Source organism: Paludibacterium yongneupense DSM 18731 (assembly GCF_000422925.1).
GTDB lineage: Bacteria > Pseudomonadota > Gammaproteobacteria > Burkholderiales > Chromobacteriaceae > Paludibacterium > Paludibacterium yongneupense.
Window position 1 is genome coordinate 395,089 of record NZ_AUGZ01000005.1, and the last position, 50,165, is coordinate 445,253.

Annotated in this window: 40 protein-coding genes, 1 pseudogene and 1 riboswitch (1 of these 42 running past the window's edge); of the genes and pseudogenes, 20 read left to right on the plus strand and 21 right to left on the minus strand. The window is 62.7% G+C overall.

Annotation, left to right across the window (positions count from 1 at the left end; genetic code table 11):
- The 4 genes from G520_RS0104230 to G520_RS21515 all read left to right on the plus strand — a co-directional run.
- A protein-coding gene (locus G520_RS0104230; protein ID WP_028534557.1) for a GH1 family beta-glucosidase crosses the window boundary here: on the plus strand, nt 1-474 show its end. It extends 930 nt beyond the left edge of the window; the window shows 474 of its 1,404 coding nt (coding positions 931-1,404); its start codon lies beyond the left edge, outside the window; its stop codon occupies nt 472-474.
- Nucleotides 475-541: 67 nt separating this feature from the next.
- Complete coding sequence (locus G520_RS0104235; protein ID WP_028534558.1) at nt 542-802, plus strand: HPr family phosphocarrier protein; 261 nt, start codon at nt 542-544, stop codon at nt 800-802.
- 15 nt (nt 803-817) lie between these two features.
- Nucleotides 818-2,575, plus strand: coding sequence for a phosphoenolpyruvate-protein phosphotransferase PtsI (gene ptsI, locus G520_RS0104240; RefSeq protein ID WP_028534559.1), 1,758 nt, complete (start codon nt 818-820; stop codon nt 2,573-2,575).
- A gap of 121 nt (nt 2,576-2,696) precedes the next feature.
- On the plus strand, nt 2,697-3,749 hold the full coding sequence (locus tag G520_RS21515; RefSeq protein WP_051229003.1) for a LacI family DNA-binding transcriptional regulator: 1,053 nt from the start codon (nt 2,697-2,699) through the stop codon (nt 3,747-3,749).
- On the opposite strand, the gene G520_RS21520 is transcribed toward G520_RS21515, so the two are convergent.
- The gene (locus G520_RS21520) at nt 3,659-4,681 is read right to left on the minus strand and encodes a LysR substrate-binding domain-containing protein (RefSeq protein WP_051229005.1); all 1,023 of its coding nucleotides are present in this window, start codon (nt 4,679-4,681) and stop codon (nt 3,659-3,661) included. The genes G520_RS21515 and G520_RS21520 overlap by 91 nt on opposite strands.
- A 101-nt stretch (nt 4,682-4,782) precedes the next feature.
- Complete coding sequence (locus G520_RS0104255; RefSeq protein WP_028534560.1) at nt 4,783-6,117, minus strand: 6-phospho-beta-glucosidase; 1,335 nt, start codon at nt 6,115-6,117, stop codon at nt 4,783-4,785.
- A gap of 248 nt (nt 6,118-6,365) precedes the next feature.
- Between G520_RS0104255 and G520_RS0104260 the strand changes: the two genes are divergently transcribed.
- Both G520_RS0104260 and G520_RS21525 read left to right on the plus strand, forming a co-directional pair.
- Entirely contained in the window at nt 6,366-7,067 is a 702-nt protein-coding gene (locus tag G520_RS0104260; protein ID WP_028534561.1) for a hypothetical protein, read from the plus strand.
- A 42-nt stretch (nt 7,068-7,109) separates the two neighbouring features.
- Nucleotides 7,110-8,521, plus strand: a pseudogene (locus G520_RS21525) (glycoside hydrolase family 1 protein).
- A gap of 48 nt (nt 8,522-8,569) precedes the next feature.
- On the opposite strand, the gene G520_RS0104270 reads toward G520_RS21525, so the two are convergent.
- The 9 genes from G520_RS0104270 to G520_RS0104310 form a co-directional block, all read right to left on the minus strand.
- Nucleotides 8,570-8,992, minus strand: a complete 423-nt coding sequence (locus G520_RS0104270) for a putative adhesin (RefSeq protein WP_028534562.1) — start codon at nt 8,990-8,992, stop codon at nt 8,570-8,572.
- Nucleotides 8,993-9,212: 220 nt separating this feature from the next.
- Complete coding sequence (locus G520_RS0104275) at nt 9,213-10,079, minus strand: SMP-30/gluconolactonase/LRE family protein (RefSeq protein WP_028534563.1); 867 nt, start codon at nt 10,077-10,079, stop codon at nt 9,213-9,215.
- Between the two features lie 197 nt (nt 10,080-10,276).
- On the minus strand, nt 10,277-10,936 hold the full coding sequence (locus tag G520_RS0104280) for a response regulator (RefSeq protein ID WP_028534564.1): 660 nt from the start codon (nt 10,934-10,936) through the stop codon (nt 10,277-10,279).
- Nucleotides 10,933-12,867 carry a type IV pili methyl-accepting chemotaxis transducer N-terminal domain-containing protein gene (locus G520_RS21530; RefSeq protein WP_211222755.1) on the minus strand — a complete coding sequence of 645 codons (1,935 nt, stop codon included), beginning with the start codon at nt 12,865-12,867 and terminating at the stop codon, nt 10,933-10,935. The genes G520_RS0104280 and G520_RS21530 overlap by 4 nt, the downstream gene beginning before the upstream one ends.
- Before the next feature lie 54 nt (nt 12,868-12,921).
- Nucleotides 12,922-13,605 carry a respiratory nitrate reductase subunit gamma gene (narI, locus tag G520_RS0104290; protein WP_028534565.1) on the minus strand — a complete coding sequence of 228 codons (684 nt, stop codon included), beginning with the start codon at nt 13,603-13,605 and terminating at the stop codon, nt 12,922-12,924.
- Entirely contained in the window at nt 13,602-14,237 is a 636-nt protein-coding gene (gene narJ / locus G520_RS0104295) for a nitrate reductase molybdenum cofactor assembly chaperone (protein WP_028534566.1), read from the minus strand. The genes narI and narJ overlap by 4 nt, the downstream gene beginning before the upstream one ends.
- Nucleotides 14,237-15,781, minus strand: a complete 1,545-nt coding sequence (gene narH, locus G520_RS0104300; RefSeq protein ID WP_028534567.1) for a nitrate reductase subunit beta — start codon at nt 15,779-15,781, stop codon at nt 14,237-14,239. Before narH ends, narJ begins: the two co-directional genes overlap by 1 nt.
- Before the next feature lie 10 nt (nt 15,782-15,791).
- Entirely contained in the window at nt 15,792-19,502 is a 3,711-nt protein-coding gene (locus G520_RS0104305; RefSeq protein ID WP_028534568.1) for a nitrate reductase subunit alpha, read from the minus strand.
- Nucleotides 19,503-19,560: 58 nt separating this feature from the next.
- Entirely contained in the window at nt 19,561-20,946 is a 1,386-nt protein-coding gene (locus G520_RS0104310; protein ID WP_028534569.1) for a NarK family nitrate/nitrite MFS transporter, read from the minus strand.
- A gap of 398 nt (nt 20,947-21,344) precedes the next feature.
- Here G520_RS0104310 and G520_RS0104315 point away from each other — a divergent pair, with 398 nt between their 5' ends.
- From G520_RS0104315 to G520_RS0104340, 6 genes are all read left to right on the plus strand, one after another.
- The gene (locus G520_RS0104315; protein WP_028534570.1) at nt 21,345-23,270 is read left to right on the plus strand and encodes an autotransporter family protein; all 1,926 of its coding nucleotides are present in this window, start codon (nt 21,345-21,347) and stop codon (nt 23,268-23,270) included.
- A 425-nt stretch (nt 23,271-23,695) separates the two neighbouring features.
- The gene (locus G520_RS0104320; RefSeq protein WP_028534571.1) at nt 23,696-24,511 is read left to right on the plus strand and encodes a TOBE domain-containing protein; all 816 of its coding nucleotides are present in this window, start codon (nt 23,696-23,698) and stop codon (nt 24,509-24,511) included.
- 29 nt (nt 24,512-24,540) lie between these two features.
- Nucleotides 24,541-25,299: a molybdate ABC transporter substrate-binding protein gene (modA, locus tag G520_RS0104325; protein WP_211222756.1), complete on the plus strand. Its 759-nt coding sequence runs from the start codon at nt 24,541-24,543 to the stop codon at nt 25,297-25,299.
- A gap of 9 nt (nt 25,300-25,308) precedes the next feature.
- Nucleotides 25,309-25,986: a molybdate ABC transporter permease subunit gene (modB, locus tag G520_RS0104330; protein WP_028534573.1), complete on the plus strand. Its 678-nt coding sequence runs from the start codon at nt 25,309-25,311 to the stop codon at nt 25,984-25,986.
- The gene (modC, locus tag G520_RS0104335) at nt 25,973-27,055 is read left to right on the plus strand and encodes a molybdenum ABC transporter ATP-binding protein (RefSeq protein WP_051229007.1); all 1,083 of its coding nucleotides are present in this window, start codon (nt 25,973-25,975) and stop codon (nt 27,053-27,055) included. The genes modB and modC overlap by 14 nt, the downstream gene beginning before the upstream one ends.
- A 206-nt stretch (nt 27,056-27,261) precedes the next feature.
- Nucleotides 27,262-28,029, plus strand: coding sequence for a substrate-binding periplasmic protein (locus G520_RS0104340; RefSeq protein WP_211222757.1), 768 nt, complete (start codon nt 27,262-27,264; stop codon nt 28,027-28,029).
- Nucleotides 28,030-28,232: 203 nt separating this feature from the next.
- On the opposite strand, the gene G520_RS0104345 is transcribed toward G520_RS0104340, so the two are convergent.
- From G520_RS0104345 to hxpB, 4 genes are all read right to left on the minus strand, one after another.
- The gene (locus tag G520_RS0104345) at nt 28,233-28,892 is read right to left on the minus strand and encodes an alpha/beta hydrolase (RefSeq protein ID WP_028534576.1); all 660 of its coding nucleotides are present in this window, start codon (nt 28,890-28,892) and stop codon (nt 28,233-28,235) included.
- Nucleotides 28,889-29,701: a DODA-type extradiol aromatic ring-opening family dioxygenase gene (locus G520_RS0104350; protein WP_028534577.1), complete on the minus strand. Its 813-nt coding sequence runs from the start codon at nt 29,699-29,701 to the stop codon at nt 28,889-28,891. Before G520_RS0104350 ends, G520_RS0104345 begins: the two co-directional genes overlap by 4 nt.
- A gap of 174 nt (nt 29,702-29,875) precedes the next feature.
- Nucleotides 29,876-31,186 carry a glycoside hydrolase family 28 protein gene (locus G520_RS21535; protein WP_051229009.1) on the minus strand — a complete coding sequence of 437 codons (1,311 nt, stop codon included), beginning with the start codon at nt 31,184-31,186 and terminating at the stop codon, nt 29,876-29,878.
- Complete coding sequence (gene hxpB / locus G520_RS0104360; protein WP_051229011.1) at nt 31,183-31,848, minus strand: hexitol phosphatase HxpB; 666 nt, start codon at nt 31,846-31,848, stop codon at nt 31,183-31,185. The genes G520_RS21535 and hxpB overlap by 4 nt, the downstream gene beginning before the upstream one ends.
- Before the next feature lie 120 nt (nt 31,849-31,968).
- Nucleotides 31,969-32,138, plus strand: a riboswitch (yybP-ykoY riboswitch).
- Nucleotides 32,139-32,149: 11 nt separating this feature from the next.
- Here hxpB and G520_RS0104365 point away from each other — a divergent pair.
- Nucleotides 32,150-32,707 carry a TMEM165/GDT1 family protein gene (locus tag G520_RS0104365; protein WP_028534579.1) on the plus strand — a complete coding sequence of 186 codons (558 nt, stop codon included), beginning with the start codon at nt 32,150-32,152 and terminating at the stop codon, nt 32,705-32,707.
- 64 nt (nt 32,708-32,771) lie between these two features.
- On the opposite strand, the gene G520_RS0104370 is transcribed toward G520_RS0104365, so the two are convergent.
- Nucleotides 32,772-33,959 (minus strand): DUF2827 domain-containing protein, encoded by a 1,188-nt coding sequence (locus G520_RS0104370; RefSeq protein ID WP_028534580.1) that lies wholly within the window; start codon nt 33,957-33,959, stop codon nt 32,772-32,774.
- Nucleotides 33,960-34,167: 208 nt separating this feature from the next.
- On the opposite strand from G520_RS0104370, the gene G520_RS0104375 reads away from it, so the two are divergent.
- Nucleotides 34,168-35,328, plus strand: a complete 1,161-nt coding sequence (locus G520_RS0104375) for a radical SAM/SPASM domain-containing protein (protein WP_051229014.1) — start codon at nt 34,168-34,170, stop codon at nt 35,326-35,328.
- A 44-nt stretch (nt 35,329-35,372) separates the two neighbouring features.
- Here the strand turns inward: G520_RS0104375 and G520_RS0104380 are convergent, their stop codons facing one another.
- The 4 genes from G520_RS0104380 to G520_RS21545 form a co-directional block, all read right to left on the minus strand.
- Nucleotides 35,373-36,224, minus strand: a complete 852-nt coding sequence (locus G520_RS0104380) for a PA4780 family RIO1-like protein kinase (protein ID WP_028534582.1) — start codon at nt 36,222-36,224, stop codon at nt 35,373-35,375.
- A 349-nt stretch (nt 36,225-36,573) separates the two neighbouring features.
- On the minus strand, nt 36,574-37,395 hold the full coding sequence (locus G520_RS21540) for a glycosyltransferase family 2 protein (protein WP_051229016.1): 822 nt from the start codon (nt 37,393-37,395) through the stop codon (nt 36,574-36,576).
- 144 nt (nt 37,396-37,539) lie between these two features.
- Complete coding sequence (locus tag G520_RS0104390) at nt 37,540-37,983, minus strand: hypothetical protein (protein WP_156876871.1); 444 nt, start codon at nt 37,981-37,983, stop codon at nt 37,540-37,542.
- Between the two features lie 255 nt (nt 37,984-38,238).
- On the minus strand, nt 38,239-40,410 hold the full coding sequence (locus tag G520_RS21545; RefSeq protein WP_051229018.1) for a YgiQ family radical SAM protein: 2,172 nt from the start codon (nt 40,408-40,410) through the stop codon (nt 38,239-38,241).
- A gap of 258 nt (nt 40,411-40,668) precedes the next feature.
- Between G520_RS21545 and G520_RS0104400 the strand changes: the two genes are divergently transcribed.
- From G520_RS0104400 to G520_RS21550, 5 genes are all read left to right on the plus strand, one after another.
- Complete coding sequence (locus G520_RS0104400; protein ID WP_028534584.1) at nt 40,669-42,372, plus strand: sensor histidine kinase; 1,704 nt, start codon at nt 40,669-40,671, stop codon at nt 42,370-42,372.
- Nucleotides 42,369-43,091 carry a two-component system response regulator BtsR gene (gene btsR / locus G520_RS0104405; RefSeq protein WP_028534585.1) on the plus strand — a complete coding sequence of 241 codons (723 nt, stop codon included), beginning with the start codon at nt 42,369-42,371 and terminating at the stop codon, nt 43,089-43,091. The genes G520_RS0104400 and btsR overlap by 4 nt, the downstream gene beginning before the upstream one ends.
- A gap of 123 nt (nt 43,092-43,214) precedes the next feature.
- A complete protein-coding gene (locus G520_RS0104410) occupies nt 43,215-45,026 on the plus strand; it encodes a carbon starvation CstA family protein (protein WP_028534586.1) in 1,812 nt (603 codons plus the stop codon).
- A gap of 487 nt (nt 45,027-45,513) precedes the next feature.
- Nucleotides 45,514-47,073, plus strand: coding sequence for a S10 family serine carboxypeptidase-like protein (locus tag G520_RS0104415; protein ID WP_036665192.1), 1,560 nt, complete (start codon nt 45,514-45,516; stop codon nt 47,071-47,073).
- 44 nt (nt 47,074-47,117) lie between these two features.
- Entirely contained in the window at nt 47,118-47,531 is a 414-nt protein-coding gene (locus tag G520_RS21550) for an EF-hand domain-containing protein (protein WP_156876872.1), read from the plus strand.
- Between the two features lie 195 nt (nt 47,532-47,726).
- On the opposite strand, the gene G520_RS21555 is transcribed toward G520_RS21550, so the two are convergent.
- Entirely contained in the window at nt 47,727-48,509 is a 783-nt protein-coding gene (locus G520_RS21555; RefSeq protein ID WP_051229022.1) for a formate/nitrite transporter family protein, read from the minus strand.
- Between the two features lie 339 nt (nt 48,510-48,848).
- Between G520_RS21555 and G520_RS0104430 the strand changes: the two genes are divergently transcribed.
- The coding region (locus tag G520_RS0104430) for a pyruvate formate lyase family protein (RefSeq protein WP_036665193.1) at nt 48,849-50,165 on the plus strand (1,317 nt) is incomplete at its 3' end.

The window sequence follows — 50,165 nt, forward strand, 5'->3', positions numbered from 1 at the left end:
GCCATGAATACCTCGGGCCAGAAAGGCGCCGGTGGCGGCATGGGGTTCAAGGGACTGTTCAAGTTCGTGCGCAACCCCAAAGGGGTCTATACCGATTGGGACTGGGAAATCTACCCGCAAGGGCTGACCGACGCGATCATGCGTATCAACACGCGCTACGGCCGGGTTCCTATCTACATCACCGAGAACGGGCTCGGCGCCAAGGACCCCATCGTCGATGGCAAGATACTCGACCAGCCGCGTATCGATTATCTGCGCGACCACATCGCCGCCATCGGCGAGGCCATCAAGCTGGGCGCCGATGTGCGCGGCTACTACCCGTGGTCCTTCATCGACATCCTGTCCTGGCTCAACGGGTATCAGAAGCAGTACGGTTTTGTCTACGTGGACCGCGACAACGGGCTCGCGCGCAAAAAGAAACTCAGCTTCGACTGGTACCGCAGCGTCATCGACACCAACGGCGAACGCTTGTAAGGCAGATGCCGTCGATGCCGGGGGGCGTCGGCGGCAGAATGACCCGACATGACAAAAGGAGAGTGAAATGTTTGAATCCAGCGTAATGATTGCGGCGGAGAACGGATTCCACACCCGTCCGGCTTCGATCTTCGTCAAAGCAGCCAAAGCGTATCAAAGTGAAATTTCCGTCATCAGCGGCGAAAAATCAGCGAACGGCAAAAGTCTGTTCAAACTGCAGACCCTGGGTCTGAGCAAGGGCACGACCATCACCATTCGTGCCGACGGCCCCGACGCCGAACAGGCCGTGAGCGCCCTGAGCGAACTCGTCGAAACCATAGAGGATTGAAGAGCGACCGCGACCATGACATATATCGAACCGCTCAGCGGGATTCCCTGCTCTCCCGGCGTCAGCATCGCCCGCGCGCTTGTGATAGGCGATGACGATATCGTCATCAATCCGACGCCGATCGAAGATGGCGCGGTCGAAGAAGAGATCGCGCGTTTTCACGCCGCCCGCGACGCGGCGCTCAGTCAAGTGCGGGCGATCTCGGACCACCTGGCCCTGTCCGGCAAGGTGGAACAGCAGGCGATTTTCGAAGGCCATCTTGTGCTGCTCGAAGACGAAGAACTGGAGCACGATGTACTCGCGCTGATCCGCCAGTCGCACTACCGCTCCGAGCAGGCTATCCACGAGGCGATCGAGAGCTATGCCAAAATGGTGTCCGATCTGGACGACCCTTATCTGCGCGAGCGCGCGACCGACTGCCGCGACATCGGCGCGCGCCTGATCCGCAATGTACTCGGCGTGCAGACCTTCGACCTCGGCTCGATCGCAGAAGACACGATACTGGTCGCGCGCGACTTCACGCCATCGCAGACCGCGCAGATCAGCCTCGAGCATGTCAAGGGATTGATCTCCGAACTCGGCGGCCGGACCTCGCACTCCGCGATCATGGCGCGCTCGCTGGAGCTGCCGGCCATCGTCGGCGTCAAAAACGCGACCCTGCATATCCGTAGTGGCGACCTGATCGCGCTCGACGTCGAGCACAATCAGATCTGGGTGCGGCCGGATGCGGCCAGGCTGGCCGACATCCGCGCGGTTCAGCGGCAGTACGCGCTGCAGCGCGAGAAATGGCAGGCTTTGCGCGATTTGCCTGCGCTCACGCGCGACGGACATCGTGTCGAGTTGTGCGCGAATATCGGCACGGTCCGCGACGCCGATAGCGCGCAAGCCAACGGGGCTGAGGGCATAGGCTTGTATCGCACCGAGTTCCTGTTCATGGACCGCCCGACCCTGCCGGGCGAAGAAGAGCAATATCTGGAATACAGTGCGATTGCGCGCGCGATGTCCGGCAAGGCCGTCATCGTGCGCACGATGGATATCGGTGGCGACAAGGAACTGCCGTGCCTGGACTTCCCCAAAGAACTCAACCCGTTTCTCGGATGGCGCGCGATCCGCATCTTCTTCGACCGCCCCGACATCATGCTGCCGCAGCTGCGCGCCATCCTGCGCGCCTCGGCCCACGGCCCGCTGCGCATCATGTTTCCGATGGTCGCTGCCGTTGAAGAGTTTCGCGCGCTGAAAGCCCAGGTCTGCGCCCTCAAGGACGAGCTGCGCGCAGACGGGGTCCCTTTCGACGAGGCGATCCCGCTCGGTGTGATGATAGAAACGCCGGCGGCGGCGGTGCTCGCGCGCTTTCTCGCACGGGAAGTCGATTTTTTCAGCATCGGCACCAACGATCTGACCCAGTACACCCTGGCGGTCGACCGCGGCAATGAACAAATCGCCCGGATGTACCAGCCACTGTCGCCGGCCGTGCTCGGCCTGATCCAGCAGGTGATAGACGCCAGCCACGCCGCAGGCAAGTGGACCGGCATGTGCGGCGAACTGGCCGGCGACGAGCGCGCGACCGCGCTGCTGGTCGGCATGGGCCTGGACGAATTTTCGATGAGCGCCATCGCGCTGCCGCGCATCAAGGCCATCGTGCGCAGTCTGGACTATGAGGCGGCGCGGCAGTTGGCGGTACAGGTACGCGAATGCGCGACGCTGGAAGAGGTCGAAGACAGGCTGCAGGCCTTCGCACGCCAAAACAGCGGCGCCTCGGAGGCTTACGAGTGAAGAAGGCATCCCTTATGTTAAGCTTGGTCTTTTGTGCACGACCGCATTAGCGGACCGGGCGGCCACGGTCGGCCGTCCGCCTCGATTGCCACCGAACGACGCATGTGAAGAGGATGAATCCATGGCCACGATAACCGATGTCTGCCGTGTCGCCGGCGTATCCAAGGCCACGGTGTCGCGGGTGCTCAACAACACCGGCCAGGTCAAGGAAAGCACCCGTGAAATCGTCATCCAGGCCATACAGGCGCTGGATTACCGGCCCAACACCCTGGCCCAGGCGCTCGCCAACCAGCGCTCCGACACCATAGGCCTGATCATCTCCGATTTCGCCGGCGGCTATTTCGGACGGCTGCTGCGCCAGGCGACGCGCAGCGCGGACGAAGCCGGCATGCAATTGATCGTGACCGACGGCCATGAAGATGCGGAGCGCGAGCGCAAGGCCATCGACATGCTCGTGCATCGCCGCTGCGATGCCATCGTGCTCTACAGCCGCTGCATGGGGGATGCCCAGCTCACGCAATTGACGCGCGAGCTGCCGGTTCCGCTGATCGTATTGAACCGCTACCTGCCCGAGGCTGCCGAGCGTTCGGTCGTCTTCGAGCAGTCCGGTGCGGCGCGGATGGCGACCGAACATCTGATTGCACTCGGCCATCAGCGCATCGCCTGCATCACCCCCAAGCTGGCTTCGCGCACCGGCCAGCTGCGCTTGCAGGGCTATAAGGACGCGCTCAACGCTCACGGCATCGCACTCGACGAAGATTTGATCAGCGCAGGCGCGTTTTCCCCGTCAACCGGCTACGAGGCATGCAGCAAGCTGCTGCAGACGGGCAAATCCTTCACCGCCCTGCTCTGCTGCAGCGACATGATGGCCGAAGGGGCCTATCGCGCGCTGGCCGAACGCGGGCTGAAAATTCCCGAAGACGTCTCGGTATTCGGTTTCGACAACGATCCGGCCACGGCCTACATGATTCCGGCACTCTCCACTGTGAAGCTGCCTATCAGTGAAATGACCCGGCAGGCGATCCAGCAGGCGGTCAAACTCTCGAACGGGCTGCCGGTCTCGCCGATCCCGCCCTTCATCGGTCAGCTGATCCTGCGCGAATCGGTGGCCAGCGCCTCCGGGCAGGTCTCGCAGGAAAAACTCGCGCCTCCGACCGAGATCGAAGACGACTGAAACGCCGCATCCAGCTGTGGGGCCCCGCGCATATCGCTTGCGACCTGGCGCAGCCAGTTGGCGAGCGCCTGGTAGCGCGGACGCTGGGCGTGATCGCGCGAACAGCACAGACTGTAGCTGCGCTCGGCCGGGATCGCTTCGGTGAAAGGCAGAGTCAACTCCCCTCTGAGCACGGCCGGTTCAACCAGATGCCAGCGCCCCATGGCGAGCCCCATGCCGTGCTTGGCCGCCTCGATCGCGACCGCGTGCTGATTGAAGACATACTTGCGATTGCGGTGCGGCAATTCGATACCGACCACCGTGCTCCATTGAGTCCACTCCTGTGCCAGATCGCGGTTCTCTATCGATTCGGTGCAGTGCAGCAAGGAACAGCCGCGCAAATCGCGCCGTCCGGTCAAGCCGTGATCGAGCGCGTAGGCCGGACTGCACACCGGCAACAGCCATTCGTCGAACAACGGCCAGACCTGCAAGTGCGGCATGTCGGAACGGCCATAGTGAACGGCCATATCGATAGGATCGGCTTCGAAATCAGGCAAGCCGCTCTGCGTCTGAAACACCAGATCCAATGATCGATACTGGGATTTGAAGCCCTGCAGCAGCGGCATCAGCCACAATTGCCCGAAAGCCGGCGGCAGACCGATGACCAGGGTGCCCCGCAACTCCTGAAAACGGATATCGGCGATGACTTCGTTGATATGCTGCAACGAAACGGACAAGGCGGCCAGCAACTGTTCGCCCTCGGCCGTCAGCGACAGTCGGCGCGAGAGGCGCAAGAACAATTTGAACCGCAGCATCGCTTCGAGCCGCTGCACGCGCTGGCTGATCGCCCCCTGGGTCAGATGCAGCTCCTCCGCCGCACGGGTAAAGCTCGAATGCCGTGCGGCGACTTCGAATGTATGCAGCAGAGCCAGCAGGCTTTGTTCAACGAGCACAGCATCCCCCTTTCCGTTCCGTTTCCGGTGTCCCCAAACCACGCGCGCGACGAAGCCCGGCGCGGCGGCCGGGCTTCGACACGCGTCGGCAGCGCCCGTTCTTACATCAGATGGCGCGCGCAGTACTCTTTGAACTGCGGCAGATAACGGATGTTCTCGCGAATCGTTTCATCCAGCGCCGTCTCCAGCACCTGCCCGGTCTTGACCAGCGGATTCAGGTTCAGGGCGCGCAGGGCCGACTGATAACTTCCGGTCACCGCCGCATCGATGGTGAACCGTTCGTAGGCCTTCATCAACACCAGCATGGCCTCGGTGTCTTCATCGAAGCGCGCCACATTGAGCGGCAGCGGGCCGGCGCGGGTTATCAGCGACGTGGTCTCGATCGCGCAATCGTCGGGCAGGCAGGCGATGGTGCCGTTATTGCGCACATTGACATGCATGAGCACGTGCTTGTCGTTGTAAATCGCGCTCATCAAATCACATGCCGCGTCGGAGTAATACTGACCGCCGCGCCCTTCGAGTTCGACCGGCTTGCTGTACAGGGACGGATTTGCATAGATCTCGAACAGCCGGGTTTCCAGCGCCTTGACCACTTCGCCGCGGGTGCCCTCCTTTTCGGCTTCCTCGACGAAATGGGTATAGGTGTCGTCGGCCTGAAAATAGTAGCGATGATAGGGGCAAGGAATCTGGCGCCGCTGTTCAAGCAATTTACGCGGCCACTGCGCGTGCGGAATGTTTTTCGGGTTGAACGCTTCGTTGTCTTCGAGAAACAGTTCCAGAACCTCGGGCAGCACATCCTTGCCATGCAGCATGACCTGGCGCGCAAAAATAAAGTGGTTCAGACCCGACACCTGCAGCACAACGTCCTTTTCCTCTGCCTGCAAGGCCTTGGCGATCCCCTTCTGCATCAGCACCGGCACATTGCACAAGCCAACCGCCTTGACTTTGGAATGACGCAAGATGGCCTCGGTCACGATGCCCGACGGGTTGGTGAAATTCAACAACCAGGCATCCGGGCACAGCTGTTCCATTTCATGACAGATGTCCAGCACCACAGGAATCGTGCGCTGTGCCTTGGTAAAGCCGCCGAGGCCGTTGGTTTCCTGGCCCAGCATGCCGTACTTCAAGGCGATGCGCTCATCGCGGATCCGCGCTTCGAGCAAGCCGACACGAAATTGCGAACAGACAAAATCGGCGCCGGCGAGCGCCGCCTTGCGATCGCGAGTCAGCACCACCCGGGTATCCAGGCCCGCATGCTCGATCATGCGCCGTGTCAGCGCGGCGATGATTTCCGCCTTATGCCAGCCGTCATCGATATCGACCAGACACAATTCGCCTATCGACAGTTCTCCGCGCCGGGCGATAAGACCATCGACCAATTCCGGGGTATAGCTGGAGCCGGCGCCTATCACGACCACCTTGATTTTGCCTTGCATCTTCCCACTCCTCTGTCATTGAACGTACAATACCGATGTAACCGGTTTCAAAAGACAACAAGCTAATTGTAACCGGTTTCAAAACAAGGAGAAGCGAAAAATCCTCCACCATGGATTAGCCATACTAATGCCAGTACCGAATATGAAGACAGTGAGCACCCCGATCTCCCATTCCGGATAAGGACACAGCGGCAAGCGGGCCGTTGCGCGCAGGAGGCCACAGCGATTCGAAAAGGAAGACTGCCCCAATGTATGTATCCCGACTTTTGAAAGGCGCCGCGGCCGGCGCACGTGCGAACCTGGTGCCCGGCCTGATCCTGCAGTCCGCCGCGGCCATCATTCTGGCTCTCTATTACCTCGCGCCCGGATTGCGTCCGGGCTTCGAGTTTTTCTCGACACTGAAAACGCAGTGGGGCTATCTGTACTCGGCGCTCACCACGGCGCTATGCGGCGGGCTGGTGCCCTATCTGTTCTTGCGGCTGACCGGGCGAGGCCAGGCCAGCGCCGGGCGCGAATTGAGTTTCTACCTGCTGTTCTGGGCCTTCCTCGGCATCCAGGTCGATGCGCTCTACCGCGGCCAGGGTGTGATGTTCGGCAATGACGTGACTCTCGCGGTACTGGCCAAGAAAGTGGCTTTCGATCAATTCGTTTTCACCGCCTTCTGGTCGGTACCGCTGGCGACGATCTGTTATATGTGGAAAAACGCCGACTACCAACTCGCGGCGCTGCGCCTGCAACTGCGCCGCGAGTTCTTCGTACTGCACCTGCCGACCATGGTGGTCTCGGCCTGGCTGATCTGGATCCCGGGGGTTGCCATCATCTACAGCCTGCCTCCGGCCCTGCAGATTCCGATGTTCAGCCTGGTGCAGTGTTTCTGGTCGCTGCTGGTCGAAGTGCTCAATAGCGCCAAGACGGCCAGCGGCGCGACCCCGGCGCGGATGACCGCGTAAGCGCATGACTGCGCCCTTCCTTATCACGATCGAGGAGTCGATATGACAATTAAATTTCCAGACACATTTCTGTGGGGTGGCGCCGTGGCGGCCAATCAGGTCGAAGGCGCCTATCGCGAGGACGGCAAAGGGTTGTCCACGTCCGATCTGCAACCGGATGGGCTCGTGCATGACAGCGTCGAGCGCATCGATGGCGATTGGGGCATCAAGGATCAGGCAATCGATTTCTATCATCGCTATCCCGATGATATCGCCCTGTTCGCCGAAATGGGCTTCACCTGCCTGCGCATCTCGATCGCCTGGACACGGATCTTTCCCAATGGGGACGAAGACACCCGAACGAAGCGGGTCTGGCCTTCTACGACGCCCTGTTCGACGAAATGCACAAGCACGGCATCGAAGCGCTGGTCACGCTCTCGCACTACGAAATGCCTTACGGCCTGGTGAAACACTACGGCGGCTGGGGCAATCGCCGAACCATCGATTTTTTCGAACGCTACGCCCGCTCGGTTCTGACCCGCTATCGCGGCAAAGTCAAACGCTGGTTGACATTCAATGAAATCAATACCTCGCTGCATTTTCCGTTCACCGGCGTCGGCCTGCCGGAAGCGAGCGGCGAAGCCGCGATCTATCAGGCCATCCACCATCAGCTCGTCGCCAGCGCACGGGCGGTGGAAGCCTGCCACGAGATCATTCCCGATGCCACCATCGGCAATATGTTGCTCGGCGGCATCCGTTACCCGCTGACCTGCCATCCCGACGACGTGATCGAGACGATGAAGTCCAATCGCGACTGGCTGTTCTTCGGCGACGTTCAGGCACGCGGTTATTACCCGTCCTATATGCGCCGCTTCTTCCGGGAGCGCGGCATCGCGCTGACGATCACGCCGGACGATGAAAAGACACTGCGCGCCAACACCGTCGATTTCATTTCCTTCAGCTACTACATGAGCGGTTGCGTGAGCACGGATGCGGAGAAAAACCGGCTGGCGCGCGCCAATATTCTGAACATGGTGCCCAACCCGTATCTGCCCAGTTCCGAGTGGGGCTGGCAGATCGATCCGCAAGGCCTGCGCTACCTGCTCAACGTCTTGTACGACCGCTATCAGAAACCGCTGTTCATCGTCGAGAACGGCCTCGGCGCCAAGGATGAGCCCGAGGCCGATGGGTCGATCAACGACGACTACCGCATCGCCTACCTCAACGATCATCTGGTACAGGTCGCGGAAGCCATCGACGACGGCGTCGAGGTGCTCGGCTACACCAGTTGGGGACCGATCGATCTGGTCAGCGCCTCGACCGCGCAGATGTCCAAGCGCTACGGTTTCATCTACGTGGACCGCGACGATCAGGGCCGGGGAACGCTGGAGCGGCGACGCAAGAAAAGCTTTTACTGGTATGCGGACGTGATCAAGAGCCACGGCGCGACGCTGCGGCGCCAGCCTGCGCGCTGATGGGCAAGCGCCGGCCGCGCGGACGCGAGCGTCCGTGCGGCCGGACACTCAACGGCAGGCGTTAAAATAAACGGTCACGTCATCTTTCCCGACCTCGATATTGAGCTGCTCAATCGCCAGAGTCAGCAAATTGGAAAGCGTGATCGACTTCTGCTCGGTGGTGCCAGCGATATCCACCACCGCCTGCGTGGAACCCGCGAGCAGCACGCCGGAAACATAACGCGCATCTTCAAGATCCCACAGGACGTAGTCGTCGATGTTATCGCCAGTAGAGTAAGTCTCGACGACCCGACTATCCACTTTCGTAAATTGGCTGGCGGCCAGTTCGGCATAGATCTTCTCCGACGTCGGGTAATCGAGTTCCTCCCCTTGTCGGACAAAGAACATGAAGCGCCATTTCCCGGCAACCGGAAACGGCACCTTGTCCCTGACTTGCGCATGCCCCGAAACCTGCAGAACAAACTTGGCCATATCGCCTCCGCAAAGCAATGAATGGAAATGCCGTACCGCGGATGGCGGTACGACAAGAACCGGCCCGGGAAGGGTAAAGCCGGAAATCCCGGATGATGAACGGCCCTCAGAGTTGGAACGCGGCAGACCGACGTGTGTGAAGCCATGCCGCACAGGCAGACGAAAGCGGGCCGGGGGCATGGCCCCCGACCCGCTTTTAGTCCGGCGAACCCGCCCTCGTTCAACCGGCGAACTTGACTTCCGGCAGGCCGGCCACGTCCACCTGGAACAGGATGACCGCGCCTTCGTTGGGGTTGGCCGCCAGTTGTTCCGGCGTCATTTTCTGGCAGGCGCTGGTCACGAACATCGTCTTGTAGTCGGCGCCGCCGAAACACGGCATGGTCGGAATCGATACCGGCAGCTCGACGGTTTGCAGCAATTCTCCCTGCGGACTGATGCGCAGGATCTTGCCGCCCGCGTACAGCGCGGACCAGTAGCAGCCTTCGCTATCGACCGTACCGCCGTCGGGACGGCCCCAGCCTTGCGGGACGACGAAGAACTCGCGCTGATTGCTCGCATCGCCGGTCGCCGGGTCGTAATCGCACTGGTAGATGGTCAGGCCCGGGGTATCGGACCAGTACAGGGTCTTGCCATCCGGGCTGAAGGCCATGCCATTGCAGGTCCAGCTCTTGCCGATCAACTGGCGCACGGCCAGCTTGGCATCCAGCTGATAGAAGGTGCCGTAGGAGTCGTCTTTGCGGCCATTCATGGTCCCGGCCACCAGTCGGCCCTGACGGTCGCAACGGCCATCGTTGAAGCGCTGATGCGGTTTGTCCGCCTCCGGGTCGACGATCGGACGGACGACCGGATTGAGCAGATCGTCGATAAACGCCAGGCCCGACTGCAGTCCCACCACCATGCCGCCCTTTTCGCGCAAGGCGAAGCAACCGATTTCTTCTTCCAGCTGGATCACATGACGCGAACCGGTAGGCAGATGATGTCCGAGGATCTGGTGTTGCAGGATATCGACCCACCACAGGGTATTCGTCTGTTCGTCCCAACGCGGGCACTCGCCCAGCTGATAGCGGCCTTCGGATAGTGTTTTCATCGATCGTCTCGTGTCAGTAGTAATAAGGCTGCGGTCCATCCGCGGCCCCGGGCGGCGCAAAGGGCAACAAAATGTAACCGGTTTCATGTCTGGCAAGATCATAGCACCGCCGGACGGCCCCGCCAAGCGGCGGCAACGCGGCCAGCGATCCCGTTTGCGATCGGTCAACAGACGCCGCCCGCGACGGGGACTCGGGCCTAGCCTCCCATGCCATGCTCGACCGCGTACACGGCGGCCTGCACCCGGCTGGAAAGGCCGAGCTTCTTGAGAATATTCTGCACATGAATCTTGACTGTGCTTTCGGCCAGATCGAGATCACGCGCGATCAGTTTATTGCTGTCGCCGCGGGCCAGGCAAGCCAGCACCTCCCTTTCGCGAGCGGTCAAGCGCTCGTGGTCGGCAGCCCCCGCCGGCGCATTCGCCTGACCGGCCAGGCGAAACTGCTGCACCAGCTTGTCGGTCATGGCTTCCGAGACCACGGCCTCGCCGGCGCAGACGCGACGAATCGCGCCGGTCAGACTATCGGCATCGATGTTTTTCAGCAAGTAGCCGCGTGCCCCCGCGTGCAGCGCGGCAGCCAGATCGGCAGCGTCCTCCGACACGGTCAGCATCAGTACCGCCTGAGCCGGATGATCCTGCAGCATCAGGCGCAGCGTCTCCACTCCGCTGAGTCCCGGCATGTTCAGATCGAGCAACACGATGTCGGGCGCCAGTTCGCTCACCCGCTTGATGCCTTCGCTGCCGTCCGGGGCCTCCCCCACGACATTGAAACCGGGCTGGCGGGTCAGCAGCAAACGCAAACCGCTGCGAAACAAGCTATGGTCGTCGACCAGCAGAATCGTGATGGCATCGCTCATTCTTTTTCTTCTCCTTCCCGCCGCGGCAGGAACAGACGCACCTCGGTGCCGCCGCCCGGGCCGGGCAGCCAGTCGAGTTCCGCCCCCAGACGCTGGGCGCGTTCTTTCATGATACGCAGGCCGACATGCTGCTCGGGCAACACGGCGGCCGCATCGAAGCCGCAACCGTCGTCGCACACGGTCAGGCGCACGTCCGTCCCCTGGGCATAGACGACGTCGACCTTGCGCGCGTGCGCGTGTTTACGGACATTGGACAAGGCCTCCTGCAGAATGAACAGCACCTGCAGTTGCGCATCCGCCGGTAGCGGCGCCCCCTGCCCGCCGGCTTCGAAATGCGTGTCGACGCCGGACTGCTGACCGAATTTATCGACCGCGATGCGCATCGCATTGGGCAGGTCGCCCTCTTGTAAACGACTGCGAAAATTCAGCAACAGCTCGCGTACGTCGTCGTAGCTCTCCTGCACCCCGGCCTTGAGCATGGGGACGATGTCCAGCCCCTCCGCCAGCTGCCCTCGGGTGAGCGAATCCTCCAGCATCTGCACCTGCAGATTCAGGAAGCTCAAGCCCTGCGCAATGCTGTCATGCAAGCCCTGGGCCAGTAGCCCGCGTTCTTCCGAGACCGCCAGTTCGCGCTCGCGCGCCGCCAGCCTGACGTTCTCCAGCGCGGTTCCGAGGTGGTTGCCCAGGGTATCCAGCCATTGGCGTTCGCGCGCGCTGAAGGTGCGCGTCGTGCGGAAATGCAGATTGAAGGTGCCGGTCTGGCGGTTGCGCGCGCGCAGCGGGAATACGCCGAGCTGCAAAAACCCTTCATCAAAGCAACCGGGACGGCGCAAGGGAAGCTGGCGCCGCAGATCGTAGAGCGTCGCCATGGTCCCGCCGACATTCTCGCTGCACAGACAATCCCCTGGCATCAGGCACTGCTCGGCGGCGATCAGGGCCGGCGACAGGCCGCTGTGCACCGTCAGAAACGACGCGCTATTGAGAGGATCGAGCGTACGCACGCTGCCGCCATCGGCGCCGAAGCCCTCCATCACCCTGTCCAGGAAACCGCGGCACATCGTCTCGGCATTCTGGGTATCGTTCAAAAAGGCGGCAATATCGTATAACAGGGCCAACTCGCGGTTATGGACATTCAACGCCGCCGTCTTGTCGGCGACCCGGCTCTCGAGCGTGGCGTAGGACTCGGCGAGCCGGGCAGCCATGCGGTTGAACCCGGATGCCACCTCGCCGAACTCGTCACCGGATTCGACAGGAAGGCTGACGCTGAAGTCCTGCTCGGCCATGCGGGCGATCCCCTCGCGCAAGCGGCCGAGCGGGCGAAACACCAGCAGGAACATCAGATATATCTGCGTGACGGTCCCGACGACCGCCAGCGCCACCAGTAGCATCTGCGAGGCGCGCAACCACAAGGTGTGACGTTCGTTAGTCTGCTCGATGGAGAGCACCAGGCCATCGACCTCGTGCACAAACGCATCGAGATCGGTGCGCAAAGCGAGCCAGTCTCCCAGCCGTTCGCCGCCGAGTACCGCCTCGGCGCGCGCAGCGACGTTTTGCTGATAATGCCGCTCGACGCGGGCGAAGCGCGCCCGCACGTCGGCGTCGGCCGGCAGGTACAGCGGTCGTCCCGGGTCGCCGTTGCGCAGCAGGGCCAGAGTCGCGTCGAAACCCCGGCGTTGGCGCAGGATTTCGACGCGCAAGGCCTCATCGGGCGCCACCGCATAACGTTGCAGGGAGAGTCCCAACTGATAGCTTCGCATGCGCAGGCTGCCGGCGGCATTGATGGCGGCACCCCCGCCCTCGAGCTGCCACGACAGGTACAACGTGCTGCCGATGGCGAGCAGGCCGAGCAGCAGCGCACCGAGCAGCATGGCACTGACCCGGATCGCCAACTGCCGCCGCAGCGGCAGCGCGCTGGCGACGGCCGCCATCATCGGCCGCCGGCCGGCGCCGGCCTTGCTCTATGCATCATGCCCAGCCTTTCTCGATCAGCGCGGACGTACCAGTTGCCAGGCCCGCGTCAAATAGCCCACCGTGGCGAAACCGCTCCAGACATGAACCAGACGGGTAAACGGAAACAGAACGAACAGGGTCATGCCCATCGTCATGTGCAACTTGAACAGCCATGGCGCAGCCACGATAGAGTAGGCCGCATCCGCACGCAAGGTGACGATACCCTGTGCCCACTGCATAAACAAGACCATCATCGCACCGTCACGATGCCCGGCCGACACCGCGATCGTCGACAGTCCGAGCGCCAGCGTCGCCCATAGCCAGAACAGGGTGATGCGATCGCCGAGGCCGGTCGCCGCGCGCAGGCGCGGGTGACTGAGGCGGCGCCAGATCAGGATGTTCAGGCCGGCAAAGGCCATGCCGCCGAGCAGACCGCCGGCGACCATCGCCAGCATCTGCTTGGCTTCATGGGTGATACCCAGTGCATTGAACACGGCGATCGGTGTCAACAGACCGGCCAGATGGCCGCCAAAGACGCCGAGCACCCCGACGTGAAACAGGATGGACCCCAGGCGCAGGGCGCCGGGATAGAGCAGCTGCGTGCTTTCCGAGCGCCAGGTATATTGCTCGCGCTCGAAGCGCAGCAGGCTGCCAAGCAGAAAAACGGTCAGCGCGATATAGGGATAGACCCCGAACAGAAAGGCGTGGACAGGACTCATGGCTTGGCTCCCGAAGTCGTGCGCGGATAAAAGGTGACCTTGGCCGGGGCTTGAGCCGGCAAGGGCTCGGTTCCGTCGATGGCGGGACCGAAACGCTCCATCATCTCGTCCATGTCGCGCACAGGCGGAACCGCCAGCGGCAGCGGCGCTTCCGGCGACATGGCGACCAGGACATCGAACACACAGGCATAGGCATTGCCTGCCTCGCTCAGCGAGCGGCCGATCACGGCAATCACATGAATGGCCTCGCCCAGCAGCGCGCCCGCCTCTGCCGGGGCTATCCGGCTCAGCAGTTCGAGAAACATCGGCAAGTAGTCGGGCAGTTCGTCGGCGGCCACGATGAAGCCGTGTTTTTCGTACTCTTCCGCCAGACTGATCATGGCCGGCCCGCGCTCGCGCGACTCGCCGTAGACATGTTCGAACAGATGCAAGCTGAACGCACGCTGCCGGTCGAAGGCGGCGACGTAGTCCTGTTGCAGATCGATCAGATCGCCCTCTGCCAAGGTGTCGAACAGCGGGGCGAGCTGTGCCCGCGTCGCGCCGTCGAGCGCGGCATCCAGCTCGGGCAGGGCCTCGATCAGCTCGCGCGACGGATAGCACAGCAAGGCGGACAACACCGCATGAACCGTCATCACTTCTTCCCCTTTCTCGATTTCGGCATATCGGCAAAGATCACCGAGCCCTGCTGCTTGCGACCGAACACGGTCCCTTCCGACACCCCGCCCGAACAGCCGTTGCCGAAGCTAAAGCCACAGCTGCCCTTTTCGTTGAAACTGTCCTCCGCCTGCTCCTTGTGACTGGACGGCACCACGAAACGATCTTCGTAATTGGCGATCGCCATCAGTTGATACATCGCCTCAACCTGCTCCGGCGTCAGCCCCAGCCCGGCGAGCAGCGCGTTTTCGTCGCCGCCTCCCACGTTCTGTGCCCGCTTGTGCGCGCGCATCGCCAGCATGCGTTCCAGCGCCAGCTTGACCGGCGCTTCGTCGCCGGCGGTCAATAGATTGGCCAGGTAGCGCAAGGGAATGCGCAAGGAACCGACATCGGGCAGGATGCCGTTGCGCCCAAGCACCCCGCTTTCGGCCGCCGCCTGGATGGGCGACAGCGGCGGCACATACCAGACCATGGGCAGCGTGCGGTATTCGGGGTGCAGCGGAAAGGCGATCTTCCATTCGACCGCCATCTTGTATACCGGCGAGCGGGCGGCGGCGGTCAGCCAGTTATCGTCTATCCCCTGCCGCCGCGCCTCGGCCACGACCGCGGGATCGTTGGGGTCGAGAAACACATCCAGCTGGGCCTGATACAGCGAACCTTCATCTTGAACCGAAGCCGCTGCGGCGATGCGGTCGGCATCGTACAACATCACGCCGAGATAACGGATGCGACCGACACAGGACTCGGAGCACACCGTTGGCTGACCGGCTTCGATGCGCGGGTAGCAGAAAGTGCACTTCTCGGCCTTGCCCGAAACCCAGTTGAAATAGATCTTCTTGTACGGGCATCCAGAAACACACATGCGCCAACCGCGGCATTTATCCTGGTCCACCAGCACAATACCGTCTTCCTCGCGCTTGTAGACCGAACCGGACGGGCAGGACGCGACACAGGCCGGGTTCAGGCAGTGTTCGCACAGACGCGGCAAATACATCATGAAGGTGTTCTCGAAGGTCGAGTACATCTCCGCCTGCACCTGATTGAACAACGCATCGCGCGAACGCTTGGCGAACTCGCCGCCGAGGTCGTCCTCCCAGTTCGGCCCGGATACGATCTTGTCCATTTTCTTGCCGGTCAGCACCGACACCGGACGCGCGGTCGGCGGCGTCTTCATCGCCGGCGCGTTTTGCAAATGCTCGTAATCGAAGGTGAACGGCTCGTAGTAGTCGTCGATCGCAGGCAGGTTCGGGTTGGCGAACAGATTGGCCAAAATGCGCAATTTGCCGCCCTGGCGCGGTTCGAGCGTGCCCGAATCGGTCAGTTTCCAGCCGCCGCGCCATTTTTCCTGGTTTTCCCATTCACTGGGAAAGCCGACGCCGGGCTTGGTCTCGACGTTGTTGAACCACGCGTACTCAACGCCGTCGCGGCTCGTCCACACGTTCTTGCAAGTCACCGAGCAGGTATGGCAGCCGATGCACTTGTCGAGGTTGAGAACCATCGCCACCTGGGCACGAATTTTCATAGTGATCTCCTCAGTGGCCAGCCACATCGTCGGCGGGACTGTCCATCCAGTCCACGTCGCGCATCTTGCGGATAATGACGAACTCGTCGCGATTGCTGCCCACGGTTCCGTAGTAGTTGAAGCCGTAGGATTGCTGCGCGTAGCCGCCGATCATATGCGTGGGCTTGAGCACGGTGCGCGTCACCGAGTTGTGGATGCCGCCGCGCTTGCCCGACATTTCAGCGCCGGGAACGTTGACGATTTTTTCCTGCGCGTGGTACATCAGCGTCATGCCGACCGGCACCCGCTGCGACACCACGGCGCGGGCCGTCAGCGTGCCGTTGACGTTGAACGCTTCGATCCAGTCGTTGTCCACGATGCCGGCGGCACGGGCATCCTCTTCCGACAGCCACACATGCGGGCCGCCGCGGCTCAGCGTCAACATGCGCAGATTGTCGCTGTAGGTCGAGTGAATGCCCCACTTCTGATGCGGCGTGATGAAGTTGAGCACGATCTCCGTGTTTCCGTTCGGCTGGCGGTCGCGCATCGGCGCGACCGTCTTGAGATCGACCGCCGGCTTATACACACACAGTCCCTCGCCAAAATCGAGCATCCAGCGATGATCCTGGTAGAACTGCTGCCGCCCGGTCAGCGTGCGCCACGGAATCAGCTCGTGCACATTGGTGTAGCCGGCGTTATAGCTGACCTCTTCGCTTTCCAGTCCCGACCAGGTCGGCGAGGAGATGATCTTGCGCGGCTGCGCCTGCACGTCGCGGAAACGGATGGTGTCGTGGGCGCGCGGCAGAGCCAGATGGGTATGCTCGCGCCCGGTGATCTTGCCGAGCGCGGCCCAGGCTTTGACCGCAACATGGCCGTTGGTCTCCGGCGCCAGCGTCAGGATCATTTCGGCGGCATCGATGGCGCTGTCCAGCCGCGGCCGGCCATGGCCGACTCCCGGCCCCTCCACCTTGCGATTGAGCCCGGCCAGCACCTGCACCTCGTCGCCGGTCTTCCAGGCAATGCCCTTGCCGCCATTGCCCAGCGACTCCAGCAAGGGGCCGACCGAGGTGAATTTGTCGTAAATCGCGCCGTAGTCGCGTTCGACCAGCGTGATGTTCGGCATGGTACGCCCCGGCACCGGCTCGCACTCGCCGCGCTTCCAGTCGCGCGGCTCGAACGGTTGCCCCAGCTCTCCCGGCGTATCGTGCAGCAGCGGCGTGAGCACCACGTCCTGGCGCACGCCAAGATAATCGGCGGCCAGTTCGGAGAATTTGGCCGCGATGGTCTTGTAGATTTCCCAGTCGCTTTTCGCCTGCCACAGGGGCTGGACAGCTTCCGACAAGGGATGGATGAAAGGATGCATGTCCGAGGTATTGAGGTCGTCCTTCTCGTACCAGGTCGCGGTCGGCAGCACCACGTCGCCATACAGGCAGGTGGTCGACATGCGAAAATCCAGCACCGTCAGCAGATCGAGCTTGCCCTCCGGCGTATAGGGCCGGTATTTGACCTCGCTCGGACGGATGCCGTCCGCTTCGTCGGAGAAGACCGCATTCTGCGTGCCGAGCAAATACTTGAGAAAGTATTCGTGGCCCTTGCCCGAGGAACCGAGGATATTCGAGCGCCAGACGAACATATTGCGCGGGAAATTGTCCGCATTGTCCGGATCATCGCATGACATCGCCAGCGAACCGTCACGCAGCACATCGACGGTATAGCGCACGGCATCGACACCGGCGGCAGCGGCGTCACGCGTGACATCGAGCGGGTTGCGCTGCAACTGCGGCGCCGACGGCAGCCAGCCCATGCGCTCGGCGCGGGCGTTGTAGTCGATCATGCTCATGCGCCCCTGCCCCGCCGCCTCGGCGGTCGGTGACAGGATTTCATCCACGGCCAGCTTTTCGTGTCGCCACTGCCCGGTATGCGCGTAGAAGAAGCTGGTCGAATTCATCTGCCGCGACGGCCGCACCCAGTCGGTCGCGAAGGCCAGCGGCACCCAGCCCTGCTGCGGACGCAGTTTTTCCTGGCCGACATAGTGCGCCCAACCGCCGCCGCTTTGGCCGACGCAACCGCACATCATCAACAGATTGATGATGCCGCGGTAAGCCATATCCATGTGGTACCAGTGATTGAGACCGGCGCCGACGATGACCATCGAGCGGCCGTGGGTCTGGTCGGCATTGTCCGCGAACTCGCGCGCGACGGTGATCACGTCGTGCGGCTTGACTCCGGTGTGCTTCTCCTGCCAGGCCGGGGTATAGGGCACGTCCTGCATGAAATCGGAGGCCACATTCCCGCCGCCGTGACCATTGTCGACCCCATAGTTGGCCAGCATCAGATCGTAGACCGTCGCGACCAGCGCCTCCGTGCCATCCGCCAGACGCAGGCGCTTCACGGGCACATTGCGCAACAGCACCTCGCCATGTTCGGCGCCGAAATACGGGAAGCCCACCCCGATCACATCATCGCTGCGCCCTTTGAGCGACAACGCCGGATCGATGGCGGCACCGTCAGCGCCTTTCAACTCCAGATTCCACTTGCCGACCCGATCGCCGCTCTCGCCCCAGCGCAGGCCGATGCTGCCGTTCGGCACCACGATGGCATCGCTCTCCGCGTCGATCAGCAGGGTTTTCCATTCCGGATTGTTGGTCTCGCTGTTGGCGAGCAATTGCGAAGCGCGCAGGTAGTGGCCACCCACGAAGTAGCCGTCGCGTTCTTCCAGCCGTACCAGCATGGGGAAGTCGGTGTACTGTTGACCGTAGCGACGGAAATAGTCCGATTTGCCGCTCTGATGGAATTCCTTGAGCACGACATGCCCCATCGCCAACGCGAGCGCGGCATCGGTGCCCTGGCGCGGCGCGAGCCAGATATCGCCGAATTTCACCATCTCGCCGTAGTCGGACGACACCGCCACCGTCTTGGTGCCGCGATAGCGCACCTCGGTATAGAAATGGGCATCCGGCGTACGCGTCATCGGTACATTGGAGCCCCATACCATCAGATAACTGGCGTTATACCAGTCTGCGGACTCCGGGACATCGGTCTGTTCGCCCCACACCTGCGGCGAGGCCGGCGGCAGATCGCAATACCAGTCGTAGAACGACATGCACACGCCGCCGATCAGGCTCAGGTAGCGGCTGCCGGCGGCATAGGACACCATGGACATGGCCGGGATGGGACTGAAGCCGATGATGCGGTCCGGCCCGAAGCGCTTGATGGTGTAATTGTTGGCGGCGGCGACGATCTCGGCTGCCTCGTCCCAGTCCGAGCGCACAAACCCGCCGAGACCGCGCGCCGACTTGTAGGCGCGCGCCTTTTCCGGGTCCTGACTGATGAACTCCCATGCCTCGATCGGTCCCATGGTACGGCGCGCCTCGCGCCACATGCGCGCGAGCACGCCGCGCACCATCGGATACTTGATGCGCTGCGCCGAGTAGACATACCAGCTGTACGACGCACCGCGCGGACAGCCGCGCGGTTCGTGGTTGGGCAGATCGGGTCGCGTGCGCGGGTAATCGGTCTGTTGCAGCTCCCAGGCAATCAAGCCGTGCTTGACATAGACGCGCCAGCTACAGGAGCCGGTGCAGTTGACGCCATGGGTGGAGCGCACCACCTTGTCCTGGCTCCAGCGGCGGCGATAGGCCTCCTCCCAGCGCCTGTCCTCCTTGACCACGGCACCATGCCCGTCCGCGAAGCGGTCGCGCGTGCGCGCAAGAAAATTCAGTCTGTCCAGAAAATGACTCATTGTGCCTCCTCAAGGCGTGCGCCTTCACGGCGCACACCGTCATCGTCTCGTGCCGTCATCAGCACGGCATCGCCGCGCCCTTGCGCGCGTAGAACACGGCACAAAGCACGACACAACTCAGGTAGAACGCGATGAAGCAATAGAGGGCCAGTTGCGGACCGCCGCTCAGCCGCATCGAGGTTCCGAAAGCCTGGGGAATGAAAAACCCGCCGTAAGCGCCAATCGCACTGATAAAACCGGCGGCCGCGGCCGACTCGCGCACACCGTCGAGCTGGGCCTGCCGCTTGGCCGCTTCCCCGCGCCCGCGCGCTTCGTTCATGCACTGCGTGGAAAAAATCACCGGAATCATGCGATAGGTCGAGCCGTTGCCGATGCCGGTACACGTGAACAGCAGCAGGAACATGGCGAGAAAGCCGGGGAAGCTGCCTTCGCCGCCGGCCCCGGGCAGGAAATGGAGGGCGCCGAGCACGGCCAGCGCCATTACCACGAAGATGGTCAGCGTGACGCGTGCGCCGCCGATGCGGTCCGAGACCATACCGCCAAGCGGGCGGGCCAGCGCACCGAGCAGGGGACCGATGAATGCATAGTGCACCACCACGACATCGGGAAACTGCGTCTTCGTCAACAGCGCGAAACCGGCGGAGAAGCCGATAAAACTGCCAAACGTGCCGAGATAGAGCCAGCACATCAGCCAGTTATGCATCCGTTTGAAAATGACGGCCTGTTCGGCAAAAGAGGCGCGCGCGTCGGCAATGTCGTTCATGCCGAACCAGGCGGCGATCGAGGCGATCGCGATCAGCGGCACCCAGAACAGACCCGCATTTTGCAACCACAGGATGTTTTCGATTTTGTCATGGATCGTGTGCTGCCCCGGACCGCCGATATCGCCGAACACACTGGCGCCGATGACGAGCGGAATCACGAACTGCGCGATCGAGACCCCGAGATTGCCGAAACCGGCGTTCAAGCCGTTAGCCCCGCCTTTGCGTGCGCGCGGAAAAAAGTAGCCGATGTTGGCCATGGAACTGGCGAAGTTGCCGCTGCCGAAACCGCACAGCAGCGCAATCATCAACATCGTCGGATAAGGCGTGGTCGGGTCCTGTACCGCACTCCCCAGCCACAAGCAGGGAATCAGCAGCGAGGCGGTCGACAAGGCCGTCCAGCGCCGCCCGCCGATAAAGGACGGCATAAAGGAGTAGAAAATCCGCAATGTGGCGCCGGACAGGGCCGGTAGTGCCGTCAGCAAGAACAGCTGGTCCTTGGTATAGGCAAAACCGACGGCCGGCAGCTTGAGCGTGACCACGCTCCACAGCACCGACACGATGAAGGCCAGCGTCAGACAGGGAATCGATATCCACAGATTGCGCCGCGCAATCGAGCGCCCCTCGCGCTCCCAGAACTCCGGATTCTCCGGCTCCCAGCGCGTCAACAGGTAGTCAGACATGTGCTTTTCCTCGACAAGTCATTAAGGCATGCGCCCGCGAACGGTCCAGGCACAGCGTCAGGATCAGCATAGGGCGCGGCCGGGTGCGGGGAAATTCGCAGGAGGGAGGGGACGGGGCAAGCAAACGGGCTAGACGGCTAGTTACTTTGAACTAGGCCATTATCCCACCCGCCATGGCCGGTTTACTTATCTTGATAATCAGAAACACAAAGCAAACTAATTTCTGTGAAAAATACCAAAAGCATTGCAATATTGTTTTTTAATGCATAATCTAAACAAATTAAGTAAATTATTAGTGTTGTACGTTAAGAATGATCAAGGAACAGATCAAGAGGAAGCCCAGGCTCACGCCGTTGCCGCCCACCCATCTTGCTCACGGAACGTGAAAGGACTTTGCGATGAAAATGAAAATTAAACCGCTGCTTCTCCTCATCCTCGGAAGCATGGCTGTCGAGTACGCCCAGGCTTCCGGCGATGTCCTGGTATACGACGGGTCATACAGCGACGTAGCCGCGACCTTGGCCGCGCGGCAAACCGCGGCCGGAAACACGCCGACCGTCATCAGCTGGGTTGGCGGCTCGGTCGCGGCCCTTCCGGCCAACCTGAGCACCTACAAGCAGATCTGGGACGTCAACGGCAACACCGCCCTGACCGCCGCTCAGCAGACCGCCTACCTGTCCTATCTGCAAGGCGGCGGAGCGCTGTTTCTGATGGGGGAGAACACCGGTTACGGCGCCGCGCGCAATGCCACGCTGATCACCTTCATCCAGGCAGCGGGCGGCGGCACGGTCGCCATCACCAGCAACGCAGGCAGCGCAGAAACGGTAGACAGCGCCTTGCAGTCGCCTCATGCCATGAGCACCTTCTCGTATGCGGCATCCGGTAGCTATACGACGCCGGGAACCGGCATCTGCCTGACCAAGAACAGCTCGAATACCTGCTCCGCCATCGCCTTCAATGTCGGAACCCTGGCCAATGCCCGCTACGGTTCCCTGGTCAGCGTGCTCGATATCAACTTTCTCGAGAGCAGCCGTGCCGGAACGTCCCAGGACTTCGTCGACAACCTGATCGCCTACCTGGCCGCCCAAGCGGCGGCCGGACAGGCCGCCATCAGCGGCGGCAGCGGCGGCAGCGGCAACTCCGGCTTTATCCCCCACTCCAACTCGGTCAGCCAGGGGGCGGCCGGCGTCCTCGACCAGTTGACAGTGGCGACCACGATCGACGTCGATATGGCGACCGCGATCGGCCAGCTGTCGGCAATGTCGGCATCAGGACAAAGCGCCGCGCTGGAACACATCGCGCCGCAGACCAACCGCGCCGTGACCGTCGCTTCGAGCCAGACCGTCAATGGCGCACTCGACACGGTCGCATCGCGACTTGACAGCTTGCGCAGCACCGGCTTGAGCGCCGGGCTGAGCGACGATCTCGACAGCGGCAAGATCAAGGTCGCCGGCGGCGACCTGACCGCACTGTTCGACGGCAGCTCCGCAAGGCGAAACAGCGCCTGGCTAAAGGCATTCGGCGCGAAGAGCGTGCAGGACATGGCTCAAACCTACTCGGGCTATCACGCCACAACCGGCGGTATCGCACTTGGAGTGGATACGCTGCTGCGCAATCACTGGGTCGTCGGTACGGCACTGACCTATGCCTCGACGCGGGTCAGCATGAACGACTACCGCACGGGCGATGCGACCGGCATCACCAGCTACCAGCTGACGGGCTACGCTAGCCGCGATTTCGGAAAATGGTATGTCGACACGATGTTGGCCTACGCCAGGCACGACTACAACTCCACCAGAGATACGACGATAACCGGCACCGCTACTGGTAATTACAGAGGCGAAGAATATGCTGCCCGCGTGAATGCAGGTTATCCCTTTGCTATTGGCGGCGAGAGGACCTTGACCCCCTTCATCGGCATCGAGGCCAATCACAGCAGGCAGGACGGCTATACCGAAACGGGCGCCGGCCCCCTGTCGATGACGGTGCAGGGCAGCTCGGCCGATAGGCTGCGCAGCGTGCTCGGCGCCAAGTTGGCGACGTCGCTCGATATCCTCAACGGCATCAATGTCAAGCCGTCACTTACCCTCGCCTATCGCCACGAGTTCCGCAACAACGGGGTCGATTCGACGTCCACCTTCACCGGTGGCGGCGCCTCGTTTACCACCCCGGGGCAGAGCCTGGCCCGCGATACGTATGCGATCGGTCTGGCAAGCACCTTCAGCAAGAGCCGCAATGTGAACGTCAAGCTCCAGATCGACCAGGAACTGGCCGCCGGCTACCATTCGCTGGCAGGGCAAGTGATGGGGCAATGGCTGTTCTGAGCCGGTCGCGTCGCGAGACGCGGCTTCCACCGCGGTAGAGAGGAAACAGGCCGCACTCCCCGCAATGGATGTGCGCGCCCCGCAAGGCGCCTCGATGCGCATGAGCAAGACATCGAGGCGCCTGTGTTCCTGCATCGTTTCACCGGCACGGCGTTCGGGCATGCCCGTCGAGCGCCGTTCTTGCCGCCGCGACAGAGCATTGCACGGATGTTCGCGCGGCAGCTCGTCCCATCCGCCCATCCGCCCGGGCGCACAGCGATCAGCGCCGGTCGGCGCCCCTCTCCGCGGCGGCTTGCGCAGAGCGATGTCCAAGCAGGCAAGCGAATCGCCGTCGACAAAAATCTAGCCCCCTCCCGGATTTACCCACCCGCCGAAAAATAAATCGTTATATACTTTTTGCTATTACCCTGCGCTGGGAGTGGGATATGGAAGAAACGACCAAACCCGCCGTGGCGCTGGATGGCGAATTGTGGCTGTCCATGAACGGCTTGAGTCTGGCCGGTCTCAAACGCATCGAACTACTCGAACACATCGCCGCCTGCGGCTCCATCACTCAGGCGGCGCGGCGTCATGGCATCAGTTACAAAAATGCCTGGGACATCGTCGACATCATGAACAATATGGCCGGCGAGCCGCTGGTCGAACGCAGCACCGGTGGCAAGGGAGGCGGCGGAACCCGCCTGACGGCAGCCGGACTGCAACTGATCGCAACGTTTCGCCAGCTCGAGACCGAACATCGTCGTTTTTTGCAATCCCTGGGCACGCGCTTACCCGGCATTGCCGACAGCTTGCCCTTATTACGGAGACTTGCCATGAAAACCAGCGCACGCAATCAGTTTTTCGGTACCGTACGCCGCCTCACCCTCGGCGCGATCAACGACGAGGTCGAGATCGAACTGAAAGGCGGCGATCGCCTGGTCGCCGTCATCACCCATGAAAGCACGGAACGGCTAGGCATCCGCGTCGGCGGCGAAGCCATCGCCCTGGTCAAGGCGCCGTGGATCATCGTCATGACCGACGACGCCGGCGTCAAACTGTCCGCCCGCAACCGCCTGGCCGGCGAAGTCGTCGCCCTCGCCCCTGGCGCGGTCAACACCGAAGTGACGATCAAACTCGCCGGCGGCACTACCGTCAGCGCGATCATCACCTCGCAAAGCGCTACCGAGCTCGGTCTCGCCGTCGGCAAGAGCGCCAGCGCCGTGTTCAAGGCGTCGCACATCATCGTCGGCGTTCCCGAATAAACCGCGCCACAGCACGAGAAAGAGACATCATGCAAATGAAACGCAAGGCGCTGACGCCTCTCGCGCTGGGTCTGATGCTGCTGGCCGCCCCGGCGCTGGCTGCCGAGGTGCAGGTGGCGGTCGCCGCCAACTTCGCCGGACCGATGCAGAAAATCGCCGCCGAATTCGCCCATGACACCGGCCACAAGGCACTGGTATCCATAGGCGCCACCGGCGCTTTTTATGCGCAGATCCGCAACGGCGCGCCGTTCCAGGTCTTCCTCTCGGCCGACGATGAAACGCCGGCCAAGCTGGAGAATGAAGGACGCACTGTCAAGGGCAGCCGTTTTACCTACGCCATAGGCAAGCTGGTGCTGTGGAGCGCCAAACCGGGATTCGTCGATGGCAATGGCGAGGTGCTCAAACAGGGGCATTTCAACCACCTCGCGATCGCGAACCCAAAGACGGCCCCCTATGGGACGGCTGCCGTCGAAGCGATGAAAAAGCTCGGCCTCTACTCCGGTCTGGAAGCGAAGCTGGTCCAGGGTGAAAATATTGCCCAGACCCAGCAATTCGTCGCCAGCGGCAATGCCGAACTCGGCTTCGTCGCCTTGTCTCAGGTCTGGAAGGACGGACGCGTCGTTTCGGGTTCGGCCTGGCCGGTACCGGCCACCCTGTACACGCCCATCCGCCAGGACGCGGTTCTGCTCGCCAGCGGCCGCGACGATCCGGCCGCGCATGCGCTGCTCGACTATCTGAAAGGCGACAAGGCTCGCGCGATCATCCGCTCCTACGGTTATGCCTTCTAGAGGTCGGGCATGAACCTGCCCGGCGCGGCCGACCTGGCCGCCATCCAGCTCACGCTGGCTCTGGCGGCCACTACCACCCTGTGCCTGCTCGTGCTCGGCACCCCGGTCGCCTGGTGGCTCGCCCGCACCCGCTCGCGCGCCGCGGGCGTCGTCGGCGCACTCGTGGCCTTGCCGCTGGTGCTGCCGCCGACGGTGATCGGCTTTTACCTGTTGCTGCTACTCGGGCCCGATGGTCCGCTAGGCCACGCTAGCGCGGCGCTCGGACTCGGCTACCTGCCGTTTACCTTCGCCGGTCTGGTAGTGGGTTCGGTGGCCTACTCCTTCCCGTTCGCGGTGCAGCCCCTGCAAAATGCGTTTGCCGCGCTCGGCAGCAAGCCGCTGGAGGCCGCCGCCACCTTGCGCGCCGGTCCGGTCGACCGCTTCATTCATGTCGTCCTGCCGTTGACGCGCCGCGGCTTTGCCAGCGCCGCCGTACTCGGCTTCACCCACACCGTGGGTGAATTCGGCGTGGTGCTGATGCTCGGCGGCAATATCCCGGGCAAAACGCGCGTCATTTCGGTCCAGATCTTCGATCATGTCGAAGCGATGGAATACGGCGAAGCGCACTGGCTGGCCGGAACGATGGTCGTTTTATCTTTCCTGGTCTTGTTCCTACTCTATCGACGCAGATCCGATGCCACCTTCTGATCGCGGGCTCGAGCTGAAGATCGCGCTCACCCACCCCGGTTTTGCCCTCGCGGTCGATCTCGAGCTGCCCGGCCACGGCGTGAGCGCCCTGTTCGGCCCATCCGGCTCGGGCAAGACCACGCTATTGCGCGCGATCGCCGGACTGGAAAAAAACGCACGCGGCCATATCCGTATCAACGGCGAATGCTGGCAGGACGGCAAAGGCAGCCTGCCGACACACCGGCGCGCGCTCGGCTACGTCTTTCAGGAAGCCAATCTGTTCGAGCATTTGAGCGTGCGCGGCAATCTCGAATTCGGATTCCGCCGCGCCAGCGGCGCCCGGCGCGACCGTTTCGAACGCACGGTCGAACTGCTCGATATCGGCCCCATGCTCGCGCGACGCCCGGCCACCTTGTCGGGAGGCGAAAAGCAGCGCGTCGCCATCGCCAGGGCGCTGGTAACCGAGCCCCGCCTGCTGCTGCTGGACGAGCCGCTGGCCGCGCTCGATGCGGCGCGCAAACGCGACATCCTGCCTTATCTCGAACGCCTGCACACCGAACTCGACATTCCCGTACTCTACGTCAGCCATGCGCCGGATGAGGTGGCGCAGTTGGCCGATCATCTGGTCCTGCTGCAAGACGGTGCGGTCATCGCGCATGGTCCGTTGCGTGAAATGCTCGCACGGCTGGATCTGAACGAAGCCTTCGGCGACGAACACACCGTGGTGCTCGAGACCCGCATCGGCCGGCACGAAGACGATGACCATCTGAGCCGGCTCGATTTTGCCGGCGGCAACATTCTGGTTGCGCGCAGGCCGGAATCCCCCGGTCACGGGCTGCGCTGCCGAATCGACGCGCGCGACGTCAGTCTGACCCTGCACGCAAGCGAGGACAGCAGCATCCTCAATATCCTGCCGGCCATAGTGGACGCCATTGCCGACACCCGTAACCCGGCCAATGTACTGGTACGGCTCGACGTCGGCGGCACGCCCCTGCTCGCTCGCATCACCCGCCGCTCGCTGCACCGCCTTGGGCTTGCGCCCGGCACGCGGGTCTGGGCGCAGATCAAGTCGGTAGCGCTACTCGGCTGAACCGCCGGCAAGACTGTGCCGCAGAGGGCGGCCGCAACGACCGTGAAACTCGCGTCAGAGTTCGCAGGCCCCGACTATAGTTGCACCAGGCCGGGCCGGCCTTGCACGGGGCGGCGCCTTCTGCCGCTTCCGTCGCGCTCGACGGGGGAACCGATCGCGAAGAGGGCTCGCGTGACCCCCATGCCACCGGAGACAGGAGTCACACGATGACATTGCGTGGGATGCGCGCACGGAACAATCCGCTGTTCATGGCTCTGCTGCTGGCTTGCCATGGGCTGCCAGCCGTTGCCGAACGGCTCGAACTGGCGGCGGCGAATACCTGGCCGACCGCGTATGAGCTCAACGGCAGACCGACCGGTGTCCTGGTCGAACTGGTCACCGAGGCCTATCGGCGGGCCGGGTATCGGGTGACATTCAAGCTCATGCCCTGGTCGCGCTGCCTGGGCGAAGCCAAAACAGGGAAGGTCGACGGCGTATTCTCGACGTTTCGCTTGCCCGAACGCGAGGCGTTTCTCTATTTCACCCATGAAGTCTTGACGGTGCAAGTCATCAGCCTGTTTGTGCGCCGCAATTCGACTCTACGCAATGGAAACGATTTCGTGGCCCTTCAGGAGTTGAGGGCGGGGGTCATCAGAGAAACCAGCTATGGCACGAAATTCGATGACGCCGTCAAGACCGGAGCCCTACGGTATGTTTTCCCTACCGATAGTATCGAAACCAATCTGAAAATGCTGATGGCTACGCGCGTTGATTTCATTCCGAGCTATCGTTCTGTCATGCTCAATACCGCTAAAAATCTTGGTCTCCTGGGACAGATCAAAGAGCTGACGCCGCCGCTCGAATCCGTGCCCAGCTATCTGGCCTTCACCCGGGTCAAGGACAGGCGCAAAGCGGCCATGGACTTCGATATTGCACTGGCTGCGATGAAGCGTGACGGGACGTACCAGCGAATCGTCGAAAGGACGCCGTATTGATTGACGATAAACCAAAGCGGCATCGGCGCAGCCAGCAAGCGCCGGACAAGCGCCCACGGGTCAGATTTCATCACGGATGAAGCGCATGGGGTTCCCGAGCGCGAACAGGCACTGCCGAGTTCAGACGACAGTGCCCGTGCCCTTGACCGGTCAGACCGAAGGCTCAAGACCGGACGACGAGTTTGCCGATCGCCATTCCGGCGTCAAGCCCCCCCCTGCTCGCCCAGTGCCTGCTGCAAGGCCTGCAGCCCCCTGGCCGCACCATCCGCGGAAATGCCATGCCCGAGACCGTCGATCTCGAAAAAGTGCACCGGGAAGCCCGCCGCCTGAAATGCCGCCTGCGCGGCGCGGCTTTCTGCCACCGGGATCGTCGAGTCATCGCTGCCATGCACGAGCGTCAGCGGCGCGCGCCCCGGCGCGGCGATAGCCGATGCCAGACGACCGGAGTAGGCCACCACGGCGCCGAGCGGCGCCGACGCCACCGCCAGATGATGCATGGCCATGATGCTGCCCTGCGAAAACCCGACCAGCGCCAGCCGCTCGGGCGGCACCTGCCAGAAGGCCAACTCGTCCTGCAAGCGTCGAGCCAGCGCCGGATAGGCTTGCGCCACGCGCTGGCCCCGGTTGGCAGGACTCACGCCGGCCAGGCTGAACCACTGGCGCGCGTCGCCGCCGCCATCGAACGGTTCGCCGCCGTCGAAGGAGGCAAAGGCGGCGCCGGGCAGCGATTCCTCCCAGGCCTCGGCCAGAGGCAACAGATCGCGGCCATCGCTGCCGACGCCATGCAGCAATACGACAAGCGAACCCGCTTGCGAGGCGGCCGGACGCAAGCGCCAGCCCTGGTCAAAGCGTTGCCATTTCATTGCGCTTCCTTTGCAAAAGATCCGAAGACAAAACCATCCATACACAACACACCGAGATCGATACCACCGTCCAGCCTGGCAAGCTGCTCATCGTGCCCGGCCCCGAGCGCGGCAAACAGCGGCAGCAAATGCTCATCGCTCGGATGCGCGCGGCAGGCATGCGGCGCCTGGCGCCGATAATCGAACAAGGCGTCGAAATCGCGCGCGGCCAGACGTGCCGCCATCCACTCGCCGAACTGACGCGCGTAGTCGCGGGCCTCCGGCTCGACGCGATGGATATCGCGCAGATTGTGCGTCATGCAGCCCGAGCCGACGATCAGCACGCCCTCGCGCGCCAGCGGCGCCAGCACCTGCCCCAGACGGAAGTGATAGTCGGGCGGCTGGCGCGATTGCAGTGTCAATTGTGTCACCGGAATACCGGCATCCGGGTACATCTGCCGCAGCGGCACCCAGCTGCCGTGGTCCAGGCCCCAGCTGTCGTCGCCCACGGCTTTCATTCCGGCTTCGCGTAACAAGTGCAAGGTTCGCGCCGCAAGTTCGGGGGCGCCCGGCGCCGCATAGTCGATACGGGAGAGCTCGGCCGGAAAACCGTAGAAATCGCGGATCTGGGCCGGATGCGGCTGGGTGCCGATGCGCAGGGTCTCATCGCACCAGTGCGCGGAGAGCACCAGAATCGCGCGCGGACGCGGCAAGCGCCGGCCAAGGGCGGCAAGGGCGGCCCCCGCACGCCCGGGATGCAAGGCCATCATCGGCGACCCGTGCGATAGAAACAGCGCGGGCAGCGGCGGCGGGTTCGACTGTGTGTTCATGCTGGGAGCTCCGATTCGGACTACGGCCGGTACGCCGTGAATGGAAGCACTGTAGAGCAGGCAAGCCGGGCGATAAATCCGCTGTATCGAGATGGATCATGCACCATTGGTAAACAATCGCCCCACGACCCGCCGCGCACGCAGAGCCGGGGCGGCCGATCACCGCCACTCCCCCTAATCGGGCTGCGGCAACGGCGGCGTGAGCCTGGCGTCGCGCTGCAGAACAATGGCAGGGCCGCTGCTCGCCTTGACGCGCAGATTGCTGTGCCGCAGTGCAACATGACGCAGCAGCAACCCGCTCTGCGCCGTGATGTCGATGTCGCGCAGCACGAGATCGGCGATGGGGGCCTCGGGCAGGCCGATAATGCTGCCGGCCGCGCGCGCATCGCGCGCCACCAGTCTTTCCACCGTGATGTCGTGAATGCGCGGCGTGGTCGGCGTGAGCGCCTGTGCCGGCTCGTCCTCCGGCCCCGGGCTCGGGTAGTAGCCGCTGATGGAAAGCGCCACGCCGACTTTGTTCATGGTCAGCATGCGCAGGGTAATGCGGCCGATGTCGGCGCCGCGGTCGCGACCGGTCTTGATGCGCACCCCGTTGTCGGTGCCATTGAACACCACGCCGCGCACATCGACGTGGCTGACGCCGTTCAGCGTTTCGCTGCCTATCGACAGACCGTGGCCGAAGCCGAAGTCGGACTCCTGGATCGTGATATTACTCGCGGCCTGCGCCGGCAAGGCAAAACCGGCCAGGCCCGATTTGATCGCGATATTGTCGTCTCCGGTCGAGACATGGACATGACCGATATGCACCTTGTTGCTGGATACGATATCGATGCCATCGGTATTGGGCGCATCGCGCGGATTGTCGATGGCGACACCCTCGATCTGGACATTGTCGCAATAGCGCAGAACGAGCCCCCACATCGGCGCATCGCTCAGCGACACCCCGGTGAGCACGATGCGCGTGGACTGATAGAACTCGACGAGCCACGGCCGCGGCAGGCCGTTGCTGTCCGGTACGCCGGGATGGCTTTTCGAAATGCTGCCACTGTCGCGCGCGGCGCGCGCCTCGTCCCACCAACTCGTGCCCTGCCCTTCGATGCGACCGTGGCCGATGATCCCGGCATCGGTCACGCCGACGCCGGAAACCAGCGCTTCGCCCGTGCGATAGGGCCAGCCGATAAAAGCGCGTTCGAAACGCGAGGGGGTCTCGATCGCACGCAGGATCGCACCCTGGTCCAGGTTAAGAAACACATAGCTGCGCAGCTGCAACGGCCCTGACACATACACGCCGCGGACCAGCCGCACCTGGCCGCCGCCGTTGGCGGCGCACGCATCGATCGCCTTCTGCAAGGGACGGGTATCGTCGCTGACCGCGTCGCCCTTCGCACCATAGGCGGCCGGATCGCAGATGCCGTCGGCGCTGGCTGTCGCCATCAGCAGCGCCAGCAGCACGGTCGGCAGCAGGTAGCGGATGATGGGCATCATACGGCGAGTTGGCGCAAATGATCGGGCGTCAGCAGGGCCAGCGACGGCAGCTTGAGATCGGCGATCGAAAAGCGCGGATCGTCGAACACGGCACTGTCCGGCACCGCCACCGCAGCCATCGACGCCGACTTGCACGCCAGAAGGCCGGTCACGCTATCCTCGAACGCAATGCAGCGCGCGGCTTCCGTGCCGAGCAAACTCGCGCAATGCAGATAGACCTGAGGATGCGGCTTGCCATGGTCGAGGTCGTTGGCCGATACGACTGCCGCGAATCGAGGTCCGATGCCGAGGCGTTCCAGCACGGCATCGATGATGGGACGCGGCGATGAGGACGCGAGTCCGAGGGTGAAACCGCGCTCGCGCAGCAGATCGAGCACGGCCATGACGCCGGGCATCGCGCAGGCATGCTCGGACAGCAGCTGCGTCACGCGCGCCTGCAGGCGCGCCGCCGTCGTGGCGATGTCGCCGGGCAGTTCGCGCCGCGCATACCAGTAAGCGGCGATCTCGGCGATACGGCGTCCGCGCGTCAACGCACACATGCCGGGCGTCAACTCCAGCCCCATCTGACCGAACACATCCTGTTCAGCCCGTTCCCAATAAGGTTCGGAATCGACCAGGAGCCCATCCATGTCGAAAATCGCAGCCGTGTGCATCAATGTCATCGCGAGTGTGCGCGGCCAGGCCGCTTCCGGGGTTCCAATCGCACTAGTGTCCCCATCCCGCCTACCCGCTGTCAATGCGTTTCAGGGCACTCGCCTCGACTCCGCCTTTCCATTACAATGCGGACAGTCATTGGGGAGTAGCCGGCTTCCGCCAGGAAGCGAGCACATCAACAAACTTGGCCGACCGGCCATGGTGTGTTCGACCGCAAGGTTTGGCGAGACCATTGGCGCAGTGCCACGCCCGGGTCGGGCAGGTGGCGCTGTGTCCAATATTCTCGCTGCCCGACCGCAAGGACGCATTTTGGAAGCTTTTCTCGTTTCGGTCAGTGCCATCACTCTAGGCGAAATCGGTGATAAAACGCAGTTGCTCGCCCTCGTGCTTGCCGCGCGCTTCAAGCGCCCGCTTCCCATCGTGGCCGGTATCGTGGTCGCCGTCGTCGCCAACCATCTGCTCGCCGGCTATGCCGGCCATCTGCTCGGCGCGCGGCTGAGCCCCGACATCGGACGCTGGATACTCGGCCTGTCGCTGCTCGCCGTCGCACTGTGGACGCTCAAACCCGACACCATCGACGAAGGCGCCGAGCCCACCAACGGCTACGGCGTTTTCGTCAGCACCTGTATCGCCTTTTTCCTCGCGGAAATGGGCGACAAGACCCAGATCGTCACCGTACTGCTGGCCGCGCGCTTCAACGACCTGCTCGCCGTCGTCGCGGGGACCACGCTTGGCATGCTGATCGCCGACCTGCCCGCGGTTTTCATCGGGCACCAGATGGCCGATCGTCTGCCGCTCAGATTCATCCGCTTCGGCGCGGCGGCCCTGTTCGCCGTTCTCGGCGTGGTCACGCTGGCCGGACTCTGAGATGACACGTCAGGGGGCCGGGTCGGGTCAGACGCCGCCCCCGGAAAAACGGGCCGGCCCGGCCTTACCCCGAAGCCGACGCGCGTGCGTGGCACACGCGGTACAAGGCGGCCACGTGCGATTCGACATTGGCGGGGTTCGCGATGCTGGCGGCGTCGAGCACCCGCCGCGAGCGCTCGCGGTAATCGTCCAGCCCTTCGTCGTGGTGGCGCAGGGCCTGCAGCAGGGCCCGGCCGCCGGCGGCGGCATCGAAATCGGGGTAGTAATAGCCGGCGTCGCGGATGAACGGCGAGTTATGCACCAGCGGGAAGCCTGCGTGCAACACGTCGTAGTACAGATAATTCAGACCGTTCTCCCACTGGTGCGACACCACCACATCGGTGAACTGCGCGAGGCTGGCCGGCAGGTCGTAGCGCGCCTCGAAGCCGAGCTTGCCATCGCGAAACAGATCGAGCGCACGCGCAAGGTACTGCAAAGTCGGATTGTCGCCCAGTTCGGCGGTGTTGGTCGCATACACGCCGGCGATCAAGGCCGGGGCCTGGCGATAGGCCTGCTCGCACACCAGCAATGGATAGAGGCAGTTTTTGATCACGTTCAGATTGGGTTCGAACACGGCGATACGGCGCGGCCCGCTCCGAGGCGCATACGCGACCGGCACGCCGGGAAGCATCGCTTCGAACCGCACGCGCGCGCAGTCGAAAAAATACGGATCCCATATATGCGGCAGCACCCGTACCGGCGCGCGCAACACGGTTTCCCAGTAGCCGCGGCAGCTTCGCTCGTGCTGCGGCTGGGTCCAGACTTCGTCGAAAGCAAGCCCCGTCACCAACGGTCCGGGCGCGAGGTCGAAACAGATCCGTTCGGCGTCGAGCACATAGTCGTTGCCGCAGCGGTACGCCACGATGGCGCCCCCGCGCCGCCGGATCGACGCCGCCACCTCGACCGGCACCTGGGCGCCGCCTTCGATCAGTACGTCGAGCCGGGGCGCGATATCCGCCATGTTCGCCATGCGCAGATCGAGGCCGTCGAGCAAGAGCGCGGGCGGCACCGCATCGCAGTCGCCGTCGCCGCCATTGACCAGCCACACTTCGCCGATATCGGGCGAAGCCCGCAGCATCAACACTAAAAAAACGATGTTCTGCAGCGTGCCGTTGGACCAGATCGTCTGCTCCGGGTCGCGCATCAGAAAAAACGTGACGCCGACCTTAAGTTTCCGGCTGCCATCCACCCGGCGCATGGGTTCGGGGTTCATACTATTGTCCAGCTCCACGGCACGATATCGCCCCGATGCTAGCAGATCGGGACACCAGCGGCACACCCGCACGTTTTTGATTCAGGACAAAACCCGTTTCGCCATCTGCCCCGATACTGTCCGCGGCGACAGCGCGTAGACGCCGGGCCACTGCCAGACATCCCCGCAGGCGGTGCGTCGAGGACAATGCGGGACAGACGAAAGAACCATGCAAACCATCGAATTGATTCGGCAAGCAAAGCCGGCTCAGCAAAGCGGTCCGGCCATCGTCGGCAGCCGGGTCGAGCTGCAGTTGCTGACCACTTTGCGCTGCAACTTGAAGTGCACCTACTGCTCGATCGCCGAAGGCGACGTGCGCGAATCGCAGGGCAATGTCAACTATAGCCCCGAAGCGCTCGACCGCTTCATCGCCACCCAGCTCGACGGTTACGATGTCTATGTCACCTTCTATGGCGGCGAGCCCACACTCAATCGCAGCTTCATCCGCGATGTAATGCAGCGCCACCCCCACTTCCGTTACCAGTTGCAAACCAACGGCACCCTGCTCGACGATCTGCCGGACGAGGTATTGAAACGGCTGTCCAACATCCTGGTCTCCATCGATGGCGGAGAAACGGTGACCGACGGTTTCCGCGGGCGCGGCATCTACCGTCAGGTGCTGAAGAATCTGGAGGCGGTGCGCGAGCGCGTCGACGGCACACTGACCGCGCGCGTGACCTGGAGCAGCAGCGACATCGGCTTCGACGAATTGGCGCAGTTGTGCGAGCGCTTCGACTATGTCTATTTCCAGTTCGTGGCGGGCGAAGCCTATGCCGCCGCAGACATGGAAAAGCGCAAGGCGGTGCTGCGCCAGCTGATTGACCGCTTCTTTGCCAGCCGCGACACCCTGTTCCCCTTCATCCCTATCATGGGCATGGTACGCAACAAGGTCATGCCCAAACGCGCCGAAGAACTGTATGACGGCCACACCCAGTGCCGTGTATCGACCCACATTCTCAATGTCATGCCGGACGGGCGCATCTACCCCTGTCCCGACCTGATGCACCTGCCCCACATGTTGCAGGGCGACATCAAGGAAAACTGGCTACGGCGCAGTCCGTTGCAACGAGATCCGGCCATGCCGTGCGAGGATTGCGAGGCTTTTGCCTGGTGCCGCGGCAACTGCATGAAAAACCTTTACCTCGCCTATGTCGAAAACGACAAAAACTACCGGGAAAAGGTCACCGACCCGATCTGCGAGCTGGTGCGTTTCATGGGCGAGGAAATCGACCGCCACGATCCGCAGGCCTGGTTCGCAAGCCTGCCGCTGGCCTTGCGCCGCCAGATCACCGACTGCGAAGTCTATGAATACGTAGAAATCATGCCTTGAACGGCGCGGCGCGGCCCCCGCGACAGGCGGGGCCGCGCCGGCTCTTACTCCTGCTCCGCCGCGCGGTACATCTGGCGGATTTCTTCTTCCTTGATCGCCAATTCGACGTGCATCAGCACCGATTCGACATCGACTGGCCTGTCGTCTTCTTCCACGATCCCGGTCAGCACTACGTCAGGGTGCAGCACGCCCTCTTTATACAAGTTCCAGATTTCGAGCCCGTAGCGGGTCGTGTTCAAGGCTGGAGCGAACGCACCGAAATACGCGCGCAGATTGCTCACGTCCCGCTCCAGCATCTCGGCGGCATTGCTGTTGCCGGCGGCATCGACCGCCTGCGGCAGGTCGATGATGACCGGGCCGTCGGCGCCGACCAGAATATTGTATTCGGAAAGGTCGCCGTGGATGATGCCGGCGCACAACATGCGCACCACCTGATTGACCAGCAAGGCATGGTATTCGAGCGCCAGCGCCTCGCTGAGTTCGACATCGTTCAGGCGCGGCGCGGTGCCGCCGTCCGCATCGACGATCAGATCCATCAACAGCACGCCGTCGTAACACAGATGCGGCTGCGGCACCCGCACCCCGGCCGCGGCCAGACGATACAGCGCGTCGACCTCGGCGTTCTGCCACACCTCTTCCTGCATCTTGCGTCCGTAGCGGCTGCCTTTTTCCATTGCGCGCGCCTGACGGCTGTTCTTGACCTTGCGGCCTTCCTGATAGTTGACATTGGTCCGGAAACTGCGTTTATGGACTTCTTTATAGACTTTGGCGCAGCAGATCTTCTCGCCGCAACGGACGATATATACGGTGGCTTCCTTGCCGCTCATCAACTGACTGATCACCTCGTCGACGAGGCCTTCGTCGACGAGTGTTGCAAGTCCTTTTGGGGTCTTCATTTCGTTCTGCCAAGTCGGGTCGGTCACCCCGTGGACGCAGGCGACATGGGAACATGGGCGCGCATTCGACGTTCGGGATGGCATTTACAGGTCGGACACGCCCGGGCGGCCAGAGACCGCGTTCCAGGCGGGAATGTCGTGTCGGTACTAAACGGGGCCGGTCCCGGCGGGGACGGCGGCGCTTGGATACATGTGCCCTAGTTTAACAGTTGCACGCGAGGAAGCTCGGAACTTTATGCACGAGCGGCCGGAGTCTGAGCGTTGACGCGCCGCCATCCCTCGGGCAAAAACCGCCGTCCTCGCCGACACGCCCATCAAAAGGCGGGTCGGCAGACGATACGGCGCCGTTTCACCGGGCTTCGGGCCTGCCCGCCTGCCGCGCCGCCCGGCGCGCCGCACGCACGCGACGGTGCCAGGCAAAAAACCGCGCGGGCGCCGTGACACGGCCGCTGCGGCGGCGCTTGCGGCCTATCTTCAGCATCAACAGATGCCAATTCTGAGCAATCAGCTCCGGTGGTTTGGCGACGTGCAACAGATCCACGATCATGCGCCACTCCGCGCATGTTCCTTTCCAGTAACCGAGCTTCTCGGTCTTGCGCGATTGCGTGACCCGTTTCCAGCGCGTGACCGCGATCGAGAGTTGCCGCGCGATGATTTGCCGGTTCATGAACACTTCGATCCCGAAACGCGGCAGATCGTGAATCTGCAGCAGGGTATCGCTGAGCAATTCCTTGCGTATCACCCGCTCGCCCGAGACGAAATCGAGGCCGATCGCTCGAAAGATGGGCAGGCTGTTCTGGCGCAGGCTGAGGCTGAGGTCGGAGTCGCCAGCCAGCACGGGCGCAGCCAGCGCACTGACATGCTCGTGCGTCAGTCCCTTGAGGTCGGCATCCAGCAACATCAGCAAACCGTGGCGCGCGGCGGCGATGCCGGCGGCCATGGCCGCGCTCTTGCCGTGATTGGTCGGCAGCGACAGCAGCCGAACGGAAGGAAAACGGCGCACCACATCGGCCGTCGCGTCGAGCGAGCCGTCGTCGACGACGATGACTTCGTCCAGCAGCGGATGTACGGCCACGACCCGAAGCACGGCGCCGATCCGCGGCGCTTCGTTATAGGCGCAGATAACGCAGGAAATCCCGGCACCGGTGTGCGGCGCGTTGCTATCGCTCATGGGGGAGCCCGGTCCAGTCGTAGTGACACGACGATGACGGGAAGTTTACAGACAGGTGATGACAGATCTGCTACCGGATAGCGGTTTTCGCGCGCCGCCAGCGAGGCCTTGCCGGCGGACGCCGAGCGCCCGCCCCTTTGCCGCTCAGCTGCGCTGCCCGGCCAGAACCCGCCCGTAGTGCGCTTTCGACTCGCCGGTAATCAGCGCGGGCTGCAGCATCACGGTCTCTTCGCCTGCGCAGGGTTTGACGGTGATGCGGAACAGAAACAAGGAGTCGCCGACCGTGTACATCCAGGCGGCCGCTTCGCACTCCACGCACTGCTCGACCGAGCGCCCGTACCAGGAGCCGTCCCGGAACACCGGCGCACGATCGTCCAGCACCCGCTCCAGGCTTCCGTCGGGGTGGACTTTATCGACCAGCACATACTCCAGCGCCGCATCGCGCTTGGGGGCGAAGGAAAACACCCAGTTGTAATGCGACCCTGCGGGATCCCCCGACTTCAATGACGCGTCCAGGCCCGCCGTCTCGACCTTGTAATCCTCACTTTCAGCGGGCAAGGCCCCCGCTGCGCTCATCGACATATTCACGATATTCCCACCGTTTGCATAGAATGCGGACACAGCCACGCCGACGAAGACCGTCGGCCGGTGCGAACACGGACGCCGGTGAGTCAGGCAGGGCATGGATAGTCAAGGCCGTGCGCGAGCGAGCGCGCTTGCGCCGTCAAGGGCGCACTGCAGCGAAGCATATCAATGCCGGGAGGGGGAAATCGCTCAGACTACGTTCTGTTTGATCCAGAGCAAGCGGTGCCCGGACCGTGCGCGCACGGGCCGGGCACCGGGTCAACGGCGCGGCTTGCCTTTTTTCGGCGCCTCGTCCTGGAAACGCTTGCTCGGGTGATGCGCGGTGCGAGCCGTATTGAAACGCTGACCGCGCGCGGCTTCGTTCGCCTGGCCGGCAGGCTGGTTGGTCGGAATCAACTGGTGCTTGGCGTAGCCGATCAGATCCTCGCGCCCCATCGCACGCAGCGCTTCGCGCAACAACGGCCAGTTGGCCGGATCGTGATAACGCAGAAAAGCCTTGTGCAGCTTACGGCGAGCGCCGTCGCGCACGACATCGACCTTTTCGGAGCTGCGCCCGAGCTTCTTCAGCGGGTTGCGCCGGGTGTGCCACATGGTCGTCGCCAGCGCCATCGGCGTCGGCACGAAGGTCTGCACCTGATCGAGACGGAAGTTGTTTTTCTTCAGCCACAGGGCCAGATTCATCATGTCCTCATCGCTGGTGCCCGGATGAGCGGCGATGAAGTAAGGAATCAGGTACTGCTCTTTACCCGCCTGACGCGAAAAACGTTCGAACAGCTCCTTGAATTTTTCGTAGGCGCCCATGCCGGGTTTCATCATCTTGGACAGCGGGCCATCCTCGGTATGCTCGGGCGCAATTTTCAGATAGCCGCCGACGTGGTGCGTGACCAGTTCCTTGATGTACTCGGGCGAGCGTACCGCCAGGTCGTAACGCAGGCCGGAACCGATCGAGACCTTCTTGACGCCGGGCAGCTCGCGCGCCTTGCGATAGAGCTGGATCAGCGGACCGTGGTCGGTTCCGAGATTTTCGCAGATACCGGGGTAGACGCAGCTCAGACGCCGGCACGAAGACTGGATCTTCGGGTCCTTGCACGCCAGGCGATACATATTGGCGGTCGGGCCGCCAAGATCGGTGATGTGACCGGTAAAGCCCGGGGTCTTGTCGCGGATTTCCTCGATTTCCTTGAGGATGGAGTCCTCGGAGCGACTCTGGATCACGCGGCCTTCATGCTCCGTGATCGAGCAGAAGGTACAGCCGCCAAAGCAGCCGCGCATGATATTGACCGAGAAGCGGATCATGTCCCAGGCCGGAATGCGCGCTTCGCCGTAAGACGGGTGCGGATTGCGGGCATAGGGCATACCGAACACGTAATCCATTTCTTCCGTGGTCAACGGTATCGGCGGCGGCGTCAGCCACACATCGCGCTCGCCATGCAGTTGCACCAGCGCACGCGCGTTGCCGGGATTCGATTCCAGGTGCAGCGTGCGGCTCGCATGCGCGTACAGCACCGGATCGAAGGCGACGGCCTCGTAAGCGGGTATGCGCACGACCGTACGCAGGCGCTCGGCCTTGCGTGCCGCGACGCGCTCGGCCGCCGGCACGATGCGGACAGGCTGCGCGCCGTCGGCGAGCGCCGTTGGCGCTTTGGCCGGCGCGACGTCTTCGTAGGGATTCAGGTGTTCATCGACACGTCCCGGGATGTCCACGGTCGTCGAATCGACCTCGGTCCAGGTTTCGTCGGGTTTCCAGCCGTGAGGCACCATGAAGGCGGTGCCGCGCACGTCGCGGATCTCGGACAGTTTCTCGCCCGCGGCCACCCGGTGCGCGATTTCCACCAGCGCGCGCTCGGCATTGCCATACAGCAGAATGTCGGCCTTGGCGTTGATCAGAACCGAGGGCCGGACTTTATCGCTCCAGTAATCGTAATGTGCGATCCGGCGCAGGCTGGCTTCGATACTGCCTATCATCACGCCGACCCCGGGATAAGCCTCGCGGCAGCGTTGCGCATAGACGCCGACCGCACGGTCCGGACGGCGGTTGGGTTCGGCATTGGGCGTATAGGCATCGTCCGAACGCGGCTTGCGGTCGGCCGTATAGCGGTTGATCATCGAATCCATATTGCCGGCGGTCACCCCGAAAAACAGATTCGGGCGTCCGAGCGCACGGAAAGGCTCGGCGCCGTGCCAGTCCGGCTGACAGATCAGACCGACGCGAAATCCCTGCGCCTCGAGCAGGCGGCCGATCAGCGCCATCCCGAAACTCGGATGATCGATGTAGGCGTCGCCGCTGATCAGGATGATGTCGCAGGAATCCCAGCCCAGCTCATCCATTTCGGCACGGGACATCGGCAGAAACGGTGCGGTGCCGAAGCGGTGCGCCCAGAATTTTCTGTAGCTTTGGATCGGTTTTACGGTCGGTTGCGGATAGCTCATGATACGGTCGGATTTGGGCAGACGCGCATTGTGCCAGATTTGGCGCGCGCCGTTAAATGATATTTGTTTTCAACGTTGTAGCGAACGCCTGCGACTGGAGCGCGCCGATGCCGCGGCCGGACGGACCCTGCTGGCGGCAGGGTTATGCCAAATTATCCTTAATCATTAACGACCTGCCGCGCGAGCGGTGCAGACGACGCTTACGCCGCCGCCCCGATTTGCTATGATTCGAACCGTCCACCTTGCCGCGTGCCGTTCATGATAGTCAGTCAGCTCAACCAGATCCTCTCGCTGATGCAGCAAACCTGCGTCTACCTGGTGATCGCCTACCTGCTGAGCAAGACCCCGTTGTTCCTGCCACTGATGCAGGTCACCATCCGTCTTCCGCGCAAGGTCGTCTGCTACCTGGTGTTTTCGATGTTCTGCATCATGGGGACCTATTTCGGGCTGCGCATAGAAGACTCCATCGCCAATACCCGCGCCATCGGCGCCGTGCTCGGCGGCGTGCTCGGCGGTCCGCTGGTCGGCTTCGCCGTCGGCCTGACCGGTGGGCTGCACCGTTATTCGATGGGCGGCTTCACCGCCTTCGCCTGCATGCTGTCGACCATAGGCGAGGGTCTGATCGGCGGCCTGTTGCATACCATCATGGTTCGCCGCGGCACCGTAGGCCGCCTGTTCGACCCGCTCGTGGTCGCCCTGACCACGCTGCTGGCCGAGGTGATGCAGATGGCGGTGATCCTTGCCGTGGCGCGCCCGCTGCCGAGCGCCGTGCATCTGGTGCAAAGCATAGCCCTGCCGATGTTCGTCAACAACACCGTCGGCGCGGCAATGTTCATGCGCATTCTGCTCGACCGTCGCCTGATCATCGCCACCTACTCCACCACCTTCTCCTCCAAGGCGCTCAAGATCGCCGCCCGCGCGGAAGGCCTGCTGCGCACGGGCTTCAATCAGGAGAACAGCATGCTGGTGGCGCGCATCATTTACGAAGAGCTCGGCGTCGGCGCCGTGGCGATCACCGACCGCGAGAAGCTGCTGGCCTTCATCGGGATAGGCGACGACCATCACCTGCCGGGCACACCGATCACCTCGCCGCTGACACAGCGCGCGATCGAGAAAAACAAGGTCGAGTACGCCGATGGCAACGAAACCCCCTACCGCTGCTCGATCAAGCCGGACTGCCCGCTGACGTCGTCGCTGGTGATACCGCTGCGCGGCGAAGAAGGCTTCGTCATCGGCACCATCAAATTGTACGAGCCGCGGCGCAAACTGTTTTCCAGCATCAATCTGACCCTGGGCGAAGGCATTGCCCGCCTGCTGTCGGCCCAGATACTGGCCGGTCGCTACGAACAGCAGAAGCAGTTGCTCGCGCAAACCGAAATCAAGCTGCTGCACGCCCAGGTCAACCCGCACTTCCTGTTCAATGCGCTCAATACCTTGTCCGCCGTCATTCGCAGCGACCCGGAGCGGGCCCGGCAACTGGTCCTGTATCTGTCGACTTTTTTCCGCAAGAACCTCAAGCGGCCGAGCGAAGTCGTGGCCCTGGCCGACGAAATCGAGCATGTCGACGCCTATCTGCAAATCCAGCTTGCGCGCTTTGCCGGGCAATTGACGGTGGAATACGTATTGCCCGAGCCGAAGCCACCGGCACGTCTGCCTGCCTTTTCCCTGCAACCCATCGTCGAAAACGCGATCAAGCATGGGACTTCGCAACTGCTCGGCACCGGGCACATCCGTATCGGCGCCGATTGCAGCGAGGACAGTCTCACGCTGTGGGTCGAGGACAACGCCGGCCTGTACCGCGCCCATCCGCCGTCTTCCGACGGTCTGGGCATGAATCTGGTCGACCGCCGCATCAAGGCGCGCTACGGCGAACAGTACGGTGTCCGCGTGGAATGCGAGCCGGAGTGCTTTACCCGCGTCATTATTCACCTGCCACTGGAAAAAGAGGCCATCACCCTATGATGCGAGTCCTGATCGTCGACGACGAACCGTTCGCCCGCTCCGAACTGAAAAGCCTGCTCGCCACCAGCGACGACATCGAGATCATCGGCGAGTGCGCGAACGCGATCGAGGCCATTGCCGCCATCCACCGCCAGAACCCCGACGTGGTCTTTCTCGACATCCAGATGCCGCGCATCAGCGGACTGGAAATGCTCGCGATGCTGGACCCGGCCCAGATTCCGCACATCGTGTTCCTCACCGCCTACGACGAGTACGCGGTACAGGCTTTCGAGGAACACGCTTTCGACTACCTGCTCAAGCCGGCCGATCCGCAGCGCCTGGAAAAAACGCTGCAACGCCTGCGGCGCACGCAGCAGCCACGCCCGCTCGACGCGCTGACCGATGCTGCGCCGCTCAGCTTCATCCCCTGTTACGGCGTCAACCGCATCTATCTGATGAAGCTGGACGAGGTGGAATACGTGGCCTCGCGCGCGAGCGGCGTCGGCGTATTCGGCAGCGACCAGGTCGAGCGCGTGACCGAACTCACACTGCGCACGCTAGAGGAAAAAACGCCCCTGCTGCGCTGCCATCGCCAATACCTGGTCAACCTCGCGCTGGTGCGTGAAATCCGGCTATCGGAAAACGGCCTCGCCGACATCATCACGCGCAGCGAACAGACGGTTCCGGTCAGTCGCCGCTACCTGAAACCCCTGAAAGAGAAACTCGGCATACCGGGGTGAGCGCGCCGCTTCCCCCTCTCTGCCGACCGTTCGCAGCGCGATGCTGCCGCTCGCACCGGCAGCGGATTCTTTTGCCGCGGGAAGTGTTTATGGTGACAACTGAACTATTTCAGGAGAGCCAACATGCCCCACGCCATCACCTTCGTGATCGCCACGCTCTGCATCCTTGTGATCTGCTACCGCCTGTACGGGGTCTTCTTCACACGCACGGTGCTCGGCTGCAACGATAAAGACGAGACCCCCTCCCATTCGCTGCAGGACGGCAAGGACTACGTGCCAACCCGCAAGTGGGTCAACTTCGGCCAGCACTTCGCCGCCATCGCCGCCGCCGGCCCGCTGGTCGGACCGGTACTGGCCGCCCAGTTCGGCTACCTGCCGAGCATACTGTGGCTGCTGATAGGGGCCGTCGTCGGCGGTGCCGTCCACGACACCGTGGTGCTGTTCGCGTCGATGAAGCACCAGGGCAAGTCGCTGTCCGAAGTCGCCAAGGCGGAACTCGGCCCGATCGCGGGCTGGTGCACCGGCCTGGCCATGCTGTTCATCATTACCATTACCATGGCCGGTCTGTCGATGGTGGTGGTCCACGCCCTGGAACGCAACCCCTGGGGTACGTTCGCCGTCTTCATGACCATCCCGATCGCCATCTGCCTCGGCCTGTTCGAAAAAGTCTTCGGCGCCACCAAGTATGCGACCTATGTCGGCGTCGCCGCCGTCCTCGCCTGTGTCTTCATCGGCCCGTCGATCCAGCACAGCGTATTCGGTCAGTGGCTGACCTTCAATGCAACCAGCGTCAGCCTGCTGCTGCCGATCTACGCCTTCTTTGCCACCGCGCTTCCGGTCTGGCTGCTGCTGACCCCCCGCGGCTATCTGTCGAGCTTCATGAAAATCGGCGTGTTCGGGGCGCTGATCATCGGCGTCGTCTTCATCAACCCCGAAATCCGCTTCCCGGCACTGACCCAGTTCATCCACGGCGGCGGCCCGGTACTGGCCGGCCCGGTATGGCCGTTCATCTCGATCACCATCGCCTGCGGCGCCATCTCCGGTTTCCATGCCTTCATCGGCTCCGGTATCACCCCGAAGCTGGTGGACAAATGGAGTGACGTCCTGCCGGTCGGCTTCGGCGCCATGCTGGCCGAATGCGTAGTGGGTGTCATGGCCCTGATCGCCGCAACCTCGCTGCACCCCGCCGATTACTTCGCCATCAACTCGAGCCCGGAAGCGTTCAAGGCCCTGGGCATGAGCGTGGTCAACCTGCCGCAACTGAGCCAGGAAATCGGCATGGACCTGTACGGCCGCACCGGCGGCGCCGTCACCCTCGCGGTCGGCATGTCCTATATCTTCACCAAGATCAGCTGGTTCAACCATCTCGCAGCTTATTTCTTCCAGTTCGTGGTCATGTTCGAAGCGGTGTTCATCCTGACCGCCGTCGACTCCGGCACCCGCGTCGCTCGCTACCTGATCCAGGACTTCGGCGGCGACTTCTATGCCCCGCTCAAGCGCCTGGACTGGATGCCCGGCGCCATCGGTGCCAGCCTGCTGGCCTGCGCCCTGTGGGGCTACCTGCTGACCTCCGGCGACATCGGCTCGGTATGGGCACTGTTCGGGGTCTCCAACCAGTTGATGGCATCGGTCGGCCTGATCATCGGCGCCACCATCATCCTGCGGATTTCAGCCAAGCGCCGCTATGCGCTGACCTGCCTGATCCCGCTGGCCTACCTGTACGTTACCGTCAACTATGCCGGCTACTGGATGGTGACCCATGTCTACCTGAATCCGGCCGCCAAGGGTCACAATATGTTCAACGCGGCCATCTCGATCGTGATGCTGATCCTGGGCGCCGTGATCCTGGTATCCGCCGTGATCAAGTGGAAGGAACTGCTGGCCCGTCATCCGCGCAGCCAGCGTGCGCTGCACACCGCAAGCGCCCGCGCCTGACCGCAGCACAACGATCGCACCCGACCCTCTGCCGCCGCCCCCGACCGGGCGATCCCCGGCAGGGGGTTTTTTTATTGCCCGCTCCCGGCTACGCGGACTCGGGCTCAAGCCTCCCGGCCCGGGACCGGCATTCGTCACCGCAAGCCCCCTGACGCCTTGCCCCGGGTGGAAAGCCGTTCGCCTCTGGCACCCCTCCCCATCAACTCCATTCGCATGTTTTCAATAACAAAAATGACAAACATGTACCAACGAACAGGCAGGTCACGGCCCCCTGCCGCAGGCGAAACACCCAATCCATTGAATAATATGGAAATTTCCCTTAACTCACACCGGTAGCGGTCGCCTTCGTGGCCTGCGCTGCCCTTTCGAACAGGCGGCACCGGGCCGCGGCGCATGTCTAAATGGTTGCGGCATGCCACTCCCTCGCCTGGCGCAGGCGACGACCCCGGTTACGACCGGACCCGATCCCCATACTGACGAGAACACTATGTCGACAAAACGCTTAATTGTGTCCGGCCTGGCCGCGCCGCTCCTCGCGCTGACCCTGGCCTCGCCGCCCGCCCTGGCGCTGCCGTCCGGTGCGCAAGCGACGCAGATCGCTGCGGCACCGCAGGAACGCGCGTACCAGGACAGCACCGTCTACCGCTTCGGCCCCGACGATGCCCTGCCCGCCGGGCTGGTGACCGAGCAAGCCGCCATCAGCAACGGCCAGGTGATGGTCGACGGACGCAGCATCTCCTATACCGCCACGACCGGGCATCTCACCGCCACCGACCCGCAGACGCAGCAGCCGAAGGCGACGATCTTCTACGTGGCTTATACCGCCGCGCGGCAAGGCGGTGCCGAGCGGCCGGTCACCTTCTTCTATAACGGCGGCCCGGGCTCCTCCTCGGTCTGGCTGCACCTCGGCTCCTATGCACCGAGGCGCATCGTCACCGGCGACCCCGTGGCGGATACAAGCAGACCGTTTCCCTTCGTCAACAATGCGCAGAGTCTGATCGATACCACCGACATGGTATTTGTCGATGCCGTCGGCACCGGCCTCTCCGAGGCGATTGTGCCATATGCCAATCGCAGCTTCTGGGGCGTCGACGCCGATGCAGCCGTATTTCGCGATTTCATCAAACGCTACCTGCTCGTCAACCACCGCAGCGCCTCGCCCCTCTACCTTTTCGGCGAGTCCTACGGCACACCGCGCACCGATGTCCTGGCCAATCTGCTAGAAATGAGCGGTACCCGCCTCAGCGGTATCGTGCTGCAGTCATCCATCCTCGACTACAACTCGAACCCGGACATGGGCAGCGGTTCTTTCGCACCCTATATGCCGGGCTATGCCGCGGTCGGAGCCTACTTCAAGCGGGTCATGCCACCTCCCGCGCAGCTGGAGCCGTTCTTGAACCGGATGCGAAGCTTTGCGAGCGGGCACTATGGCCCCGCCGTGCGCGCCTTTCTCGGCGCGCATACGCCACCGGCCCCCGATTTGCTGACGCAGCTTTACCTGAATACGGGATACCCTGCCTCGGCCTGGCAAAGCCATTTCAACCTCGATGAAACCACCTTCCGCACGGGCCTGATCCCGGGTTACGTGCTCGGCCGTTACGATGCCCGCGTCATCGCCGCCAACGGCAGCCCGATGGCCGCCGACGGAGATCCATCGAGCACGCTGATCACCCGTCCCTTCACCGACCGGATCAACGACTACCTCGTGCACGGGCTCAAGTACGGTACGGTCACGCCCTACCACGTCGAAAGCGACGATGCCATCAACGACTGGGTCTGGGCGCATGACGGACTGGCCATGCCGGACACCCTTCCCGATCTCGCCGCGGCAATGTACCTGAACCCCGCACTCAAGGTCCTTTCGATCAACGGCTATCACGACCTCGCTACGCCGTTCTTCATCACGGAGCAGGACCTCGGTCGTCTGGGCACGGTTTCGGGACTGAAGATCGCGCACTACCCGGGTGGGCATATGACCTATCTCTACGATCCGGCCCGCCCCGACATGAAGCGCGACCTGGTCGAGTTCTATCACCGTCAACCGTGATGCGCGCCAAGCGCGCATCGCCTCCACACAGGGACCGAACCGCCATGACACTTTCTATACGATGCCGTACCGCGTCCGCTGCGCTGCTGACAGCGCTGCTGACCGTCTCCGCGCAAGCCAGGGACATGGAAGATGCCCCGCCCGCTCCCCAGACACGCCAGGGCATGGCCCAACTGGGCGACCCCTATGTTCCGCCGCGCGTACGCGCCTCCGCGCGCAGCCTGCTGTCATCTCCCGCTTCGACGCTCAGCCTGCAGGACAGGGCACTGGGCAAGCTGAAGAAAAAATTCGACGAAGCGGACATCGACAACAGCGGTCGCGTCTCGCAAGCCCGGGCCGCGCAGGCAGGCTTCGGCTATCTGGCCGACCACTTCGCCGAGATCGATATCCCCCGGCGCGGCAGCATTTCGTTCGAGCAGCTCAAGACATTCATGCGGGCGAAGGGCGCCCGGTTTTAACGTCCTCCACGGCGCCAGGCATCCGCAAACGGGTAGACAGGCGCTGGTCGCACGACTTGGAGGCGAGGGATTTCCGTCCTGAACCGGGCTTGCATCCCCCGGCTACCGACGGCGCCAGGGGCTGAAGCGCAAAAAAAACGGCCGCCGGATGCGCCCTATGGCGCACCCGGCGGCCGTGGCCGTCCCGAAAAGCGGTCAGGCGGTCTTCAAGGTATGGCGGTCCAGCAAGAACACCACCAGGCCGACACCGACGCCACCCCCGACGATATTGCCAAGCGTGGCCGGAATCAGGTTATGCACGATGTTCGGCCACGTCATCAGATCGGATCCTTGCAGCACGCCAAGCGCGAAAAACGCCATGTTGGCGATGCTGTGTTCGTAACCGGCAAAAAAGAACACAAAAACCAGGAACATGGTCATCGCGACCTTGGCGGAGTCGCCGACCAGACGCATCGGAACCCATACCGCCAGGCAGATGATCCAGTTGCACAGCACGCCACGCCAGAAGATCGTCATCGTATCGGCATGGATCTTGTGCTCAAGCACTTGAAACAGCACATTGTCCTTGGGCAGGGCGCCCAGCGCCCCGGCTTGGGCGAATACCCAGGCGAAGACAACGACGCCAGCCAGGTTGCCCAAGTACACCATCATCCAGCTTTTCAGCGCATTGATGACAGTGGTCTGACGAGCCAGCACCCCGACCGAGAAGTACATGATATTGCTAGTGAAAAGTTCGACTTTACAAACAATAATGGTAACGAGAGCGACACCGAAAAAGCCGGCGACACTGGCGTAGTAAACCGGGGTGCCCGTGGTATAGAATGCCTGACCCAATTTGATGGCCACTGCCAGCACGACGGCAATCAGTGCGCCTGCCATCATGGCCGACAGAAAATAGCGCAGCGGTTCGGTGTTCAGGACTTTCTGCTTGTTGGCGGCTTCGCCGACAACGTAGGGGAGAGCTTGTGGATGACTCATTTTGACTTCATTCGCTAGTTTAAGAAACCGGGTGGACGTACTGCGTGGAGTACTTTCCGAGTATTTTCGGGCATTTTGCGGCACTTTATTTGTTCGGATAGGCGTGTTGAAGCGCATCTTCGCTTCGAAAACGAACATCCGCCGCCAGCCTCCCGCCGGCATCGAACCTGAATGCCGCAATAGCCTGCAAAATCAGGGCATAAATCTATCGTAGTTGCGGCAAAACGCGTAACATTACCGGCAATCGGCTTGATCCACATCAAGTCTGTTATACCCGAAATTCACATAACATTGCTTCGCTAAATTACATTTCTGTTCGTATCCGAAAAGGAGACAACTGTGGACGCGATCAATCAAGCCGTAACCGCCGCTGACCCGTGGGCTGGCTTTGTCGCCGGCGACTGGCAAAAAGGCATCAACACCCGTAACTTCATTCAACTGAACTACACCCCCTATGTCGGCGACGACACCTTCCTGGCCGGCGCCACCGCCCGCACCAAGAAGATCTGGGACATCCTGGGCGAACTGCTGAAAGCGGAACGCAAGGCCGGTGTACTGGATGTGTCCGCCGACCGCGGCTCCTCGATCACCGCGCACGATGCCGGCTATATCGACAAGGACAACGAAGTTATCGTCGGTCTGCAAACGGATGCGCCGCTCAAGCGCGCCATCATGCCGAACGGCGGTCTGCGCATGGTCGAAAGCGGCCTGGAAGCCTTCGGCTTCAAGCTCGATCCGTCCATCCATGAAGTCTGGACCAAATACCGCAAGAGCCATAACCAGGGCGTGTTCGATACCTACACCCCCGAAATCATGGCCTGCCGCAAGTCCGGTGTGATCACCGGTCTGCCCGACGCCTACGGCCGCGGCCGCATCATCGGCGACTATCGCCGCGTTGCGCTGTACGGCACCGACTTCCTGCGCAAGGAACGTCAGGCTCAATTCAAGGACCTGAACACCGCTCCGTTCACCGAAGACGTGCTGCGTCTGCGTGAAGAACTGTCCGAGCAATTCCGCGCGCTGGACGAACTGCGCGAAATGGCCGCCAAATACGGTTGCGACATCAGCCGCCCGGCTGCCAACGCCCGCGAAGCCGTGCAATGGACCTACTTCGGCTACCTGGCCGCCGTCAAGGAACAAAACGGCGCCGCGATGTCGATCGGCCGCATCTCGACCTTCCTCGACATCTACATCCAGCGCGATATCGCCGCCGGCACGCTGACCGAAGAACAAGCGCAGGAAATGATCGACGACATGGTCATCAAACTGCGTATCGTCCGCTTCCTGCGTACCCCGGAATACGATCAACTGTTCTCGGGCGACCCGACCTGGGTGACCGAATCCATCGGCGGCATGGGTGAAGACGGCCGTCCGCTGGTCACCAAGAACAGCTTCCGTTTCCTGAACACCCTGTTCAACCTGGGCCCGGCACCGGAACCGAACCTGACCGTTCTGTGGTCGACCCAACTGCCGCAAGGCTTCAAGGACTTCTGCGCCAAGGTCTCGATCGAAACCAGCGCCATCCAGTACGAAAACGACGACGAAATGCGTCCGCACTGGGGCGATGACTACGGTATCGCCTGCTGCGTGTCGGCGATGCGCATCGGCAAGCAGATGCAGTTCTTCGGCGCCCGCGCCAACCTGGCCAAGGCCATG

Bases quoted from the DNA above. Each gene is read 5' to 3' on its own strand.
- G520_RS21515 (WP_051229003.1), top strand. From the start codon at position 2,697: ATGGCCACGATAACCGATGTCTGCCGTGTCGCCGGCGTATCCAAGGCC.
- G520_RS21545 (WP_051229018.1), bottom strand. From the start codon at position 40,410: ATGAGCTATCCGCAACCGACCGTAAAACCGATCCAAAGCTACAGAAAA.
- G520_RS0104315 (WP_028534570.1), top strand. From the start codon at position 21,345: ATGAAAATGAAAATTAAACCGCTGCTTCTCCTCATCCTCGGAAGCATG.
- G520_RS0104320 (WP_028534571.1), top strand. From the start codon at position 23,696: ATGGAAGAAACGACCAAACCCGCCGTGGCGCTGGATGGCGAATTGTGG.
- G520_RS0104260 (WP_028534561.1), top strand. From the start codon at position 6,366: ATGTATGTATCCCGACTTTTGAAAGGCGCCGCGGCCGGCGCACGTGCG.
- G520_RS0104235 (WP_028534558.1), top strand. From the start codon at position 542: ATGTTTGAATCCAGCGTAATGATTGCGGCGGAGAACGGATTCCACACC.
- modB (WP_028534573.1), top strand. From the start codon at position 25,309: ATGAACCTGCCCGGCGCGGCCGACCTGGCCGCCATCCAGCTCACGCTG.
- narI (WP_028534565.1), bottom strand. From the start codon at position 13,605: ATGAGTCCTGTCCACGCCTTTCTGTTCGGGGTCTATCCCTATATCGCG.
- G520_RS0104270 (WP_028534562.1), bottom strand. From the start codon at position 8,992: ATGGCCAAGTTTGTTCTGCAGGTTTCGGGGCATGCGCAAGTCAGGGAC.
- G520_RS0104275 (WP_028534563.1), bottom strand. From the start codon at position 10,079: ATGAAAACACTATCCGAAGGCCGCTATCAGCTGGGCGAGTGCCCGCGT.
- G520_RS21550 (WP_156876872.1), top strand. From the start codon at position 47,118: ATGACACTTTCTATACGATGCCGTACCGCGTCCGCTGCGCTGCTGACA.
- G520_RS21555 (WP_051229022.1), bottom strand. From the start codon at position 48,509: ATGAGTCATCCACAAGCTCTCCCCTACGTTGTCGGCGAAGCCGCCAAC.
- G520_RS0104400 (WP_028534584.1), top strand. From the start codon at position 40,669: ATGATAGTCAGTCAGCTCAACCAGATCCTCTCGCTGATGCAGCAAACC.
- G520_RS0104350 (WP_028534577.1), bottom strand. From the start codon at position 29,701: ATGAACACACAGTCGAACCCGCCGCCGCTGCCCGCGCTGTTTCTATCG.
- G520_RS0104380 (WP_028534582.1), bottom strand. From the start codon at position 36,224: ATGAAGACCCCAAAAGGACTTGCAACACTCGTCGACGAAGGCCTCGTC.
- G520_RS21540 (WP_051229016.1), bottom strand. From the start codon at position 37,395: ATGAGCGATAGCAACGCGCCGCACACCGGTGCCGGGATTTCCTGCGTT.
- G520_RS0104280 (WP_028534564.1), bottom strand. From the start codon at position 10,936: ATGAGCGATGCCATCACGATTCTGCTGGTCGACGACCATAGCTTGTTT.
- btsR (WP_028534585.1), top strand. From the start codon at position 42,369: ATGATGCGAGTCCTGATCGTCGACGACGAACCGTTCGCCCGCTCCGAA.
- G520_RS21535 (WP_051229009.1), bottom strand. From the start codon at position 31,186: ATGATGCCCATCATCCGCTACCTGCTGCCGACCGTGCTGCTGGCGCTG.
- G520_RS0104305 (WP_028534568.1), bottom strand. From the start codon at position 19,502: ATGAGTCATTTTCTGGACAGACTGAATTTTCTTGCGCGCACGCGCGAC.
- narH (WP_028534567.1), bottom strand. From the start codon at position 15,781: ATGAAAATTCGTGCCCAGGTGGCGATGGTTCTCAACCTCGACAAGTGC.
- G520_RS0104340 (WP_211222757.1), top strand. From the start codon at position 27,262: ATGACATTGCGTGGGATGCGCGCACGGAACAATCCGCTGTTCATGGCT.
- G520_RS21530 (WP_211222755.1), bottom strand. From the start codon at position 12,867: ATGATGGCGGCCGTCGCCAGCGCGCTGCCGCTGCGGCGGCAGTTGGCG.
- narJ (WP_028534566.1), bottom strand. From the start codon at position 14,237: ATGACGGTTCATGCGGTGTTGTCCGCCTTGCTGTGCTATCCGTCGCGC.
- G520_RS0104310 (WP_028534569.1), bottom strand. From the start codon at position 20,946: ATGTCTGACTACCTGTTGACGCGCTGGGAGCCGGAGAATCCGGAGTTC.
- modA (WP_211222756.1), top strand. From the start codon at position 24,541: ATGCAAATGAAACGCAAGGCGCTGACGCCTCTCGCGCTGGGTCTGATG.
- hxpB (WP_051229011.1), bottom strand. From the start codon at position 31,848: ATGACATTGATGCACACGGCTGCGATTTTCGACATGGATGGGCTCCTG.
- G520_RS0104255 (WP_028534560.1), bottom strand. From the start codon at position 6,117: ATGCAAGGCAAAATCAAGGTGGTCGTGATAGGCGCCGGCTCCAGCTAT.
- G520_RS0104370 (WP_028534580.1), bottom strand. From the start codon at position 33,959: ATGAACCCCGAACCCATGCGCCGGGTGGATGGCAGCCGGAAACTTAAG.
- G520_RS0104410 (WP_028534586.1), top strand. From the start codon at position 43,215: ATGCCCCACGCCATCACCTTCGTGATCGCCACGCTCTGCATCCTTGTG.
- G520_RS0104415 (WP_036665192.1), top strand. From the start codon at position 45,514: ATGTCGACAAAACGCTTAATTGTGTCCGGCCTGGCCGCGCCGCTCCTC.
- modC (WP_051229007.1), top strand. From the start codon at position 25,973: ATGCCACCTTCTGATCGCGGGCTCGAGCTGAAGATCGCGCTCACCCAC.
- G520_RS0104345 (WP_028534576.1), bottom strand. From the start codon at position 28,892: ATGAAATGGCAACGCTTTGACCAGGGCTGGCGCTTGCGTCCGGCCGCC.
- G520_RS0104375 (WP_051229014.1), top strand. From the start codon at position 34,168: ATGCAAACCATCGAATTGATTCGGCAAGCAAAGCCGGCTCAGCAAAGC.
- ptsI (WP_028534559.1), top strand. From the start codon at position 818: ATGACATATATCGAACCGCTCAGCGGGATTCCCTGCTCTCCCGGCGTC.